The 55050-nt window shown below is 67.3% G+C and carries 58 protein-coding genes, 3 tRNA genes and 1 pseudogene (1 of these 62 only partly in view); 38 read left to right on the top strand and 24 right to left on the bottom strand.

Features of this window, described 5'->3' with window-relative positions; genetic code table 11:
* The 11 genes from ACLBWX_RS18565 to ACLBWX_RS18515 all read left to right on the top strand — a co-directional run.
* Nucleotides 1-345, top strand: partial view of a hypothetical protein gene (locus ACLBWX_RS18565; protein WP_447678472.1) — the 3' portion only. The gene continues 120 nt to the left of window position 1, outside the view; 345 of the gene's 465 nt are visible here — the last part of the coding sequence; its start codon lies off the left edge, out of view; it ends in the stop codon at nucleotides 343-345.
* Nucleotides 346-480: 135 nt separating this feature from the next.
* A complete protein-coding gene (locus ACLBWX_RS18560) occupies nucleotides 481-894 on the top strand; it encodes an EF-hand domain-containing protein (RefSeq protein WP_447678471.1) in 414 nt (137 codons plus the stop codon).
* A gap of 214 nt (nucleotides 895-1108) precedes the next feature.
* Nucleotides 1109-2026 carry a branched-chain amino acid ABC transporter permease gene (locus ACLBWX_RS18555; RefSeq protein WP_055959172.1) on the top strand — a complete coding sequence of 306 codons (918 nt, stop codon included), beginning with the start codon at nucleotides 1109-1111 and terminating at the stop codon, nucleotides 2024-2026.
* A 2-nt stretch (nucleotides 2027-2028) separates the two neighbouring features.
* Nucleotides 2029-3399 (top strand): high-affinity branched-chain amino acid ABC transporter permease LivM, encoded by a 1371-nt coding sequence (gene livM, locus ACLBWX_RS18550; protein WP_447678470.1) that lies wholly within the window; start codon nucleotides 2029-2031, stop codon nucleotides 3397-3399.
* Nucleotides 3400-3455: 56 nt separating this feature from the next.
* Entirely contained in the window at nucleotides 3456-4316 is an 861-nt protein-coding gene (locus tag ACLBWX_RS18545; protein WP_447678479.1) for an ABC transporter ATP-binding protein, read from the top strand.
* A complete protein-coding gene (locus ACLBWX_RS18540) occupies nucleotides 4313-5110 on the top strand; it encodes an ABC transporter ATP-binding protein (protein ID WP_447678469.1) in 798 nt (265 codons plus the stop codon). The genes ACLBWX_RS18545 and ACLBWX_RS18540 overlap by 4 nt, the downstream gene beginning before the upstream one ends.
* Nucleotides 5111-5112: 2 nt before the next feature.
* Nucleotides 5113-5478, top strand: coding sequence for a DUF6867 family protein (locus ACLBWX_RS18535; protein WP_447678468.1), 366 nt, complete (start codon nucleotides 5113-5115; stop codon nucleotides 5476-5478).
* 103 nt (nucleotides 5479-5581) lie between these two features.
* Nucleotides 5582-6703 carry a branched-chain amino acid ABC transporter substrate-binding protein gene (locus ACLBWX_RS18530; RefSeq protein ID WP_447678467.1) on the top strand — a complete coding sequence of 374 codons (1122 nt, stop codon included), beginning with the start codon at nucleotides 5582-5584 and terminating at the stop codon, nucleotides 6701-6703.
* A gap of 189 nt (nucleotides 6704-6892) precedes the next feature.
* On the top strand, nucleotides 6893-7093 hold the full coding sequence (locus ACLBWX_RS18525; protein ID WP_447678466.1) for a hypothetical protein: 201 nt from the start codon (nucleotides 6893-6895) through the stop codon (nucleotides 7091-7093).
* Nucleotides 7094-7291: 198 nt separating this feature from the next.
* On the top strand, nucleotides 7292-7480 hold the full coding sequence (locus ACLBWX_RS18520; protein WP_447678465.1) for a hypothetical protein: 189 nt from the start codon (nucleotides 7292-7294) through the stop codon (nucleotides 7478-7480).
* 172 nt (nucleotides 7481-7652) lie between these two features.
* Nucleotides 7653-8294 carry a DedA family protein gene (locus tag ACLBWX_RS18515; RefSeq protein WP_447678464.1) on the top strand — a complete coding sequence of 214 codons (642 nt, stop codon included), beginning with the start codon at nucleotides 7653-7655 and terminating at the stop codon, nucleotides 8292-8294.
* 248 nt (nucleotides 8295-8542) lie between these two features.
* Here ACLBWX_RS18515 and ACLBWX_RS18510 read toward each other — a convergent pair.
* A tRNA-Asn gene (locus ACLBWX_RS18510) sits at nucleotides 8543-8618 on the bottom strand.
* 274 nt (nucleotides 8619-8892) lie between these two features.
* Here ACLBWX_RS18510 and ACLBWX_RS18505 point away from each other — a divergent pair.
* The 6 genes from ACLBWX_RS18505 (at nucleotide 8893) to rsgA (ending at nucleotide 16168) form a co-directional block, all read left to right on the top strand.
* A tRNA-Cys gene (locus tag ACLBWX_RS18505) sits at nucleotides 8893-8966 on the top strand.
* A gap of 248 nt (nucleotides 8967-9214) precedes the next feature.
* Complete coding sequence (locus ACLBWX_RS18500; protein WP_447678463.1) at nucleotides 9215-9865, top strand: protein-L-isoaspartate O-methyltransferase family protein; 651 nt, start codon at nucleotides 9215-9217, stop codon at nucleotides 9863-9865.
* Nucleotides 9866-10144: 279 nt separating this feature from the next.
* Nucleotides 10145-11512, top strand: a complete 1368-nt coding sequence (locus ACLBWX_RS18495) for a TolC family outer membrane protein (protein WP_447678462.1) — start codon at nucleotides 10145-10147, stop codon at nucleotides 11510-11512.
* Between the two features lie 183 nt (nucleotides 11513-11695).
* Nucleotides 11696-12301: a PopZ family protein gene (locus ACLBWX_RS18490; RefSeq protein ID WP_447678461.1), complete on the top strand. Its 606-nt coding sequence runs from the start codon at nucleotides 11696-11698 to the stop codon at nucleotides 12299-12301.
* 95 nt (nucleotides 12302-12396) lie between these two features.
* Entirely contained in the window at nucleotides 12397-15129 is a 2733-nt protein-coding gene (locus ACLBWX_RS18485; protein WP_447678460.1) for a valine--tRNA ligase, read from the top strand.
* A gap of 40 nt (nucleotides 15130-15169) precedes the next feature.
* The gene (gene rsgA, locus ACLBWX_RS18480; RefSeq protein ID WP_447678459.1) at nucleotides 15170-16168 is read left to right on the top strand and encodes a ribosome small subunit-dependent GTPase A; all 999 of its coding nucleotides are present in this window, start codon (nucleotides 15170-15172) and stop codon (nucleotides 16166-16168) included.
* 10 nt (nucleotides 16169-16178) lie between these two features.
* Here rsgA and purD read toward each other — a convergent pair whose 3' ends face one another.
* Nucleotides 16179-17462, bottom strand: a complete 1284-nt coding sequence (purD, locus tag ACLBWX_RS18475; RefSeq protein ID WP_447678458.1) for a phosphoribosylamine--glycine ligase — start codon at nucleotides 17460-17462, stop codon at nucleotides 16179-16181.
* A gap of 198 nt (nucleotides 17463-17660) precedes the next feature.
* Here purD and ACLBWX_RS18470 point away from each other — a divergent pair, with 198 nt between their 5' ends.
* From ACLBWX_RS18470 to ACLBWX_RS18410, 13 genes are all read left to right on the top strand, one after another.
* Nucleotides 17661-17831: a hypothetical protein gene (locus tag ACLBWX_RS18470; protein WP_447678457.1), complete on the top strand. Its 171-nt coding sequence runs from the start codon at nucleotides 17661-17663 to the stop codon at nucleotides 17829-17831.
* 81 nt (nucleotides 17832-17912) lie between these two features.
* Nucleotides 17913-19649 carry an exodeoxyribonuclease VII large subunit gene (xseA, locus tag ACLBWX_RS18465; RefSeq protein ID WP_447678456.1) on the top strand — a complete coding sequence of 579 codons (1737 nt, stop codon included), beginning with the start codon at nucleotides 17913-17915 and terminating at the stop codon, nucleotides 19647-19649.
* 150 nt (nucleotides 19650-19799) lie between these two features.
* Nucleotides 19800-20027 (top strand): DUF4170 domain-containing protein, encoded by a 228-nt coding sequence (locus ACLBWX_RS18460; protein WP_056478031.1) that lies wholly within the window; start codon nucleotides 19800-19802, stop codon nucleotides 20025-20027.
* A gap of 135 nt (nucleotides 20028-20162) precedes the next feature.
* Nucleotides 20163-21107 (top strand): ribose-phosphate pyrophosphokinase, encoded by a 945-nt coding sequence (locus tag ACLBWX_RS18455; protein ID WP_055959118.1) that lies wholly within the window; start codon nucleotides 20163-20165, stop codon nucleotides 21105-21107.
* A 190-nt stretch (nucleotides 21108-21297) separates the two neighbouring features.
* Nucleotides 21298-22008: a DUF1013 domain-containing protein gene (locus tag ACLBWX_RS18450; RefSeq protein WP_447678455.1), complete on the top strand. Its 711-nt coding sequence runs from the start codon at nucleotides 21298-21300 to the stop codon at nucleotides 22006-22008.
* Nucleotides 22009-22380: 372 nt separating this feature from the next.
* Nucleotides 22381-24111, top strand: coding sequence for a 30S ribosomal protein S1 (gene rpsA, locus ACLBWX_RS18445; RefSeq protein ID WP_447678454.1), 1731 nt, complete (start codon nucleotides 22381-22383; stop codon nucleotides 24109-24111).
* Between the two features lie 369 nt (nucleotides 24112-24480).
* Complete coding sequence (gene sppA / locus ACLBWX_RS18440) at nucleotides 24481-25467, top strand: signal peptide peptidase SppA (protein WP_447678453.1); 987 nt, start codon at nucleotides 24481-24483, stop codon at nucleotides 25465-25467.
* Between the two features lie 46 nt (nucleotides 25468-25513).
* Nucleotides 25514-25825, top strand: a complete 312-nt coding sequence (gene ihfB / locus ACLBWX_RS18435; RefSeq protein ID WP_055959108.1) for an integration host factor subunit beta — start codon at nucleotides 25514-25516, stop codon at nucleotides 25823-25825.
* A gap of 34 nt (nucleotides 25826-25859) precedes the next feature.
* Entirely contained in the window at nucleotides 25860-26234 is a 375-nt protein-coding gene (locus ACLBWX_RS18430; RefSeq protein WP_108039501.1) for a LapA family protein, read from the top strand.
* Between the two features lie 32 nt (nucleotides 26235-26266).
* On the top strand, nucleotides 26267-26908 hold the full coding sequence (locus tag ACLBWX_RS18425; protein WP_447678452.1) for a phosphoribosylanthranilate isomerase: 642 nt from the start codon (nucleotides 26267-26269) through the stop codon (nucleotides 26906-26908).
* Nucleotides 26909-27067: 159 nt separating this feature from the next.
* Entirely contained in the window at nucleotides 27068-28309 is a 1242-nt protein-coding gene (trpB, locus tag ACLBWX_RS18420; protein ID WP_447678451.1) for a tryptophan synthase subunit beta, read from the top strand.
* Nucleotides 28310-28420: 111 nt separating this feature from the next.
* A tRNA-Met gene (locus ACLBWX_RS18415) sits at nucleotides 28421-28497 on the top strand.
* A 982-nt stretch (nucleotides 28498-29479) separates the two neighbouring features.
* Nucleotides 29480-30052 (top strand): metallophosphoesterase family protein, encoded by a 573-nt coding sequence (locus tag ACLBWX_RS18410; protein ID WP_447678450.1) that lies wholly within the window; start codon nucleotides 29480-29482, stop codon nucleotides 30050-30052.
* Here the strand turns inward: ACLBWX_RS18410 and ACLBWX_RS18405 are convergent.
* The 8 genes from ACLBWX_RS18405 to ACLBWX_RS18370 all read right to left on the bottom strand — a co-directional run bounded on the left by ACLBWX_RS18405 (nucleotide 30049) and on the right by ACLBWX_RS18370 (nucleotide 33613).
* A complete protein-coding gene (locus tag ACLBWX_RS18405; protein WP_447678449.1) occupies nucleotides 30049-30528 on the bottom strand; it encodes a GcrA family cell cycle regulator in 480 nt (159 codons plus the stop codon). The two genes, ACLBWX_RS18410 and ACLBWX_RS18405, sit on opposite strands and share 4 nt — an antisense overlap.
* Nucleotides 30525-31046 (bottom strand): ribosomal protein L7/L12, encoded by a 522-nt coding sequence (locus ACLBWX_RS18400; protein ID WP_447678448.1) that lies wholly within the window; start codon nucleotides 31044-31046, stop codon nucleotides 30525-30527. Before ACLBWX_RS18400 ends, ACLBWX_RS18405 begins: the two co-directional genes overlap by 4 nt.
* 69 nt (nucleotides 31047-31115) lie before the next feature.
* Complete coding sequence (locus ACLBWX_RS18395) at nucleotides 31116-31907, bottom strand: hypothetical protein (RefSeq protein WP_447678447.1); 792 nt, start codon at nucleotides 31905-31907, stop codon at nucleotides 31116-31118.
* Nucleotides 31908-31916: 9 nt separating this feature from the next.
* A complete protein-coding gene (locus ACLBWX_RS18390) occupies nucleotides 31917-32153 on the bottom strand; it encodes a hypothetical protein (RefSeq protein ID WP_447678446.1) in 237 nt (78 codons plus the stop codon).
* Complete coding sequence (locus ACLBWX_RS18385; protein WP_447678445.1) at nucleotides 32150-32458, bottom strand: hypothetical protein; 309 nt, start codon at nucleotides 32456-32458, stop codon at nucleotides 32150-32152. Before ACLBWX_RS18385 ends, ACLBWX_RS18390 begins: the two co-directional genes overlap by 4 nt.
* Entirely contained in the window at nucleotides 32455-32961 is a 507-nt protein-coding gene (locus tag ACLBWX_RS18380; protein ID WP_447678444.1) for a hypothetical protein, read from the bottom strand. The genes ACLBWX_RS18385 and ACLBWX_RS18380 overlap by 4 nt, the downstream gene beginning before the upstream one ends.
* Nucleotides 32958-33371 carry a hypothetical protein gene (locus ACLBWX_RS18375; protein WP_447678443.1) on the bottom strand — a complete coding sequence of 138 codons (414 nt, stop codon included), beginning with the start codon at nucleotides 33369-33371 and terminating at the stop codon, nucleotides 32958-32960. The genes ACLBWX_RS18380 and ACLBWX_RS18375 overlap by 4 nt, the downstream gene beginning before the upstream one ends.
* A complete protein-coding gene (locus ACLBWX_RS18370) occupies nucleotides 33368-33613 on the bottom strand; it encodes a hypothetical protein (protein ID WP_447678442.1) in 246 nt (81 codons plus the stop codon). Before ACLBWX_RS18370 ends, ACLBWX_RS18375 begins: the two co-directional genes overlap by 4 nt.
* Nucleotides 33614-33841: 228 nt before the next feature.
* On the opposite strand from ACLBWX_RS18370, the gene ACLBWX_RS18365 reads away from it, so the two are divergent.
* From ACLBWX_RS18365 to ACLBWX_RS18355, 3 genes are all read left to right on the top strand, one after another.
* Nucleotides 33842-34783: a hypothetical protein gene (locus ACLBWX_RS18365; RefSeq protein WP_447678441.1), complete on the top strand. Its 942-nt coding sequence runs from the start codon at nucleotides 33842-33844 to the stop codon at nucleotides 34781-34783.
* Nucleotides 34783-34986, top strand: coding sequence for a hypothetical protein (locus ACLBWX_RS18360; RefSeq protein WP_447678440.1), 204 nt, complete (start codon nucleotides 34783-34785; stop codon nucleotides 34984-34986). Before ACLBWX_RS18365 ends, ACLBWX_RS18360 begins: the two co-directional genes overlap by 1 nt.
* A gap of 62 nt (nucleotides 34987-35048) precedes the next feature.
* The gene (locus ACLBWX_RS18355; protein ID WP_447678439.1) at nucleotides 35049-35666 is read left to right on the top strand and encodes a hypothetical protein; all 618 of its coding nucleotides are present in this window, start codon (nucleotides 35049-35051) and stop codon (nucleotides 35664-35666) included.
* 184 nt (nucleotides 35667-35850) lie between these two features.
* On the opposite strand, the gene ACLBWX_RS18350 is transcribed toward ACLBWX_RS18355, so the two are convergent.
* Nucleotides 35851-36159 carry a hypothetical protein gene (locus ACLBWX_RS18350; RefSeq protein ID WP_447678438.1) on the bottom strand — a complete coding sequence of 103 codons (309 nt, stop codon included), beginning with the start codon at nucleotides 36157-36159 and terminating at the stop codon, nucleotides 35851-35853.
* A gap of 195 nt (nucleotides 36160-36354) precedes the next feature.
* Here ACLBWX_RS18350 and ACLBWX_RS18345 point away from each other — a divergent pair, with 195 nt between their 5' ends.
* Complete coding sequence (locus ACLBWX_RS18345; RefSeq protein ID WP_447678437.1) at nucleotides 36355-36828, top strand: hypothetical protein; 474 nt, start codon at nucleotides 36355-36357, stop codon at nucleotides 36826-36828.
* A 151-nt stretch (nucleotides 36829-36979) separates the two neighbouring features.
* Here ACLBWX_RS18345 and ACLBWX_RS18340 read toward each other — a convergent pair whose 3' ends face one another.
* The 12 genes and pseudogenes from ACLBWX_RS18340 to ACLBWX_RS18285 all read right to left on the bottom strand — a co-directional run bounded on the left by ACLBWX_RS18340 (nucleotide 36980) and on the right by ACLBWX_RS18285 (nucleotide 47904).
* Nucleotides 36980-37186, bottom strand: coding sequence for a hypothetical protein (locus tag ACLBWX_RS18340; protein ID WP_447678436.1), 207 nt, complete (start codon nucleotides 37184-37186; stop codon nucleotides 36980-36982).
* A gap of 10 nt (nucleotides 37187-37196) precedes the next feature.
* A pseudogene (locus ACLBWX_RS18335) lies at nucleotides 37197-37682 on the bottom strand (integrase core domain-containing protein); the annotation flags it as partial.
* Nucleotides 37660-38301, bottom strand: a complete 642-nt coding sequence (locus ACLBWX_RS18330; RefSeq protein ID WP_447678478.1) for an alpha/beta hydrolase family protein — start codon at nucleotides 38299-38301, stop codon at nucleotides 37660-37662. The gene ACLBWX_RS18330 and the pseudogene ACLBWX_RS18335, both read right to left, overlap by 23 nt.
* 212 nt (nucleotides 38302-38513) lie before the next feature.
* Nucleotides 38514-39431 carry an amino acid ABC transporter substrate-binding protein gene (locus tag ACLBWX_RS18325; protein WP_447678435.1) on the bottom strand — a complete coding sequence of 306 codons (918 nt, stop codon included), beginning with the start codon at nucleotides 39429-39431 and terminating at the stop codon, nucleotides 38514-38516.
* 83 nt (nucleotides 39432-39514) lie between these two features.
* Nucleotides 39515-39979 carry a RidA family protein gene (locus ACLBWX_RS18320; RefSeq protein ID WP_447678434.1) on the bottom strand — a complete coding sequence of 155 codons (465 nt, stop codon included), beginning with the start codon at nucleotides 39977-39979 and terminating at the stop codon, nucleotides 39515-39517.
* Nucleotides 39976-40872 carry a PhzF family phenazine biosynthesis protein gene (locus tag ACLBWX_RS18315; protein ID WP_447678433.1) on the bottom strand — a complete coding sequence of 299 codons (897 nt, stop codon included), beginning with the start codon at nucleotides 40870-40872 and terminating at the stop codon, nucleotides 39976-39978. Before ACLBWX_RS18315 ends, ACLBWX_RS18320 begins: the two co-directional genes overlap by 4 nt.
* Before the next feature lie 95 nt (nucleotides 40873-40967).
* Entirely contained in the window at nucleotides 40968-41858 is an 891-nt protein-coding gene (locus tag ACLBWX_RS18310; protein ID WP_447678432.1) for a helix-turn-helix domain-containing protein, read from the bottom strand.
* A 413-nt stretch (nucleotides 41859-42271) separates the two neighbouring features.
* Nucleotides 42272-43315 (bottom strand): SLAC1 anion channel family protein, encoded by a 1044-nt coding sequence (locus ACLBWX_RS18305; RefSeq protein ID WP_447678431.1) that lies wholly within the window; start codon nucleotides 43313-43315, stop codon nucleotides 42272-42274.
* Nucleotides 43316-43356: 41 nt separating this feature from the next.
* Entirely contained in the window at nucleotides 43357-44151 is a 795-nt protein-coding gene (locus ACLBWX_RS18300) for an SDR family NAD(P)-dependent oxidoreductase (protein WP_447678430.1), read from the bottom strand.
* 13 nt (nucleotides 44152-44164) lie between these two features.
* Nucleotides 44165-46387, bottom strand: coding sequence for a molybdopterin cofactor-binding domain-containing protein (locus tag ACLBWX_RS18295; protein WP_447678429.1), 2223 nt, complete (start codon nucleotides 46385-46387; stop codon nucleotides 44165-44167).
* Nucleotides 46388-46397: 10 nt separating this feature from the next.
* Nucleotides 46398-46844 carry a (2Fe-2S)-binding protein gene (locus ACLBWX_RS18290; RefSeq protein ID WP_147812588.1) on the bottom strand — a complete coding sequence of 149 codons (447 nt, stop codon included), beginning with the start codon at nucleotides 46842-46844 and terminating at the stop codon, nucleotides 46398-46400.
* A gap of 103 nt (nucleotides 46845-46947) precedes the next feature.
* A complete protein-coding gene (locus ACLBWX_RS18285) occupies nucleotides 46948-47904 on the bottom strand; it encodes a GlxA family transcriptional regulator (protein ID WP_447678428.1) in 957 nt (318 codons plus the stop codon).
* A gap of 796 nt (nucleotides 47905-48700) precedes the next feature.
* On the opposite strand from ACLBWX_RS18285, the gene ACLBWX_RS18280 reads away from it, so the two are divergent.
* Entirely contained in the window at nucleotides 48701-49480 is a 780-nt protein-coding gene (locus ACLBWX_RS18280) for a hypothetical protein (protein WP_447678427.1), read from the top strand.
* A gap of 729 nt (nucleotides 49481-50209) precedes the next feature.
* Nucleotides 50210-51163, top strand: a complete 954-nt coding sequence (locus tag ACLBWX_RS18275) for an MBL fold metallo-hydrolase (protein WP_447678426.1) — start codon at nucleotides 50210-50212, stop codon at nucleotides 51161-51163.
* A gap of 185 nt (nucleotides 51164-51348) precedes the next feature.
* Here ACLBWX_RS18275 and ACLBWX_RS18270 read toward each other — a convergent pair whose 3' ends face one another.
* Nucleotides 51349-53715, bottom strand: a complete 2367-nt coding sequence (locus ACLBWX_RS18270; protein WP_447678425.1) for an ATP-binding protein — start codon at nucleotides 53713-53715, stop codon at nucleotides 51349-51351.
* Between the two features lie 381 nt (nucleotides 53716-54096).
* Between ACLBWX_RS18270 and ACLBWX_RS18265 the strand changes: the two genes are divergently transcribed.
* Together ACLBWX_RS18265 and ACLBWX_RS18260 are read left to right on the top strand one after the other, a co-directional pair.
* Complete coding sequence (locus tag ACLBWX_RS18265; RefSeq protein WP_447678424.1) at nucleotides 54097-54741, top strand: SDR family oxidoreductase; 645 nt, start codon at nucleotides 54097-54099, stop codon at nucleotides 54739-54741.
* Between the two features lie 12 nt (nucleotides 54742-54753).
* Nucleotides 54754-55050: hypothetical protein (locus ACLBWX_RS18260; protein ID WP_447678423.1), on the top strand; the 297-nt coding region annotated here is incomplete at its 3' end.

The following is a 55050-nucleotide window of genomic DNA, read 5'->3' as shown; positions in this document are numbered from 1 at the left end:
GCCAGGCGATCGGTGACCCTCAAGGTCGGCAACGCGGTCGCGGTGACCGGCGAGCGCAGGCCCACGGAGATCAAGGCCGCCGCGATCACGGGGCCGGACGGCCTCCGCCACGCCATCGCCCACCCCGGTCCGAAGGGCAAGGACGAAGCCTCGGCCGATCCTGCGACCGCCCTCGCGGCACTCCGCCAAGCAGGGTACCAGGCGGAGGGGGTGCCGGCGCGCAAGCCGAAGCATTTCGAGGTGCGGGCCAGCAAGGATGGCGGACACTACGCCGTGCACGTCACCTTCGCGGGCGTCATCCGCAAGGCCGAGGCCCTGCCGGACAGCAGCGTCGAAGCCGGCTGACGCTCCATCATGGCGCGATGTCGCAGCGTGACCAGGGGCACGCGACGCGAGACTGCCTTGCGCGGTCCATCTTCCGCTCAGGTCCGGAGACATGCTAGGCGCTCATTTGCAATTGCCTTTCGTGGAGACTTCTGCATGTCCAATCTGTCCCGTCTCGCCGTCGTCCTGGGTGCCGCCGCCCTCGCGCTTCCCCTGGCGATCCCGGCCTCGGCCAAGGGGCCGGGCGCGTCGAAGGTGATCTCGATGGTCGACACAGATAACGACGGCACCATCGACCTCAAGGAGGCCCAGGCCGTGGCCGGCGCCCTGTTCGACAAGCTGGAATCCGACAAGGACGGCACCGTCGACGCCAAGGAGCTCAAGGGCCGCGTCAGCAAGAAGGCCCTCAAGGCCGCCGATCCGGATTCGGACGGCACCCTCGACAAGAACGAGTACCTCGCCCTGGTCGAGGCGCGCTTCAAGGCCGCCGATCCGGACAACGACGGCACGCTCGACGCCAAGGAGTTGAAGACCCCCGCCGGCAAGGCGCTGGTCTCCCTCCTCAAGTAAATCCTGCCGGTGCCTGGGCACCGGATTCCGACCCGCTTTCACGACGGCCCGGCGCCCCCAGCGCCGGGCCGCTCGCGTTTCAGGGCCTGGAAAAGCTCACGCGCGGAATCGCGGCGAGGATTGACCGGAGGCGGCAGTTCAGAACATTCCAGGCTGGCATGCCATTCGCAAACGGCGTTTGCCGATGGTCGGGCGCCGAAACGAAGGCCGGTTCATGGAATTTTTCGCCCAGCAGTTCATCAACGGCCTGACGCTCGGGTCGATCTACGGTCTGATCGCCCTGGGCTACACCATGGTCTTCGGCATCATCGGGATGGTGAACTTCGCCCACGGCGACGTCTTCATGCTCTCCTCCTTCATCGCCCTGATCTTCTTCCTCATCCTCACGTCGTGGCTCGGGCTCACCTCGGTCGCCCTGGTGTTCCTCATCGTGCTCGTCCTCGCCATGATCCTCACGGCCCTGTGGGGCTGGGCGATCGAACGGGTGGCCTACCGGCCCTTGCGCGGCTCGTTCCGCCTGGCGCCGCTGATCTCGGCCATCGGCGTGTCGATCTTCCTGTCGAACTTCGTCCAGGTGGTGCAGGGCGCCCGCAACAAGCCGGTGCCGCCCCTCGTCCGCGACGTCATCGTGCTCTACCAGAACGAGCAATACACCGTGACCCTGTCCTACAAGCAGGCGATCATCATGACGACGACGGCGCTGCTGCTCGCCGGGTTCTGGTACCTGGTGCAGCGCACCTCCTTCGGGCGGGCCCAGCGCGCCTGCGAGCAGGACCGGCGCATGGCCGCACTCCTCGGCATCAACGTGGACCGGACGATCTCGCTGACCTTCGTGCTCGGCGCGGCGCTGGCCGCCGTGGCCGGTACGCTCTACCTCCTCTATTACGGCGTGGTCTCGTTCTCGGACGGGTTCGTGCCCGGCGTGAAGGCCTTCACGGCGGCGGTCCTCGGCGGGATCGGCTCGCTGCCCGGCGCGGTGCTCGGCGGACTGATCATCGGACTGATCGAGACCTTCTGGTCGGCCTATTTCTCGATCGAGTACAAGGACGTGGCCGCATTCCTCATCCTGATCGTGGTGCTGATCTTCAAACCATCCGGCATCCTCGGACGCCCCGAAGTCGAGAAGGTCTGACCATGGCGACAGGATCGACCATCGGCGCGGTGGCCCCCACCGTCGGCCGCGGCTCCGGCGCGGCGTTCGCCGAAATGCTCAAGGATTCGGCACTCTTCGCACTGGTGACGCTCGGCCTGAGCATCCCGGTGGTGGCCTACCGAACCGATCTCGGGCAGGGCACCGGCCTCGAGCTCACCGGACGCTGGGGCGTCGTCGCGGGCCTGTGCCTCGCGGTGTTCGTGCTGCGCCTGGGCCAGCGGCTGATCCTCGGGGAGGTCTCGCGCCGGCGCGAGGCGCACCGGATCGCCACGGCGGGGGCGCCCCCGGTGGTGGCCCGTGCCGGCCGGGTCCTCGGGCCGCTGACCCTGGCCGTGGCGCTCACCCTGCCGCTGCTCGCAGCGCTGGGCTCGGGCGGCCTGTCCGAAGGGCGCTACTGGATCGATCTCGGCATCCTCATCCTCACCTACGTCATGCTCGGCTGGGGCCTGAACATCGTCGTCGGCCTCGCCGGGCTCCTCGACCTCGGCTACGTCGCCTTCTACGCGGTGGGCGCCTATTCCTACGCGCTGCTCTCCACCGTGTTCGGGCTGTCGTTCTGGATCTGCCTGCCGCTGGCGGGCCTGTTCGCCGCCGCCTTCGGCGTGCTCCTGGGCTTCCCGGTGCTGCGCCTGCGCGGCGACTACCTCGCCATCGTGACGCTGGCCTTCGGCGAGATCATCCGCCTCGTGCTGATCAACTGGGTCGATTTCTCCGGCGGCGCCGCCGGCCTCTCCTCGATCCCGCGGGCGAGCTTCTTCGGCATCCCGTTCACGGCCGGGGAGGGCGGGTTCGCCCAGACCTTCGGGCTGACCTTCAACCCGATCCACCGCATCATCTTCCTCTACTACCTGATCCTCGCGCTGGCGCTGATCACCAACCTGGTGACGCTGCGCATGCGCCGCCTGCCGCTGGGGCGCGCCTGGGAGGCGCTGCGCGAGGACGAGATCGCCTGCCGGTCGCTGGGCATCGACACCACCATGACCAAGCTCACCGCCTTCGCGCTCGGCGCGATGTTCGCGGGCTTCGCCGGCTCGTTCTTCGCCGTGCGCCAGGGCTTCGTCAGCCCCGAGAGCTTCAACTTCCTCGAGAGCGCGATCATCCTCGCCATCGTGGTGCTCGGCGGCATGGGCAGCCAGGTCGGCGTCGCCATCGCGGCGATCGTCATGGTCGGCGCCCCGGAACTGCTGCGCAACCTCTCCTTCCTCAAGGCCGTGTTCGGCGAGGGATTCGATCCGAACGAGTACCGCCTGCTCCTGTTCGGTCTCGCCATGGTCTGCATGATGGTCTGGCGCCCGCGCGGGTTGATCTCCGAGCGCACGCCCTCGGTCCGCCTCGGGGGACGCGGCGCATGACGCTCGCCACCGGAACCACCCGCCTCGCCACGGTGCAGGACGAGCCCCCGGCGGCGATGCCCGGCGGCCCCGCCGACCCGATCCTCGTGGTCGATCACCTGACCATGCGCTTCGGCGGCCTCACCGCCGTGGGCGACCTCTCCTTCAAGGTCGGGCGCGGCGACATCACCGCGCTGATCGGCCCGAACGGCGCCGGCAAGACCACGGTCTTCAACTGCATCACGGGCTTCTACAAGCCCACCGAGGGCATGATCCGGCTGCGCCAGGACGGCGGCGAGACCTACCTCCTCGAGCGCCTGCCCGGCCACGACGTCAACCGCCTCGCACGGGTCGCGCGCACCTTCCAGAACATCCGCCTGTTCCCGCAGATGACCGTGCTGGAGAACCTGCTGGTGGCCATGCACAAGCCGCTGATGCAGGCCTCGGGCTTCTCGATCGCCGGCATCCTGGGCCTGCCGGCCTACCGCAGGGCGCAGGAGGCGGCGATCGCCAAGGCCGCCGCCTGGATCGAGCGCATCGGCCTCACCCACCGGGCCGACGAGCCGGCGGGCGACCTGCCCTATGGCGACCAGCGCCGCCTCGAGATCGCCCGCGCCATGTGCACGGACCCGGTGCTGCTCTGCCTCGACGAGCCGGCGGCCGGCCTGAATCCCCGGGAATCGGCCGACCTCAACACCCTGCTGCGGATGATCCGCGACGAGTACGGCACCTCGGTGCTGCTCATCGAGCACGACATGTCGGTGGTGATGCAGATCTCCGACCGGATCGTGGTCCTCGATTACGGCATCAAGATCGCCGACGGGACGCCGGACGAGATCCGTAACGACACCCGGGTGATCGCCGCCTATCTCGGCGTCGACGACGAGGAGGTCGCGGCGGTCGAAGCGGAAGTCGGGCTCGCGGGAACCACAGCATGAGCGTCGCCGGAATCAACGTGCTGGTCGAGGAGACCCGTGCCCGGATGGCGCAGGCCGACATCCAGACCGGGAAGGCGCCGCTCCTCAGCGTGCGCGGCGTCTCGGCCTATTACGGCAGCATCCGCGCCCTGAAGGGCGTCGACATCGACGTGCACGAGGGCGAGATCGTCGCCCTCATCGGCGCCAACGGGGCCGGCAAGTCGACCCTGATGATGACGATCTTCGGCCAGCCCCAGGCGCGCGAAGGCACCATCACCTTCGCGGGCCAGGACATCACCAGGCTGCCGACCCACGAGATCGCGCGGCTCAACCTGGCGCAGTCGCCGGAAGGACGGCGGATCTTCTCCCGCATGACGGTCCGCGAGAACCTGCAGATGGGCGCGGCCGTCAACGGGGGGAAGCATTTCGCCGAGGACCTCGAGCGGATGTGCACCCTGTTCCCGCGCCTGCGCGAGCGAATCGACCAGCGCGGCGGCACCATGTCGGGCGGCGAGCAGCAGATGCTGGCCATCGCCCGCGCTCTGATGAGCCGGCCGCGCCTGCTCATGCTGGACGAGCCCTCGCTGGGCCTGGCCCCGCTGGTGGTCAAGCAGATCTTCTCCGCCGTGCGCGACCTCAACGCCCGCGAGGGACTGACCGTGTTCATCGTGGAGCAGAACGCCTATCATGCGCTCAAGCTCGCGCATCGCGGCTACGTCATGGTCACGGGGGCGGTCACGATGAGCGGCACCGGCCAGGCGCTGCTCGACGATCCGCAGGTGAAGGCCGCCTACCTCGAAGGGGGATCGCACTGAGCATGGTCGACGCTCTCAGCCTCGATGGGCGCACCCTCGGGATCTTCCTCCTCATCACCGTGGCGATGGGCGGGGGCGCGGCCTGGATGACCGGCAGCGGGCTCGCCCGCGGCTGGCGCCCGTTCTGGCACTGCGCCCTGGCGCTCCTGCTCATCGCGGCGGTGACGCGCTTCCTGCACTACGCGTTGTTCGAGGACCCGCTCCTGTCGCTGCCGGCCTATTGCGTCGATGCGGCAGTCGTCCTCGCCATCGGGGCCGTCGCATACCGCTACACCCGCACCGGACAGATGACCCGGCAATATGCCTGGCTCTACGAGCGCACCGGACCGCTGAGCTGGCGGGACCGGACGAGCGCGCCGACGCCGTGAGGCGCGGCGCTTGGACCACCCCCGCAGGGGGCCACTTCGCGTGTCATGCGCCGACATCGCCGGACGATCCGACCGGCGCGGCGCTTCGAGAGGGGAAACGGGCATGAAGTCATTGTTGTCGGCCGGCGTCGCGCTCGGTCTGATGCTGGCGGCGACGGCCGCCCAGGCCGAGATCAAGATCGGCGTGGTGGTCCCGGTCACCGGCCCGAACGCCGCCTTCGGCGCGCAGATCAAGACCGGCGCCCAGCAGGCCATCGCCGACATCAACAAGGCGGGCGGCGTCAACGGCGAGAAGCTCGTCATGACGGTCGGCGACGATGCCTCCGACCCCAAGCAGGGCGTGTCGGTGGCCAACAAGTTCGCCTCGGAAGGCGTGAAGGCCGTGGTCGGCGCCTTCAACTCCGGCGTCTCGATCCCGGTCTCCGACGTGCTGCAGGAAGCCGGCATCGTCGAGATCAGCCCGGCCTCCACGGCGATCAAGTATACCGAGCGCGGCAACTGGAACACCTTCCGCACCTGCGGTCGCGACGACCAGCAGGGCGCCGTGGCGGGCGCCTACCTCGCCGACAAGTTCAAGGGCAAGAAGATCGCCTTCGTCCACGACAAGACCCCCTACGGCAAAGGGCTCGCCGACGAGACTCTCAAGGCCCTGAAGGCCAAGGGCGGCAGCAACGTGCTCTACGAGGGCATCAATCCCGGTGAGAAGGACTTCTCGGCCCTGGTCTCGAAGCTGAAGCAGGCCAATGTCGACGTGGTCTATTTCGGCGGCCTCTACACCGAGGCCGGCCTGCTGATCCGCCAGATGCGCGACCAGAGCCTCCAGGCGCCGCTGATGGGCGGCGACGGCATCGCCGATCGCGAGTTCGCCCAGGTGGCGGGCCCGGGCTCGGACGGAACCCTGATGACCTTCTCGCCGGACGCCCGCAAGAATCCGAAGTCGAAGGCGACCGTCGACGCCTTCAAGGCGATGAACTTCGATCCCGAGGGTTACACCCTCTACTCCTACGCCGCCACGCAGATCCTCGCCGACGCCATGAAGGCGACGAAATCCACCGACGGCCAGAAAGTCGCCGCCTACATGCGCGAGGGCAAGCCCTTCAATACCGTGATCGGCGAGATCGCCTACGACAAGAAGGGCGACATCACCCGGCCGGACTACGTGATGTACATGTGGAAGAAGGGCACCGACGGCTCGATCAACTACGCCGGCAACGAACAGCCGTAAGCGGCGCCGGCTTCGTCGCCGACCGGGGCCGGGGGAGCGATCCTCCGGCCTTTTTCGTGCGCGACCGTGAAGGCTCCGGCGCCGGGCGCGACGAACCTGCACACCCCGTCAGTCGGGAACAGCGCCCGATCGGTTCGGTTGGTCGAAGCGTTGGCGCCTGCGAAAAGGCCCACACCGACGGGAGCAGACATGTCCGACAAGCACCTGAAGACCGACGTCCCGAGCGACGCCGACCTCAAGGGCAATCCGGGGATCGGCCAGTCGAAGGGCATGACCGGGCACGACCCGAACGACGTCGCGGCGGATTCCACCGTCGAGGGCGATGTCGACAACGAGACGACGCCGGAGGGCGGGGTCGACCCGAATCATCGCCCGCGCAAGAACGCCTGAGGCCCGCAGCGGCGCGGGCCGTCGAAGCCGCCGCCCCATGCCGCCCAAGGCGACGAAGCGGTGACCACCCGGCCACGAGTCGCCCGGTCACCGCATGTCAGCCCTGCCCCCTCGTCTGAGCCCCTGGGTTAACGGATCGCGTCGCTTCGGGTACGCCAAGCTGTGCCGTGGTGTCGGCATCGCACCCGAGGAGCCTGGATGACCAAAGACGTGCAGCACGATCGCTCTGCCTCGCCGCTCGCATCCGTCTCTGACGAGATCTACTCCTCCCCTCAGACCCGAGGTCCGGACGAACCGGGCGAACTCGTTCCGGCGCCCGAGTCGGATCCACAGACCAGCGCGACCTTCGACAGCGACAGCTTCGAGGGCTTCGGTTCCTTCGGCTGACCCGCGAGCGCAAAGCGCCTTCGCATCCGGCCGAAGGCGGGACGCGAAGGCGCAGCGTGCGACTCAACGACGGAGGTCCCTCGATTCCGGGCATGGCTCGGCCACGGACGAGCCCCGCTCCCGCCATGTTCCCCCGTTCTGTGTCGCGGGATTATCGAAGCGGGAACAGCCGATGTCCTTTCTCTCGAACCTGCCCATCGCCGACCTGATCGCCAGCTACGGCTATCTGGCGATCTTCGTCGTCATCGCGCTGGAGAGCGCCGGCGTGCCGCTGCCCGGCGAGACAATCCTGATCTCCTCGGCGGTCTATGCCGGCAGCACCGGCCAGTTGAACATCGGCCTGATCATCCTGGCCGCCGCGGCGGCCGCGATCCTCGGCGACAATCTCGGCTACTGGGTCGGCCGCCGCTGGGGCATGCCGCTCCTGCTGCGCTACGGCCACCTCATCGCCCTCGACCACGGTCGGCTCAAGCTCGGGCAGTACCTCTTCCGCGAGCACGGCGGGAAGATCGTGTTCTTCGGCCGCTTCACCGCGATGCTGCGCGCCTACGCGGCCGTGCTCGCCGGCGTGAACAAGCTCGATGCGCGCCGCTTCCTGATCTTTAACGGCCTCGGCGGCATCGCCTGGGCGACGATCATGGGCTTCGGCTCGTATTTCTGCGGCCGCTCGATCGAGCACATCGCCGGTCCGATCGGCCTCGCGCTCCTGGCGCTGGTGATCTTCGGCGGCCTCGCCCTGTGGCTGTTCGTGCGCAAGCACGAGACCCGGCTCCTCGCCGAGGCCGAGACGGCGATCCCCGGCCCGCTGGCCTGACGGGTCGCCGCCGGCACGCGCGCAAAAACCCGCCGCTCCGCAAGGAGCCGGCGGGTTCTTCATGCCGAGGGCCGCTCATCCGGGCGAGGGCGATCGAACGCGTTCGGGAGAGATCGAGGATCGCGGGCAAAGTCGGCGCAGGCGGCTCTGAGGCGTGGCCTGACCGCAAGATCACCGTGCAGATACCCGTCGCTTCAACAGAGAAGCGCCCCGGTGATCCAGACTACAGCGATGTCTTGGAGAAAGAATGGCTCCCCGAGCAGGACTCGAACCTGCGACAAAGCGATTAACAGTCGCTTGCTCTACCAACTGAGCTATCGGGGACCGCGATCGGGGGTCTACACAGCGCTCGGCCGGGACGCAAGGGTGTCCGGACCGGTGATTTGACGATTCCGTCACATTTTTTGGCCCGCCCCGGCGCGGGCGCGCCGGCTCCCTGAGACCTGCGGAGGGCGCCGCACCGGGGTCGGCATCCTTTTTTCCAAGATCGCCCAAAGGCCGTTGCCCTTTCGCATGGGGCTCTGCTAGAGACCCCTCTCCCCGCGCCGGCCGCCCGGACGGGGGTCGCCGGATGAGCCCCTCGGGGCGGCGCGACAGAGGCCTCGTGGCGGAGTGGTTACGCAGAGGACTGCAAATCCTTGTACGGGGGTTCGATTCCCTCCGAGGCCTCCAACTTCATCCCATGCCGGTCCGATCCGGCCTTCCGTTCCCCGATCCTTCCGTCCCGATAGACATGCGGCGAACCCGGCCGCACGGAACCGGATGATGCCGGCCCGCGCGTGTCAGCGCCGCGCCTCCGGGAACCTTGCGTTTTCGCGATCGATCCACGACAACCCGCAAGCTTCGGCGTGGCCCCCCGGCCGCCCGAAAGGACAGAGTGGCGCACGGCGCCGGCCCAGGGTCGAGGGAAGACGGCATCCATGCTCGATTACGCGCAGGCGCGACGCCTCATGGTCGATTGTCAGCTGCGGACCTTCGACGTGAACGACGTCGCGGTCCTCGACGCCTTCGGCGAGGTCGCCCGCGAGCGGTTCGTGCCGCAGGGCCGCGAGGACTTCGCCTATATCGACCAGACCCTCCGTCTCGACCGGGCCGGACGCGCCATGCCGGCACCGATGCTGCTCGCGCGCCTGGTCCAGGCCCTGGCGATCCAGCCGGGCGAGGCGGCCCTCGACGTCGGCACCGGCTACGGCTACGCCGCCGCGATCCTGGCACGGCTGGGCGCCGAGGTCACCGCCCTCGAATGCGACGCCGACCTCGCGGCGGGCGCGCGCGAGCGCCTCGCCGGCCTCGCGCACATCACCGTCGTCGAGGGAGCGCTGAAGGCCGGCCACCCGCAGGCCGCCCCCTTCGACGCGATTCTGGTGAACGGGCGCGTGGAGACGCGCCCGCAGACGTTCCTGGACCAGTTGAAGGACGGCGGCCGCCTGGTCTGCGTGATGGGACGGGACCGGGCCGCCAAGGCGACCCTGTTCGTGCGGGCCGGCGACGCCTTCGGATCGCGCCCGCTCTTCGATGCCGCCCTCCCGGCCCTGGGCGCCTTCGCGGCCGAGGCCGATTTCGCGTTCTGAGACCGTCCGGGCGCCCGATCCGCATCGTCCGCCGAAGCGAGCCCGGCCGCATCCTGCTTCCTGATTAAGCCTTCGGTGGTGTCGCTTTTTTGCGGCACCCCCTCTCGATTCGCGCCGAGGACCGGAACCAACCGGTGCTCTGGCGGCCAAGGTCGAGTAGTCTCCGCAGCGAGGCGGGCAATCCGGGACCGCGCCCAGGCGCGGCGGCCACTCCGTGTGGTCGTCCGGTTCATCGAAAAACCGCAAGGGTTGATGAGCGTGAGAGATTCGAAACCTGCGATGCGCACGAGGCTTCGGCCGGCCGGCCTCGCCGCACTGGCCCTCGCGCTCGCGAGTCCGGCCGGTGCCGAGACGCTGGAGAGCGCACTCTCGCGGGCCTATGCCGCCAATCCCGCCCTGAATTCCGGCCGCGCCGGGGTTCGGGCCACCGACGAGAGCGTCGCCCAGGCGAAATCCGGCTATCGCCCCACGGTCAGCATCGACGCGGACATCGGTCTCACCCAGAGCCAGGGCCGGACGCTGGGCAACCAGCTCAACCAGGTCACCAGACCCGGAGGCGCGGGCCTGACCGTCAACCAGTCGCTGTTCAACGGCTTTCGCACCGACAACCAGACCCGTCAGGCGGAATCCGACGTGCTCCGCGTTCGGGAGGCACTCCGCGCCACCGAAATGAACACGCTGTTCAACGCCGCCCAGGCCTACATGTCGGTCCTGAGCGACACGGCGAACCTGGAATTGCGCCGGAACAACGTCGAGGTCCTGGAGGAACAGCTTCGCCAGACTCGCGACCGATTCAACGTCGGCGAGGTGACCCGCACCGACGTGGCCCAGGCCGAGGCCCGCCTCGCCGGCGCCCGTTCCGACGTCAGCGGTGCCGAGGCGACCCTGCGGGCCAGCATCGGCACCTATCGCCGCTTCATCGGCGTGGAGCCGCGCCAGCTCGCCCCCGGGCGTCCGCTGGACCGCTACGTTCCGCCGAGCCTCGACGCCGCGATCAATATCGGCCTCAAGGAACATCCGCAGATCCTCTCGGCCCTGCATCTCGTCGACGTGTCCGAGGCGCAGGTGAAGGTCCTGGAGGGCGCCCTGTACCCGACCGCCGGCCTGCAGGGCTCCGTCCAGCAGCGCTACGACACCCAGTTCCCGGGCGACAACGCGGTCAGCGCCTCGATCGTCGGCCGCCTGTCGATCCCGCTCTACGAGGGCGGCCAGACCTACTCGCAGATCCGTCAGGCCAAGGAGACGGTCGGGCAGCGCCGACTTGATGCCGAGGATACCCGCGACCAGATCCGGGCCGCCATCGTCTCCGCCTGGGGCCAGCTCGAGGCGTCCAAGGCGCAGGTCATCGCCTCCCAGGCACAGGTGCAGGCCAACGAGGTGGCGCTGAACGGCGTCCGAGAGGAAGCCCGCGTCGGCCAGCGCACCACCCTCGACGTGCTCAACGCCCAGCAGGAACTGCTGAACGCCCGCACCAACCTGATCATCGCCCAGCGCAACCGGGTGATCTTCTCCTACGGGGTCGTCCAGGCGGTGGGGCGCCTGACGGTGCGCTTCACGGCGCTGCCGGTGGCGGTCTACAGCCCCAAGGAGCACTTCGATCAGGTCAAGGATCTCTGGTACGGCGTCCGCACGCCCGACGGCCGCTGAGGTCCGGCTCCGGAGCGATCGCCCGGGCCGCGATTTTCCGGAGATCCCGGCTTCGCCCGAGCGTGCCGCCGCGGCGCGGGCTTATCCCGTGCCGCGCTGCGCCCGGCGCTTGTATCGGAGCGGGAGCGTGAAATACTCGCTGCCTACCGCAACGGTTTACCCCAGATCCCGAGCATCGTCCGGATGAGTGCAGCGAGCCCCAAGGCATCGGACATGGCGCAGGAACCCTCGATGGAGGAGATCCTGGCGTCGATCCGGCGCATCATCGCCGACGATCAGATCGCCAAGGCCGAGGTGGTCGCGCCGCAGAAATCCGCGCCGCCGCCCCAGAACGACGACGTGCTGGACCTCGCCGAGGTCGCCAAGCCGGTGCGCAAGCCCATTCCCCTCGACGAGCCCGAGATCGCGTTCCGCAAGGAGCCGATCGAGGACGGGCAGATCGATTTCGACGCGATCTCCTTCGACGACGAGCCGGATTTCGAGCCGCTCCAGCCGCCGCGCCCGGCCCCGGTCGAGCCACCCCGCCCGGCGCCACAGCCCGCTGTCCGCGCGCCCGATCCGGAGCCGACGCCGACCGAGCGGCTGACCTCGGCCGTCACCGACGCCAGCGTCGCCCAGGCCTTCCACATGCTCTCGAACACGGTGATGAGCAGTCAGGCCCGCACCCTGGAAGAACTCGTGCAGGACATGCTCCGGCCGATGCTGAAGGGCTGGCTCGACGAGAACCTGCCCGGCATGGTCGAGCGGCTGGTCCGGGCCGAGATCGAGCGCGTCGCGCGGGGCCGCTGAGGTCGAATCGCAGGGCTCGCGAGTTGACGCGAGGGCCGCGACGGGTTGAAAGCGGGCCGGCTTCCGCTTCCCCGACACGTGAACCGACTCCGCCCATGATGGACAAGACCTTCGATCCCGCCGCCGTCGAGGCGCGCGTCAGTGCCGCCTGGGAGTCCGGCGACGCCTTCAAGGCCGGGCGGCCCGAGCGGGCCGGGGCGACGCCGTTCACCATGGTGATCCCGCCGCCGAACGTCACCGGCAGCCTCCACATGGGGCACGCCCTCAACAACACGCTGCAGGACATCCTCTGCCGCTTCGAGCGCATGCGCGGCCGCGACGTCCTCTGGCAGCCGGGCACCGACCACGCCGGCATCGCCACCCAGATGGTGGTGGAGCGCCGGCTCGCCGAGGCGCAGGAGCCCGGCCGGCGCGAGATCGGCCGGGCCGCCTTCGTCGAGAAGGTCTGGGCCTGGAAAGCGGAATCCGGCGGCGCCATCGTCAACCAGCTGAAGCGCCTCGGCGCCTCGTGCGACTGGTCGCGCGAGCGATTCACCATGGGCGTCTCGGGCGCGCCGGACGACCAGATGGTCCGCGCCGTGACCAAGACCTTCGTCGACCTCCATGCGCAGGGCCTGATCTACCGTGACAAGCGCCTCGTGAACTGGGATCCGAAGTTCCAGACCGCGATCTCCGACCTCGAGGTGCTGCAGGTCGAGGTGAAGGGTCATCTCTGGCACTTCGACTATCCGGTCGTCGATTCCGCCGGCGCCGAGACCGGCGACGTCATCACGGTCGCCACCACCCGGCCCGAGACCATGCTGGGCGACACCGCCGTCGCGGTCCATCCGGACGACGAGCGCTACACGCACCTCGTCGGCAGGCAGGTTCGCCTGCCGCTGGTCGGACGCCTGATCCCGATCATCGCCGACAGCTATTCCGACCCGGAAAAGGGCACGGGTGCGGTCAAGATCACGCCCGCCCACGATTTCAACGATTTCGAGGTCGGTCGTCGTGCCGGCTGCACGCCGATCAATGTTCTGGATTCGGAAGCCCGCATAAGCCTCGACGGCAATGCCGCTTTCCTCAGCGGAGCGGACCCCGAGCCGGAGGCCCTGGCCCTGCACGGCCTCGACCGGTTCGAGGCGCGCAAGCGCGTCGTCGCCCTGATGGAGGCGCGCGAGCGCCTGCGCCTGATCGAGCCGAACACCCATGCGGTCCCGCATGGCGACCGCTCGAACGTCGTCATCGAGCCCTATCTCACGGACCAGTGGTACGTGAACGTGAAGCCGCTCGCCGAGCGCGCCCTGCAGGCGGTGCGCGACGGAAAAACTCGTTTCGTGCCCGAGAATTACGAGCGGACCTTCTTCCAATGGCTTGAGAACATCGAGCCCTGGTGCATCTCGCGTCAGCTCTGGTGGGGCCACCAGATCCCGGTCTGGTACGACGAGGCGGGCGGCACCTACGTCGCGGCGAGCGAGGCGGAGGCGCAAACCCAGGCCGACGCGAAGCGTGGGGCGCCGGTGGCGCTGCGCCGGGACGAGGACGTGCTCGACACCTGGTTCTCCTCCGCCCTATGGCCGTTCTCGACGCTGGGCTGGCCGGACGAGACCCCGGAACGCGCGCGCTACTACCCCACCGACACCCTGGTGACCGGCAAGGACATCATCTTCTTCTGGGTCGCCCGGATGATGATGCTCGGCCTGCACGTCACCGACCGGGTGCCCTTCTCGACGGTCTACCTGCACACCCTGGTGCGCGACGCCTCCGGCGCCAAGATGTCGAAGTCGAAGGGCAACGTCGTCGATCCCCTCGGGCTCATCGACCAGTACGGGGCCGACGCCCTGCGCTTCACCCTGGCGGCCATGGCGGCGCAGGGACGCGACATCAAGCTCGCGGTGAACCGGGTCGAGGGCTACCGCAACTTCGCGACGAAGCTCTGGAACGCCTCGCGCTTCGCCGAAATGAACGGCTGCGTGCTCCGCGCCGACTACAGGCCGGAAGGCGCCACCGAGACCCTGAACCGCTGGGCGCTGGGCGAGGCCGCCCGGGCCGTCGCCGAGGTCACGGCGGCGCTGGATGCGTACCGCTTCAACGACGCCGCCGCGGCGGCCTACCGCTTCGTCTGGAACATCTTCTGCGACTGGTACCTGGAGCTGGCCAAGCCCGTGCTCCAGGGGGAGGGCGTCGAGGCCGCGGCGAAGGCCGAGACCCAGGCCACCGTGGCCTTCCTGATCGACCAGATCGCCAAGCTGCTGCACCCGTTCATGCCGTTCCTCACCGAGGAGCTCTGGGCGATCAAGGGCGCGAGCCTGCCGGAGCGCGGCCTCCTCGCCCTGGCGCCCTGGCCTGACCTCGCCGCCCTGAACGATTCGGCCTCGGAGGCGGAGATCGGCTGGCTCGTCGACCTCGTCTCGGAGATCCGCTCGGCCCGCTCGGAGACCAGCGTGCCGGCGGCCGCGCAGATCCCCCTCGTGGTGGTCGGCGCCGACGCCGCCCTGCGGGCCCGCGCCACCCGCTGGGGCGACACCCTCGTGCGGCTGGCGCGGCTCTCCGAGATCCGCTTCGAGGACGCCGCCCCGAAGAACTCCGTGCAGCTCCTGGTGCGCGGCTCGGTGGCGGCCCTGCCGCTCGAGGGCATCGTCGACCTCGCGGCGGAAGTCGCCCGCCTGAGGAAGGAGGCCGCGAAGGCCGGCGCCGAGATCGCCAAGATCGAGGCCAAGCTCGGCAATGCCGACTTCCTCGCCCGCGCCCCCGACGAGGTGGTGGACGAGCAGCGCGAGCGCCGCGACGGGGAGGCGGCGCGCCTGGAGAAGATCACGGAGGCGCTGTCGCGGCTCGCCGGTTGAGCGGGTCCCGACGCTTCGGCGCGCGAGCGGGTTGCGCGTCATGACGACCGTGCGCACCCTGGCCGATCTCGGCTGGTCCACCTTCTTCGCGGATCAGCGTCGCCCCGAGGAGGCGGCGCTCCTGCCCCAGCGCGTCGCCACCGTGCATCGCGCGCGCATGAGCGCGCTCTCGGAGGCGGGGGCGGTCAAGCTGATGCTGCCGGTTCACACCAACACCGGCGACTACGCGGTCGGGGATTGGGTCCTGGTCGAGCCCGGCACGCAGATGCTGCGCCGGCGCCTGGAGCGCCGCACCGTGCTGGAGCGACGGCGGGAAGGCAATTCCAGGCCACAGCTCGCGGCGGCGAATGTCGACGCGCTCTTCATCGTCACCTCCTGCAACGCGGACTTCAACCCGACGCGGCTGGAGCGCTACCTCGCTCTGGCAAACCAGGGGGGCGCCGAGCCGGTGATCGTCCTGACCAAGGCGGACGTGGCGGAGGATGCCGGGCGCTACCGCCGCGAGGCCGAGGCCCTGCAGCGCGCCCTCGCCGTGGCGATCGTCAATCCGCGCGAGCCCGAAGCCGCGACCTGCCTGGGTCCCTGGTGCGGGCCGGGCCGCACCGTCGCGGTGGTCGGCTCCTCGGGCGTCGGCAAGTCGACCCTCGTGAACACCCTGGCGGGTCCGGACCACGCGGCGCCGCAGGCGACCGGGGGCATCCGGGAGCACGATGCCAAGGGCCGGCACACCACGACGAGCCGCTCGCTCCACGCCATCGCGGGCGGCGGCTGGGTGATCGACACGCCCGGCATCCGCTCGCTCCAGCTCGGCGACGCTGCCGAGGGGATCGACACCCTGTTCGCCGAGATCACCGAGCTGACGCCCGAGTGCCGCTTTCGGGACTGCACCCACGCCCACGAGCCCGGCTGCGCCGTACAGGGTGCCGTGGCCGAGGGCCGGCTCGACCCGGAGCGGGTGGCGCGCTGGCACATCCTGCGGGCCGAGAACCGGGGAAACACGGTGGTGCCGACCGGTCCGCGCGGCAACAAGCGGCGCTGACGACCTCGCCTCAGATGCCGCCGCCGGCGACCTCGCGGGCCACGGCGCGCCGGCCGATGTCGCGCCGGCAGAAGCCTTCCGGCCAGTCGATCCGGGCCACCGCCGCGTAGGCGCGGGCCTGCGCCTCCATCATGCTCTCGCCCAACGCCGTGACGGCGAGCACCCGGCCGCCGTCGGCGAGGAGCCGCCCGCCCTCGGAGCGGGTGCCGGCCTGGAAGACGATGACCTCGTCGCTCACGCCCGCTGCCTCGACGCCGCGAATCTCCGACCCGCGCATGACCGTGCCGGGATAGCCGGCGGCGGCCATGACCACGGTGAGGGCCGCGCGGCGAGCGTCGAATTCCAGGCTGATGCCGGACACGTCGCCCTCGCAGGCCGCGAGCAGGGCCGGCACGAGGTCGGAGGCGAGGCGGGGCATCAGCACCTGGGCTTCCGGGTCGCCGAAGCGGGTGTTGTACTCGATCAGCTTCGGCCCGTCGGCGGTGAGCATCAGCCCGGCATAGAGGATGCCGGTGAAGGGGGTGCCGCGGGCGCGCATGCCGTCGAGGGTCGGGGCGATGATCGTCTCCATCACCTCGCACTCCAGGGCGGGGGTGAGGATGGTGGCCGGCGAATAGGCCCCCATGCCGCCGGTATTCGGGCCGCGATCGCCGTCGAAGACGCGCTTGTGGTCCTGGGCCGTGCCCACCGGCACCGCGCGGGTGCCGTCGCACAGGGCGAAGAAACTCGCCTCCTCGCCGAACAGGCATTCCTCTATGACGATTTCGGCGCCCGCCTCCTCGAACAGGGCGCGCACCGCGCTCTCGGCCTGCTCGCGGGTCTCGGCCACGACCACACCCTTGCCGGCGGCGAGTCCGTCGGCCTTGACCACGATCGGGACGCCGTGCGCGGCGATGTAGGCCAGGGCCGGCTCGAGGGTCCGGAAGCGGGCGAAGGCGGCGGTCGGGATGCCGACCTCGGCGCACAGGTCCTTGGTGAAGCCCTTCGAGCCTTCGAGCTGGGCGGCGGCCCGCGTCGGGCCGAAGACCCGCACGCCGGCGGCCTGGAGATCGTCGACGAGGCCCGCCACCAGGGGCGCCTCGGGTCCGACTACCACGAGGCCGATCCGCTCGCCCGAGCAGAAGGCCCGCACGGCGCCGTGGTCCGACACATCGAGTTCCGGGCGGTTCTCGCCGTATTCGGCCGTGCCGGGATTGCCGGGCGCGGTGAACAGGCGGGCGCAGAGCGGGCTCTTGGCGATGGCGTAGGCCAGGGCGTGCTCGCGCCCGCCCGAGCCGATGAGGAGGATGTTCATGGGGGTGATGTTCCCCAAAAGCCGTTCGTTGAAAAGTGCGATTCGCCCTCGACCCCGCCGATGTGCACGGGAAGCGTCCCCGAACCGGGTCAGACCTTCGTGTGTTCTCGTACCCCCGGCGCGGAACGAACGAACAGCGGCGGCGTTGTGAGGATTATGCCAGGCTGTCGCAAATCCCTTCCGACTTCGATGGCGCCGGTGCCCGTCCGGAGCGTCAGCCTCTCGCACTATGTCATGCGCGGTCGCGTTCCGGTCCATGCTTGCAACGACAACGGCCACCTTGGCGGCCTGCCGATCTGGCGGATGGCCCTGGCGATCTGTGCGGTGCCGGTGGCCTCGGCCCTGGTGATCCTTTCGATCCTGATGTGAGCCGCGCTTCACGAGCGTCGTGACGCGCCGGCGCGGCGCCCCACTTTACCTGTCGCGACGCCGGCCCTAGCGTCCCGGCGCATGGCCGTTCCCCCTCCGCCCGCCAAAGCCGCCCCCCCGTCCGGGCCTGTTTCCAACGTGCCCGAGTGGTCCGTCGGCGACCTCGCCTCCGCCCTGAAGCGCACCCTGGAAGACGCCTTCGGACATGTCCGCCTGCGCGGGGAGATCTCGGGCTTTCGCGGTCAGCACAGCTCCGGACACGCCTATTTCTCGCTCAAGGACGGCAGCGCCCGCATCGACGCGGTGGTCTGGAAGGGAACCTTCAACCGCCTGCGCCAGCGCCCGCAGGAGGGGCTGGAGGTGGTCGCCACCGGGCGGATCACGACCTTTCCCGGCAAGTCCTCCTACCAGATCGTCATCGAGACCCTGGAGCCCGCCGGCATCGGCGCCTGGATGGCGCTGTTGGAAGAGCGTAAGCGCGTGCTCGCCGCCGAGGGCCTGTTCGCGGCCGAGCGCAAGCGGCCGATCCCCTTCCTGCCCCGCGTCGTCGGTGTGGTGACGTCCCCCACCGGCGCCGTCATCCGCGACATCCTGCACCGGCTGGCGGACCGCTTCGCCCGGCCCGTCCTGGTCTGGCCGGTGCGGGTGCAGGGGGAGGGGGCGGCCGAGGAGATCGCCGCGGCGATCCGGGGCTTCAACGCGCTGTCACCCACCGGTCCGATCCCGCGGCCGGACGTGCTCATCGTGGCGCGCGGCGGCGGCTCGATCGAGGACCTCTGGGCCTTCAACGAGGAATGCGTGGTCCGCGCGGCGGCGGACTCGACGATCCCGCTGATCTCGGCGGTGGGCCACGAGACCGACACCACTCTGATCGACTTCGTCTCCGACCGCCGCGCCCCGACCCCGACGGGCGCCGCCGAGATGGCGGTGCCGGTGCGCACCGACCTCATCGCCGAGGTGACCGATCTCGGGCGCCGCCAGCACGAGGCAGTGGCGCGCCGACTCGACCGGGAGCGCAGCGACCTGCGCGCCCTGGTGCGGGCGATGCCGGACGTCGACGCTTTCCTCGCGGCCAAGCGCCAGCGCCTCGACCTCGCCGAGGCGCGCCTCGGCCCGGCACTCGCCGGCAACGCCCGCGTCTTCCGGCTCCGCGTCTCGCGTCTCGCCGAGCGCTTCGCCCGGCATCCGCCGACCCTGGCGCTCGCCCAGGCGCGGGGGCGCGTCGCGCGCATCGGCGACCGCCCTGGGGCAGCCCTGCGCCACGACATGGCGCGTAAAGGGGAGGGGCTGTCCTATCTCGGGCGCCGTCTCGTCATCGCCCGCGAGGGGACCGTGAACCGAGCCCGCGCCGAGCAGATGCGCAGCCGCGACCGCCTCGGCGCCCTGCAGGCGCGCCTCGTCCGAGCCGGCGCGCGGCTGACCGAGCGCCGCGCCGACCGCCTCGCCGGCCTGACCGGACTCCTCGGGTCCCTCAGCTACCGGGCCGTCCTTGCCCGCGGCTACGCCCTGGTGCGCGACGCCGACGGCCGCGCGATCCGCAGCGCCGCGCAGGCCGCCCCGCGCATGACGCTCGAATTCGCCGACGGCCTCGTCGGCGTCCACACCAGCGACGGTCCTTCGGATCCGCGTACCGACGCCCTCCCGTCGCCCCCGAGCGAGACCGCCGCCGGGGCAGATCAGGCCGGGTCCGCCCCCGGAAGGGTGCGCGCCCGGAAAACCGCGTCGAAGAAGACCGCGCCGGAGAAGATCGCGCCGAAGGTGGCGCAGCCGGACGCCGGCGCTATCCCCGCCCGGCAGGGAAGCCTGTTCGATCTCTGAGGACCGGGCCGGCGTGCCATGCGCCGTCCCCGCGCGTGCTTCGCGGCACGCGGATCGGGTTGACGAACCCGGCGACGTTTGCGACCGCACCGGAGGCACGGCTCGTGCCTTCGGGATGGCGCCGGAACCGACCGGGGAGGAGACGCGGGAATGACGACGACGATCGACAGCGCACAGAGACTGCACCTCGTCTTCGGGGGCGAATTGGAGAGCCTCGATGGCGTGAACTTCCGCGACGTCAGGAATCTCGACATCGTCGGCATCTTCCCGGACTACGCCTCGGCGCAGACGGCCTGGAAAGCCAAGGCACAGTCGACGGTTGACAGCGCGCAGACACGCTACTTCATCGTGCATCTGCACCGGCTGCTCGAGCCGTGATGTGTGAAACCTGGGTTCGTAATCCCGGTGAAGGCATTGTGACGCCCCTGTTGCGGCTGTTATGGAGCGCCGCAACGAAGGCTTGGCCCCCGGCATGGGACCGGCCCTCCTGGATCGCGAGATGAAGACCCCGGCATGAAGTCCTCGATCAAGATCATCGCCGGTAACGCGAGCCGGCCGCTGGCCGAGGCCATCGCGGCGTACCTCGAATTGCCGCTGGCCAAATGCATGGTCCGGCGCTTCGCCGACATGGAGATCTTCGTCGAACTTCAGGAGAACGTGCGCGGCGAGGACGTGTTCATCGTCCAGTCGACCTCGTTCCCGGCCAACGATCACCTGATGGAACTGCTCATCATGATCGATGCCGCGCGCCGGTCGTCGGCACGGCGCATCACCGCCGTGATCCCGTATTTCGGCTATGCCCGCCAGGACCGGCGCACCTCGGGCCGCACCCCGATCTCAGCCAAGCTCGTCGCCAACCTCATCACCGAGGCCGGGGCCGACCGGGTGATGACCCTCGACCTCCATGCCGGGCAGATCCAGGGCTTCTTCGACATTCCCACCGACAACCTGTTCGCCGCCCCCGTGATGGTGCGCGACATCAAGGAGCGCCTCGATCCGCGGGACTGGATGGTGGTCTCGCCGGATGTCGGCGGCGTGGTCCGCGCCCGCGCCATCGCCAAGCGCATCGACGCGACGCTGGCCATCGTCGACAAGCGCCGCGAGCGACCCGGCGAGTCCGAGGTCATGAACATCATCGGCGAGGTCGAGGGTCGGTCCTGCATCCTCGTCGACGACATCGTCGATTCCGGCGGCACCCTGGTGAACGCGGCCGAAGCCCTGCTGAACGCCGGCGCCAAGGACGTCTCCGCCTACATCACGCACGGGGTGCTCTCCGGCGGCGCGGTCTCGCGCATCGCCGCCTCGCGGATGAAGGAACTGGTCATCACCGACTCGATCCAGCCGACCCAGGCCGTCAAGCTCGCGCGCAACATCCGGGTCGCCACCATCGCGCCGCTTCTCGGCGAGGCCATCGGCCGGACCGCGACGGAATCGAGCGTGTCGAGCCTCTTCACCTGAGACGCGCGGCCCGGCCCCCCCGGGACCGGCGGATCGCAATTGCGCTCACCCCATCGGAACCTGTATAGACGGCGCTTCCCTATTGCAGCGTTGAGACGGGATGCTGCCGGCCAGTCTGAGGCCGGAGCGAGCGACGCCCTGTCGGCGGCGCCCCGAGGCCCGTCCCGCACGAACCAGTTGGAGTAGCCCGATGTCGCAAGGCCCGCTGATGCCGAAGGCCACCGCCGTATGGCTGGTGGAGAATACCTCGCTGGCCTTCGAGCAGATCGCCGATTTCTGCAAGCTGCACCCCCTCGAGGTGAAGGGGATCGCAGACGGCGAGGTCGCCGCCGGCATCAAGGGCCTCGACCCGATCACCACGGGCCAGCTCACCCGCGACGAGATCGAGAAGGCCCAGAAGACCCCGAGCTACAAGCTCAAGGTCGCCGTCTCGAAGGTGAAGCTGCCCGAGGTCAAGCGCACCACCAAGGGCCCGCGCTACACCCCGCTCTCGCGCCGCCAGGACCGGCCGAACGCCATCCTCTGGCTGCTGCGCAACCACCCCGAGCTCAAGGACGCGCAGGTCATCCGGCTGGTGGGCACCACCAAGTCGACCATCCAGCAGATCCGTGAGCGCACCCACTGGAATTCCGGCTCCCTGCAGCCGATGGACCCCGTGACCCTGGGCCTGTGCACGCAGATCGACCTCGACTTCGAGGTCCAGCGCTCGGCCAAGGACCGCCCGGCCAACATGCCGGTGGATGGCGGCGCCACGCTGCTCCCGACCGAGGTCTCGACGGCGACCGACTACACCGAGGCCGACGAGCACCACCGCAGCGCCCGCGACGAGAAGCTCAACGCCGATTCCGTGTTCGCCAAGCTCAAGGGCATGCGCAGCACCGAGGACGACGACGAGGACTGACGCGACCGCCTCCCGCACGCACCGCACTGACCGGTCCCCGCAGCCCTGCCGCGGGGATTTCTCGTTTCCGGGGGCGAAGGCTGGTAGGGGAGTCGGGACAGGGCACCCGGGGCAGGGCACCCGGCCTGTTGCCGGATGTCCGGCAATCCGCTATGCAATCGCCGTTCTCCGAATGGATTCCACGAGGCTCGGCTGTCCCGCCGGGCCACGCCCCGTTTGGAGGACCGCTCTCGACCATCGTTTGAGAATGCGTCGGCCCTCCTCCGGGAGGTTGAGCCCGTCGGGTCCATGACCCCGGGCGGCGACGTCGAGGGTGTCCCGTCACACGAGCCGCCGATGCCGGCCTCCCGATGAGGCCTGTCAGGAGACAGAATGACCGCTGGTAACGCCCTGCAGCGTACCCCGAGCCGCGACGATTTCGCCGCTCTTCTCGAGGAGTCCTTCCTCGAACACGAGATCACCGAAGGGTCCGTCGTCAAGGGTCGCGTCGTCGCGATCGAGAAGGACGTGGCCGTCATCGACATCGGCGCCAAGACGGAAGGCCGTGTCGCCCTCAAGGAATTCAACGGCCCCGGCCGCGAAGGCGAACTCGCCGTCGGCGACGAGGTCGAGGTCTATGTCGACCGCATCGAGAACGCGCTCGGCGAGGCCGTCATCTCGCGCGACAAGGCGCGCCGCGAGGAGAGCTGGGTCAAGCTCGAGAAAGCCTTCGAGGCCAACGAGCGCGTCACCGGCGCGATCTTCAACCAGGTCAAGGGCGGCTACACCGTCGACCTCGACGGCGCCGTGGCGTTCCTGCCGCGCTCCCAGGTCGACATCCGCCCCGTGCGCGACGTCACCCCGCTGCTGGGCACCCCGCAGCCGTTCCAGATCCTCAAGATGGATCGCCGCCGCGGCAACATCGTCGTGTCGCGCCGCACCGTCCTCGAGGAGAGCCGCGCCGAGCAGCGCTCCGAGCTGGTGGCCAACCTCGAGGAAGGCCAGGTCATCGACGGCGTCGTCAAGAACATCACCGAATACGGTGCGTTCGTGGATCTGGGCGGCATCGACGGCCTGCTCCACGTCACCGACATGGCGTGGCGCCGCGTGAACCACCCGTCCGAGGTCGTGACCATCGGCCAGACGGTCAAGGTCAAGATCATCAAGATCAACCACGAGACCCACCGCATCTCGCTCGGCATCAAGCAGCTGCTCGCCGATCCGTGGGAGGGCATCGCCCAGCGCTACCCGGTCGACGCCAAGCTCAAGGGCCGTGTCACCAACATCACCGACTACGGCGCCTTCGTGGAACTGGAGCCGGGCATCGAGGGCCTGATCCACGTCTCCGAGATGTCTTGGACGAAGAAGAACGTCCATCCGGGCAAGATCGTCTCCACCTCGCAGGAAGTGGAAGTGCAGATCCTCGAGGTCGATCCGGTCAAGCGCCGCATCTCGCTCGGCCTCAAGCAGACCCTCCAGAACCCCTGGGAGGCCTTCGCCCAGCAGCATCCGGTGGGCTCCGAGGTCGAGGGCGAGGTCAAGAACAAGACCGAGTTCGGCCTGTTCATCGGCCTCGACGGCGATGTCGACGGCATGGTCCACCTGTCGGATCTCGACTGGAACCGTCCCGGCGAGCAGGTCATCGAAGAGTTCAAGAAGGGCGACATGCTGCGCGCCCAGGTTCTCGACGTCGACGTCGAGAAGGAGCGCATCTCCCTCGGCGTGAAGCAGCTCGGCGGCGACCCCTTCACGGAAGCGGGTGACCTGAAGAAGGGTCAGATCGTGACCTGCGAGGTGGTGGACGTGAAGGATTCGGGCGTCGACGTGAAGATCGTCGACACCGACCTGACCACCTTTATCCGCCGCGCCGAACTGGCTCGCGACCGTGGCGACCAGCGCCCCGAGCGCTTCGCCGCCGGCGAGAAGTTCGACGCCCGCGTGATCCAGTTCGACCGCAAGGCGCGCCGGGTCCAGCTCTCGATCAAGGCCCTCGAGATGGCCGAAGAGAAGGAGGCGATGGCCCAGTTCGGTTCGACCGATTCGGGTGCCTCGCTCGGCGAGATCCTGGGCGCGGCCTTCAAGAAGGCCCGCACCAGCGACGACAAGGACGAGTCGCAGGACTGATCGGTCCCGCAGGCCCCCGGTCTTTCGAGACCGGGGAGCTCCGAACACGTTTCACGCCCGCGCGGGATCGCCTCCCGCGCGGGCGTTTTTCATGCCTGAACCGCCGGAAGCCCGAACCGGGCCGGATGCCGGAGCCCCCTTGTCGGTCCGCGTCCGGCAAGGCTAGAACACGGACCCGATCATGGGTCGGCGAGGGCATCACGCCGGAGGACGCGAGATGCGTCAAAGGCTTGATGCAAATCGGCGGCGAGTGTGGGACAAGGTTCTGCGCGCAGGCGGACGCAGGCGCGTACCGGGCTCGGCGTCCGGACCTCGGCGTCCCGAACAATCAGCCGGCCAAGCCGGCACCTGAGGGAGCGTAACCAGCGCATGGCCGCGGATGCCGAACTTCTGATCGATCGCCGGCGCCTGCGCCGCAAGCTCTCCCTCTGGCGCGTCCTCGGCATCGGCGGCCTCGTGGTCGCGGTCGGCGCGGTCGGCCTGCGGGTCCGCAATGGCGGCGAGGGCCTCGGCTTGGGAAGCGTGCGGCCGCAGATCGCCCGCATCTCCGTGGGCGGCTTCATCGCCGGCAGCGAGTCCACCACCAAGCTGATCGAGCGCGTCCGCGACGCCAGCGCCGTGCAGGGCGTCGTGGTGTCGATCTCCTCGCCGGGCGGCACCACGACCGGCTCCGAGGAGCTCTACCGCAACCTGCGCGCCCTCGCCGAGAGGAAGCCCATGGTGGCCTTCGTCGACGGCACCGCCGCATCCGGCGCCTACATCGCGGCGATCGCCGCCGACCACATCGTGGCGCGCGAGACCGCGCTCGTCGGCTCGATCGGCGTGCTGTTCCAATATCCGGACCTGTCGGGTCTCCTCGACAAGGTCGGGGTCAAGGTCGAGTCCGTGAAGTCGGCCCCCCTCAAGGCCGAGCCTTCGGGCTTCACGCCCACCTCGCCCGAGGCCCGCGCGGCCCTCGCGGCGGTCGTCGGCGACACCTATGCGTGGTTCAAGGGCCTCGTGGCCGACCGGCGCAAGATGACCGACAAGGAGCTCGCCACCGTCTCGGACGGCCGGGTGTTCAGCGGCCGGCAGAGCGTTCCACTGAAGCTCGTCGACGGCCTCGGCGGCGAACGGCAGGCCATCGCCTGGCTCGAAGCCGAGCGCGGCGTGGCCAAGGACCTGCCGGTGCTGGATTGGAAGCCGACGGCCAAGAGCGACTTCCAGCTCTGGTCCGCCCTCGGCCTCGGAGCCGACCTCGTCGGCCTCGACGGGCTCGCGGCCCGCCTGCGCCAGGTCGGCGACGAGACGGCGGGGCTGGGCCAGGGCGGGCTCCTGGTGCTGTGGCGCCCGGGCCCGACGGATGCCGCCCGCTGAGGGCCCGCGCCACCCCTTTCGTGCATGACTTCGTGAAGGCCCTCGCATGATCAAGTCGGAGCTCGTGCTCAAGATCGCCGAGCAGAACCCGCATCTCTACCAGCGCGATGTCGAGACCCTGGTGAACGCGATCCTCGACACCATCGCGGATGCCCTCGCCCGAGGGGACCGGGTCGAGCTGCGCGGCTTCGGGGCCTTCTCGGTGAAGCGTCGCGATGCGCGGCGCGGGCGCAACCCGCGGACGGGTGCGGCCGTTGCCGTCTCGGAGAAGGCCATCCCCGTGTTCAAGACGGGCAAGGAGATGCGCCTGCGCCTCAACGAGGCCGGCATCGGGGACGGCGAGGCCGCCGCGTCCTGATCCGCCCCGTCCTCTACGCTCGGAGTTCCTCTCGATGATCCGCTTCCTCAAGGGCTTGGTGCTGCTTCCCGTGGCGATCCTGGTGGTCGCCTTCGCGGTGGCCAACCGCGATGCGGTGCGGGTTTCGTTCGATCCCCTCTCGCCCGACATGCCGGTCTTCAGCGCGACGCTGCCGCTCTACCTGCTGCTGTTCATCGCGGTCGCGGTCGGGGTGCTGCTCGGCGGCTGCGGGGCTTGGCTGGGGCAGTCGCGCACCCGCCGCACCAGTGCCGAGCGCCGCCGCGAGATCCGCCGCCTGGAGAGCGAGACCGCCCGCCTGAAGACCTACGCGCCGGCCCCGGTCAACGAGGGTCCGAACGGCATCTACCGCAACGCCCCCGATCGCGTCGCCCTCCCGGCGCCGCGCTGAGGCCGGCCGCAGACCCGCACCTCTCGGAACCCATGTCGGCCATCGCGATCAAGATCTGCGGGCTCAGTACGCGGGAAACCCTCGACGTCGCCCTCGAGGCCGGCGCCGACTTCGTGGGCTTCGTGCATTTCCCCCGCAGTCCTCGCCACGTGGACCTGGAGACCGGCCGGGCCCTCGCGGCCCGCGCGAAGGGCCGGACCGAGCGGGTGGTGCTGCTCGTCGACCCGGACGACGCCCTGGTGGCCGCCGCCGTCGAGGCCCTCGACCCCGAATGGATCCAGCTCCACGGCCGCGAGACGCCCGAGCGCGTCGCGGCCATTCGCGCCGCGACGGGGCGCCGGGTGATGAAGGCCATCGGCGTCGCAACGGCCGGGGATCTCGACGCGGTGACCGCCTTTGCGGGGCGGGCCGACCGCATCCTCCTCGACGCCAAGGCGCCTCCGGGCGCCGCGCTGCCCGGCGGCAACGGGCACGCCTTCGACTGGGACCTGCTGCGTGGCGCCGTCCTCCCGGCGGATTACATGCTCTCGGGCGGCCTCACCCCCGACACCGTGGCGCGCGCGCTGGCCCGCACCGGAGCCCGCGCCGTCGACGTGTCCTCGGGTGTGGAGACCCGTCCGGGCGAGAAGTCGCCGGAGCGAATCGCCGCCTTCATCGCGGCGGCCCGGGGCTGACGGGGCAGGGGGCTCTCGCTCCGACACCCCGCGCTTTCCGCCCGGAAAGGCCCGGATTTCGGAACCGATCTCCCAGTTCGACGCGTTGGCCGCATTGTCGGCGCCCCCCGCGCGGGTCTAGGCCTATCGACAAACGCAGACCTGACAAGGACCATGCCCGTGACCATCGCTCCCCCTCCGAACTCGTTCCGCAACGGCCCGGACGAGCGCGGCCGCTTCGGCATCTTCGGCGGACGCTTCGTGGCCGAGACGCTGATGCCGCTGATCCTTGATCTGGAGGCGGCCTACACGGCCGCGAAGGCCGACCCCGCCTTCCAGGCGGAGATGAACAGCCACCTGACCCATTATGTCGGCCGGCCGAGCCCGCTCTACTACGCCGAGCGCATGACGGAGCACCTGCGCGCGCAGGCCGCCCCCGGCCACGGCGCGAAAATCTACTTCAAGCGTGACGAGCTGAACCACACCGGCTCGCACAAGGTGAACAACGTGCTCGGCCAGATCATGCTGGCCCGCCGCATGGGCAAGCCGCGCATCATCGCCGAGACCGGCGCCGGCCAGCACGGCGTCGCCACCGCCACCCTCTGTGCCCGCTTCGGCCTGAAGTGCGTGGTCTACATGGGCGCCGTCGACGTGGCGCGCCAGGCGCCCAACGTGTTCCGCATGAAGATGCTGGGCGCCGAGGTGGTGCCGGTGCAGTCCGGCACCAAGACCCTCAAGGACGCGATGAACGAGGCCTTGCGCGACTGGGTCACCAACGTCGCCGACACCTTCTACTGCATCGGCACGGTGGCCGGCCCGCATCCCTATCCCGCGATGGTGCGCGACTTCCAGTCGATCATCGGCCGCGAGGCGAAGCAGCAGATGCGGGAGATGGAGGGTCGGCTGCCGGATTCCCTCGTCGCCTGCATCGGCGGCGGCTCCAACGCCATGGGCCTGTTCCATCCCTTCCTCGACGATCCCGAGGTCGAGATGTACGGCGTCGAGGCGGCGGGCCACGGGATCTCCAGCGGCCTGCACGCGGCCTCGCTGTCGGGCGGCAAGCCCGGCGTCCTCCACGGCAACCGCACCTACCTGCTGCAGGATGGCGACGGCCAGATCGCGGACGCGCACTCGATCTCCGCCGGCCTCGATTATCCGGGCATCGGCCCCGAGCACGCCTGGCTGCACGAGGCAGGCCGCGTCACCTACCTGTCGGCGACGGATCAGGAAGCGCTGGACGCCTTCAAGCTCTGCTCGATGCTGGAGGGCATCATTCCGGCCCTGGAGCCGGCCCACGCCCTCGCCAAGGTGCGGGAACTCGCACCGCAGAAGCCCCAGGATCACCTCCTGGTCGTCAATCTCTGCGGCCGTGGCGACAAGGACATCCCGCAGGTCGCGGAGATCTTCGGGACCCGGCTCTGAGCCCGTCGCGGGACCGGCCAATTTCCCAGGGCCGACCCCGTTGACACCCCAGGGCGGGGTTCCCTATACCGCCGATCTCATCGCGGCCACGATCTTCGTCGGCCGCGGTCTGGCGGGGTAGCTCAGCTGGTTAGAGCAGAGGAATCATAATCCTTGTGTCGGCGGTTCAAATCCGTCCCTCGCTACCATTCATCCCTCAGTCAAAAAGCTAATCAGCGCATTGACTTAGGCATCGAATAGCACGAATTGACGACTGCTAGCCCTGGGCATCCGCCTGGGGCTTTTGCGTTCTCGGACGGTTCTCGGACGGGATTTTTCGGAGCCGTCCGAGATCGGGCGCTCGGACGGGATGGCGCGGACCGATGCGCGTCCGACTGACAGGACCGTACCACGCCAGCCGGAAAGCGAGCACGGGGGTGTCATCAACTCACTTGATGACCGGCATCGACCGACGCCGCGAACCGGACGCATGGCCGAGTCGTCGGACGAGCTATCAGGAGCTCGCGGCGGTAGGCGTGGCAGATGTCAGCGACCGCCTCCTCGCCTGTGTAGCGGCTTGCCGGTGCTGCCCCGTTGACGCGCGCATGGTGTCGGCAGGTCGCGCAGCGGCCTGATGGGTCCTCCCGACGGAAACCCCTGATGTCGTCAGGCACGTCGAAGGGGCGAGTTCCAGACAATGAGGTTAGGCCGAGATAGGCATTGCCGGGCATGGGAGGTTTCCTTGTGACCTCCCGTTATTCGAACGAGCCAACGGTTTCTCGACACTGACGCTGTGCCGTCGCCGGGACAAAACACGTTTTCTCGGGACAGAACGCGTTTTCTGAGGGTCTGTTTGGACAAAACACGTGCGCGAGTGACAAACCGCGTGCGGAAGGCCCCCGTCGTGACAAATCGCGTGCGCTCGCCAGGCGGGCCGACGTTAAAGCCCTAAACTGCTACCGGTGCTGCCTAAACATCCTGCCGAGGGCATTCATGTTAAAGCCCTCCGGCCAGGGCTTCCTTAACCCGGCCAGTGCTACAACCCCGATTCAACCGGCAACTCATTCCATTTTGGAAAGAGTTCGACCCGCCCCGGAGAGACCCGTGAAACGCATACGTCGCCCCCAGCCGAGATCCACCATCCCCGGGGCGTGACCGTGCGCTGCAGCCCCCGTCTAGGAGGCTGCCCTGATGAAGACCACCACCACCGCCCGTACCTTCTTCACCGCCGACACGCACTTCGGGCACCGCGGCGTCATCGGCATGTGCCAGCGTCCCTTCGCCGACGCGGCTGAGATGGACGAGCTGATGATCGAGGCTTGGAACGCCGTCGTCCGGAAGGGCGACACGGTCTGGCACCTCGGCGACTTCGCCCTCAACTCGTCGGCCGAGCGGTGTCAGGCGGTGTTCTCGCGCCTGAACGGGCAGAAGCATTTGATCCCCGGGAATCACGACAAGGCTCGGCACCTTCAGCTTGGATGGGCCAGCCCGCCCGAGTCGCTGCGGACGGTCCATGTGGAGGGCCGCCGGCTCGTCCTTTGCCACTACGGCCTGCGGACGTGGGCCGGGTCCTGGCGCGGGGCGCTTCACCTATACGGCCACTCGCACGGCGCGCTGCCCGGCACGTCCCGGAGCCTCGACGTTGGGGTGGACTGCTGGGGATACGCGCCGGTGACGCTCGACCAGATCGTGGTGCGGATGGAGGCGACCGACGTCGTGCCCGAGGAGCGCGCCCTGGGCATCGCCGCGGACGCCGAGGGCTAGCCCGGGCGGAACAGGATGGCACGATGCGCCGGGCACCAGGACGAGCCCGGCGCGGTCCCGGCCCCGCAGCACAGGGCGTCCGCGGTGGGCTCTCCGGCGATGAAGCGGCACATGGACCCCCGGGTTTCCACCAGGCGCACGCCGCCCTCGGGCTGGGGCGCCAGCGGCTCGACCGGACGCGTCGGGGGACGCCAGGGTGCTTCTTCGATTCGCTGCGGGGGCGACGGGGTTTTCGGTGGTGGGCTCGGTGCCCGGGTCGGGGCTGGCCTCGCTACCTTCGGCTTCCCGTCGCGGTCGCCCTGTTGGATGCCGGTCCGCCGCATCCGCCCGATCTCCGCCGACCGCGACAGGCTCAGGTCGTGCTCCTCCCGGATGCGGGCCGAGATGACGCCGGCCGACACGCCCTCGGACCACAGGGCGGCCGCCGTCTCGTGGGCGGCCTTACTCCAGAGGCCGCCGGACTCATACTGGTTCACGCGACGTTCTCGACCTGACGCTTAGCCTCGGTCATGGCGTGGTTTCGCATGCCCATGTCGTAGGGGCAGTTCGGATCAAGGCAGTCCCAGGTCGGGCGCCCGCTGACCAGCTTTCGACCTTCTTCGTAAAGCTCGCGCGCTCGGGCTTCGATTCGGACCTTCTCGATCCGTTGCGCTGTGGTGAGGTAGACCGGCTGCAGCAATACCTCCGCCTTCATGCCGAGCGCGGAAGCCAGGTTCCGTAGCCGTGCCTGAGCCTCCGCTGCCTGAGCGTCGGCATCCTTCTCCAGGTCCTGTAGAGGGCGGTTCGGGCTGGTGTGTTCGACACCAGCGATGCGACCGTGCTTTTCGCCGAACCGGACGGGGCCGCACATGTAGGCGTCCTCGACCATGTCCTTGGCTTCCTTCAGCCCGACACCGAGCGCCCGGCGGAGCCACTTGATGGCCTCGATCTTTGGGGACGCGGTCTGCTCCGAAGCCCGGATGGCGAGACGTGTGATGGCCTGCAGGTCGATCATGGAACGCACCTCATGATGGGTTGCTGGGGGAAACGAGGCGCCCCTGCCGCCGGGCACGCGACGCAGCAGTCAGATGCTGGCGAAGGCGTCGAGGTCCTCGGGGAGGATCACCTCCTCGGCCTCGCGCTTGGCTCGCACTCTAGCTCCGAACTCGATGGTCTCGGTCGCCTCGGCCAAGGCGTTTAGCCACCGTGCCTGAACGACGGGCTCCCACAGGTCGTGTGCATCGACGAGGTACTCGCGGACCTCGCGGACGCTCATGTCGAGGGAGAGTTGGGCGAAGGTGCCGTCCAGGAATCCGAACAGGGATACCGGGACCACCACATCGCGGTCCGCGGCGACCATGCGGTCGATGAGAGGTTCGGCCTGTTTGCGCACCTTCGCTGCGCGCTTGATGGCGAGGGTGACGCGCAGCCGGTGCAACCGGGACCGCCGACAGTTCATGGCGATCTGCTCGTCGGCCGGCAGGCCGAGAACCTTCATCGCCTTGCCACCGATGATCTCGTAGGCCGGCTCGCGGTACAGGAGCCTGAAGCTGCGATTGAACTGCCCGTCGCCGGTCCGCTCGACGATGGCGAGGTGGATACCCCAGGCGATGGCATTGCCGATGACGTCCAGCGTGAACTCGTCGCTCCACACCCGTCCTTCCCGGACGGCGTCCACGCGCTCCTTCAACTCGGCGAGCGTCAGAACGTTGGCGTCGCCGAAGATGCGCAGGACGGCCTGATTCGCCCGGACCTCGTAGTTCTTGATGTCGAGGCCGAACGTCCTGTTCTGAAGCGCGGCGTCGAGGATGAAGGATGGCGATTTGCCGTAGAGGTGGCTGTAGTCGGCCTGGGAGTGGGGGTAGCGGCGCGGCATGGCTTCCCCCTAGGCGACGGCGGTGAGGGCAGGCGCCGGCACGACCGTGGCGGACCACGTCTTCTGCTCGGCGTTGCGCGTGATGCTGCGGACGGCCCAGCGTTCGGGGACGCCCTCGTGCGTCGTCAGCAGCGTGTGCCTGACCTCGATGCCGTCGCCGCCGCAACCGAGGATGTCGTGCTCGTCTGAACCGGAATCGAAGTGCTCGATCAGGACGGTGAAGTCGCGCTTCTCGCGATGCATCATGGCTTCAGCCTCTTCACTGGGACGCGGGCGGCGGCGTACGGATTGGACGCCGGCATGGGTTTCTCGCCGTGGCTCTCCGAGAGCGCGTTCGTCAGCGTCTCGACGGCAAGACGGCTCGCCTCCAGCAAACGGGTGTTGACCCGGTTGAGCCCGATCTGAAGTTCCAGGCGTCGCTGCGGATCGCGGAGCTCTTCAAGCCTTGCCTCGACGGCGGCCTTGACCTCGATGAGGCGGGCGCGGGTCTCGACCGGGCCGAGATCCTTGAGGTCGTGGAGGTAGTGAGCACGGACGGGGCGAATACTCATGCGAACAGCCTCATCTGGACCGGCTTCTGGCAGGCAGGGGCGGCAGTCTCGGTGAGGAAAACCTCGTCCGAGTTGTTGGCGAACAGCTTCAGGAGGCGGCCGCCAACGGCGACGATCTCGTTGATCCAGGCGCTGGCCTCCTTGCGGCCGGCGCTCCACTCCTCGGGTGTCACGAGGTGCAGGGACCACTCCTCGTAGGCCGCGGCCTGCTCGGGCGGGTGGTAGAAGAAGGGCCCGTCGACCTTCAGGACGAAGTAAAGTCTGTCGCTGTAGTTCGAGCGAACGACGGTCCCAGGCTTAAGAATGTCCGGAACCTTCGGCTCGCCCGGCGGTGTCGACCTTAGAGGCAGAGGCCCGAGGTCGTAGTCCCCGGCAAGCTCACGCGAAGAAACCGATTGGGGCGCATAGGTCCGAATCCAGGAGAGGTGCTTTGGTAGCCGCTTGAGCGGGCGCGGACCCATTATGGCAGGATCGGGAGCACCACGGCTGTTCAAGTCCATCACGCTGCAGCCCTCCTACGACGGGTCTCGGCGGCCTTGAGGGGCACCTGCGTCCGATCCGGCCGCGGCGGCGTGATGCCATTCTCGCGCAGGATTCGGTGGACCACCCCGAGCTTGAGGCCGTGCTCGTTTGCGGCGTGCCACACGGACCCGAGGCGGCGGACGGCCTCGATGACCCGGGCGTCCTGCTCAGGCGTCGTGGACCGGGCCTTGGATGACCGGCACGGGACGCCGGCCTGACGCTGGAGGATCTGCCGGCCCTCGGTGGCGATCTTCGCGAGGTGCGTGCGGGGCACCCAGTACCAACGCTCGCACGCGTTCTCCCAACCGGCGTCGTCCCAGACCTGCGCAACCATGGTCGCGACGGGCCGGACGAAGAGGTCATGCGAATCGTAGGGGACGCCCCGGCTCACGACACCACCTCGTCGCGCGGGATGTACAGCGCCGGCGCCTTCTTCAGGCCGAGGCACCTCAGGACCGAATCGCCGGGCGCCCGGTTACGGCGCAGCACGTCCGTGACGTAGGGGCCGGAGATGCCGTTCTGCGCTGCCCACGCCGACTGGCTGCCAGCGGCGGCGCACGCCTCACGCAGCATTTCAAGGACGGCCTGTTCTGTCTTTGGCTGCGCCTGCGCAGGGGTTTCGTCTTGTTCCACCAGTGCCTCCTAGCCCTCGTTCAAGGGTTGACGAGATAAAGGTAGCACTCGTCCGCTCATCCGCTAGAGGCAAAATGCATGCATGCTTGCTGACGCTGGACTTCACCTCGATGCTTGCTCATATTTTCACTGATAATATCAGTTATAATTTGCAACCGCGTTTGTATGCACTTGTAATTGAACGGAGCCGTGGCAGAATCAGCTTTTCCGCTAATCCGCGAGGCCACCGTGTTCACGCTGCTCATGCTCATCATCGCCGTAGGGGCCATCGCCGCCTCGGCATACGCGGCCGCCCAGCGGCCCATACCCATCGTCGAGGCACTGCCAGTCGGTGCCCTCGGCCTGACGTGGCGCCGCCTCGGCGAGCGCCGGACTGGCTACGGCCCGAAGATGCTGTGGATCGCGGATGCCGGGGACGAGGCCTACTACAGCCTCCTCTACCGCACTGCGAAGGATGACATGCGGGCGCTTGGCTTCGGCTGGGGCGGCGAGACGTATGGAAGCTACGACAGACCGGTGTGCTGGGAGCCAATCCCCGAGCCGACCGACGCTCATTATGAGGACGGCATTTATCGCGCCGAGAACAAGTCACGGATAGAAGTCGACCGCCGCGACGCCGAAGAGTTCGAGCGACGCCGACGGGTCGAGGCCGCCGAGGTCAAGCGCCGGGCGCAGGCCGAGCAGGAGCGCGAGGAGCGAATCGCCGCCGTCGAGACCCTGCGCCTGCGCATGAAGGAACTGCCGTGGGCATGGACCCGCAGCCAGCGCGACCGGGCCAGCGAGGTCCTCGCCGAGCGGGACGAGATCCCCTCGGAGTGGGCTGCGAAGGCCGCCAAGCGCCTCGTGGAAACCTGTGACGACATGGTCCGCCGCGTGACGCTACGGGCGCAGACCGAGCGCAGGGAAGAGTGGTGGGTCCGGGCTGCGGACCCCGCCATCCAGGCCGAGGTCCACGAGGCCACCAAGATTCTGTCCTCCCGCGACGAGGACTGGGCGACCATCGACAACGACTCCGGGTGGAGCAAGGCGCACACAAATCTAGGCCACATCCTGGCCGGTATGCCCTCCCTCGCGCAGTGCGAGGCGTCCCAGGCCCTGTGGGCCGTTTGGGCGCACCGGAGGCAGATCCCGACGGCGATGCGCAGCGCCCTGTTCGGGGAGGCCAAGTGATGCAGCGCTTCGGATATCGGGCTGCGGTGAGGTGGCTCTCGGAAAACGACACCTGCGGCCGTGAGTGGGTCGGAATCGAAGACGAGCCGCCGCCCGACGCAGCGTGCCTGATCGTCGAGATGTTCGGCGTCGACTGGTCACGGTTCGAGCGGGACATCGCTCGGGAACTCGCCAGGGTCAGGAAACGGCGCAACCCAACCTAGAGCCCTGGTGCCTTTCCGAACGTCGCCGCACGATTCCATCACCGCCAGCAAGGGGAACCACCATGTCCTTCCGTCAGATTATCGCCGCCGTCATCGCCACCATGGCCGCCATCGCGCAGGCCATCGTTTCCACCGCCCGCCTCGTCTGGGAGGGCGGGAAGTGGATTTTGAAGTCCATGTCGCCCCCGGCGCAGCAGGCCCCCGCCGCAGGGGCCTCGGCCGCCGACGCCATCTCCGCGCTGGCCGAGGTCACCGAGACCCAGGCTCCCGCCCCGGCCGCGCTGCCCGCCCCGGAGCCGGTCGATCCGGTCCTGGAGTGGGGTGCCCTGGCGCAGCGCTACGCGATCAGCCAGAGCGTCATAACCGGCGAGGACGAGCCCCGGCTCGACGGAATCTTGGACGAGCCCGCCATCGCGTGGCTCCAGTCCTTGCCCGTCGTCGACTTGCTGAAGCTCACGAACGCGACGCCGGAGCAGATCGGGCGGCACATGCTTGGCGGTCGTCCGATCCCCGGGCTGGCGCTCTGCCCCACCATGCAGGAGTGGGAGCAGTCCAAAAGGCAGACGGCGAGCATCACCTCGGACATGCGCGAGCGGCTCGCGGAAGGACGTCAGGCCATGCAGGACGCCCTCGACGACCTCGTGAACCACCCGAACTGGGAGCCCCTGCGCGGCGTCTGACCGCCCCTGACCCCGAACGAAACGAGCCCGCCCTGGTCACCCGGGGCGGGCTTTTCTGTGCCTAGTGGAATCGACGAGGCCCTGACGATTTGGCCTTGTGCCTTTCCCTGTGCGCACACGGTGGCATGACGTCGGGTCACGGAAGCACACCGCCTCCCGTGACGTCACGCTGGGGGCCGTGACGTCACGCCACCCGGCGGCGTCCGTCACGCAGGGCTACGGCGGCCGCCCGGACGCGATGCGCATGAAGCTCCGCCTTCAGCGCGGCGTTCTCGGCCTGGAGGCGGCGGAGTTCGAGGCGGTCGGCGGTGACGGCACGGGCGACCCGGGCGACGTCACCGAGGGCGGCGGCCTCGGCCCGGTCAGCATGGACGGCGGCGACGGCGGCGTTGCCCCGGGCGGTGCCGTTGGCGAGGGCGACGGACAGGCCCGCGGCGAGGCTGTAGGCGCCGGTCTCGAAGGTGTTGAGGAAGCGGTCGGGGCTGACGGACATGGGTGCCTCCTCGGTGCGTGCTGGCTGTCTGTGAACGCAGGATCGCAGCTCGGGATTCACCCTGGCAAGCGAAGGCTGTGGACGAGGTGAACGAACCCCTGGCCTACGGCGGGTGCCGCGTCACGCCGACAAACCGTTACGCGCCCAGGAGTAACGGGACGCCTAGCTGACTGAGGCCCCCAAGCCCGCCGTGGCGTGCGTGAAATTCGCGATGCATACTGGGACGCCTGTTTCACGGCGAGCATCGTCATCTCGGCCCCGCCCTTCTATGGGGAGAGAGACCTCGCCGCGGTCCTCGCCTCCGTGGACGTGCCTACCCTTCACGTGACGACGAAGGAGGACACGATCCGCATTGCCGGCCGATATTCCCCGGTGCAGGACCGCATCGACGCCTTCAATGCCGTTCCCGCGGCTCAAAAGGCCCTCGTCGTGTTCCAGGGTGGTTCGCACAGCGTCTTCACCGACCGCTCCCTTCGGAACGGCGGACCGCTGAACGCCTTGGTAAAGCGCGCGACCATGGAATCCGGCTTGGCGTTCCTCGACCTCGTCCACCGCTCCGATCCCGTCCCGATGGAGGATTGGAGCGCGACGTGGAAGCCGATCCTGGCCGCAGCACCGGTGCCTTTCGCGGTACCGCCGAGGCAGGCGGACCGTAGACGTCGCGCCTGACGCGCGCGCCCGCATCACCTCTCGACGTGGTCACCTGAGCGACCTGTCCGGCGGCGGGAGAAACTAGGGCGTAAACCGGTTCGAACTCACTCGGCCAACCCGCTGCGGTCTCGTAGGCGGCGGGTCGTATCTCGTTCCACGGATTGCCCAATTAGCCGTCGTTGCTATGCAGTGGCTTCCCGGCGTCATCCACTGCCACGTAGGTGAAGAGTCCCTCGGTGACCTTCTCTGCATCCCCGCCGGTGAGGTCGCGGACCCAAACCTCGACCTTCACGCCGAACGACGTCTCGCCCTCCATCTGTAGGGTGCAGCAGCAACTCACCTCGTCGCGCACCGCGATGGGTCGGAGAGAGCGCACCGCGTCGATGCTAGATGTTTGGTCCCGGCATTTGGTGGAGCGGGTTTGACCTGAAGCGGCCGGGCTCTGCGGACCATGCTTTGCCGATGGCCTCGTAGGGCGTGAGACCCCGCAGGGTCTTCAGGCGGCGTGCGAAGTTGTAGGCGCTGACGAAGTCGGCCAGGTGAGCGCGGAGCTGCTCGCGGCTGTCGTAGTGGTAGCGCTTCACCGTCGCGTCCTTGATCGTGCGGTTCATTCGCTCGACCTGCCCATTCGTCCAGGGGTGCCGCGGCTTGGTCAGGCGATGGTCGATATCGTTGCGGGCACAGGCGGACTCGAAGCTGTGGGCTCGGAAGGTCTCGCCGGCTGCGATCGCCTCCTTGATGAGGGAAACGGCCGAGGCAACGTTGCCGGGCGTGGTGAAATGGGTGCCGTTGTCGGTGAGCACCGTGTGCACCTTGTAGGGCACCGCCTCGATGAGATGACGGAGGAAGTCACCCGCAACCCGCCGGGTCGCCTTCACCCGCTTGCCCATCTTGTTTGCGAAGTTCGAAAGCCCGTCCGCCCAAAATTGGCTCGCAGCGCCGTCGTCCCCGCCGGTGCCCGAGGGGCTTCCCGTCCCGGATCACCTGGGCGCCGGTGAGGATCAGGGTGGTGTTCGCCCCGTAGGAGTGGCCGGCCGCGATGATGCGTTTCCGGTCGATGGCGGTATGGAAGGGATTGTCGAGGCTGAGCAGGCGGTCGAGGCCGAAGGTCACGTCCCGGGTCCGCTCGATGGCCTCCTGCTCGTCTGCCGCGCTGTCGAGACGGTCGAGGAGTAGGATTGGATTACCCTCCCAAAGCGTCTGATCGCTGCCGATATGCTGGATGTGCAAGCTGGCGGTCCCGCGCGCCGACCATCCCTCGCCGAGGTAGCTGTAGCCCTTCCGCGTGCCTCCAAGCCCATGGGAGAAGACGATCAGCGGGACCGGCCCCTTTATGTCGGAGGCGGCAGGCCAGTAGAGCCGCGCCGGCACTGCGCGGTCACGTGACGGGTCGACCCACTCGAAGTCGATGAACCGTACCTCGGCGGACGTCGGCAGGGCCGCTGCGGGGAGGGGCGAGAGCCAAGCTCCGGCACCCGCCCCCAGGGCCATCGCGCCGAAGCGGCGGCGGTTAAGGTCACGGGGGCTCGGTTCCGGCGGGGCGTGCAAGCGTGGCGTGACGTCGGCGAAGGTGGTCATGGACGTCTCATCGTGCTCGGCTGGCATCTCGATAAGGCTGGGTCCTTGTGGCCGTGGTTAGGCGCCTCGGGAGCCGAACATCAGCGCATAGTTGCTCGCCATGAAAACCTGGCAGCGAATGGCGCTCAATAGGTGTCCGGGTCGTAACTGTCGCTCGGACGCGCGTACGCCTTCGAAAGCGCGTCGCTCATCGGCAGGTTCAGATTGATGCCGCGTGGTGGAATCGTTTGAGTAAACCAACGGTCATAGAGTTTCCTGCCCTCGGGGCTGGCATAGAGTTTGGCCGTCGCAGCATCGGCAACAGCCTTGAAAGGTGTGTCGTCCCTGCGCAGCATGACAGCGTAGGGTTCGGGCTTCGACAACGCCTCCGTCGAGATCTCAAACGCAGCAGGGTCCCGCGCGGCCGCTACCAGGGAGGCCAGTAGTACGTCGTCCATCACGAAGGCCGCCGCTCGTCCACTCTGGACCATCAGGAACGCCTCGGCGTGATCCACCGCCGGCAGAATCGTCAGCCCGAGACTGCGCGCGACGTTGGCCTCGTTGATCTGCCGCAGGTTGATCGTCCCGGAGGTCGAGACGACGGTCCGGCCTCGCAGATCGTCGATGGTGTGCAGGCCGGCGCCTTTCTTCGCCACGTACCGGGTCGCGGTCAGGAAGTCGGTGTTGGTGAAGGCAACCTGGTTGCGGCGCTCGAAGGTGTTCGTCGTCGAGCCGCATTCGAGGTCGATGGTACCATTGGCAATCAACGGAATGCGGGTCGCCGACGTGACCCCGTTTAGACGAACCTCAAGCTGCGCGAGACCGAGTCGCACCTTCACGGCGTCGACGATGTGACGGCAGATGTCGAGTGCGTAGCCGACGGGCTTCTGGTCCCCGTCCAGGTAGGAGAAGGGAACCGAGGCGTCGCGAAAGCCGAGCGTGATCACGCCCGTCTCCTTGACCTTCTTAAGGGTGCCCGTCAGCTCGTCCGCCAGGGCGCCGGGGGCTGAAATCAAGGCAAGCGTCACCGTTGCGGCCGCAGCCGCGCGTCTCAAGGCATCCATTTTTCGATTTCCTTCTTCCGCAAGCGGGGCGGTGGCATGGTCGCTTGACGAGGCGGGACGTCCCCGTTTGAGGACGAAAGCAGTCACACCAGCTCGAAGAGGCCCTCGACCTCAATGGGGACTCCACGCGGCAGGGCGTTGGTCCCTACGGAGGTTCGAGCGTGCCGACCGTCCTCTCCCAGCGCGAGCACCATGAGGTCGGAGGCGCCGTCCATCACCCACGCCTGCTGCGTGAAGTCATCGCGACAGCGAACGAAGCCGGTGAGGCGCAGGCATCGTACCCGATGGGGTTCGCCATCGACGGCGATGCCGACCTGGGCGAGGATGTTCAACGCACAGACACGCGCTCCTGCCTGCGCCTCCTCGATGGTGACGTCTTCGCCGACGACGCCACGATACAGCGGCTCACCGTCCCGAATAGGCGTCTGCCCGGCGACGAACAGGAGGGCGCCAGCGCGCGTGAACGGCACGTAGTTGGCTGCCGGCACCGCCGGTCGTGGTAGAGTCAGGCCGGCGGCGGCCAAGCGAGCGAGGATCGTCGCGTTCATGCGGGTACCCCCACCGGAGCTGCGCTGAGCTCAGCGCCGGATGCGACCTCGCCTCCGAGTAGGCAACCCAGGGCGCGGTCGCCGGCAAAACCGATCCGAACCCGGATCTCCGACAGATGGCCCATCGCGCGGCCCTGGTAAATCAGGATCGGGCTGTCGTCCGGCTCGATGGTGCCGTCGTGCAGAAGGCCGAACGCCAAGGCCGCCGCGGCGATGCCCGTTGCAGCATCCTCCGGGTAGCCGGATGACCGCGGGAACTGGCGAGCCTCGAACACCCGTCCCGGCCGGTCCACGACCGCGTAGGGGTAGAGGCCTGTCGAACCGATGCTGCGACAGGCTGCCTCGACGGCTGCCGGATCAGGGCTGAGGGCGTGGAGACCCTCCGGCAGGCGCATCGGAACCAGGGTCTTCACCCGTGACGTGGCTGCGTTGTGCAGCGGAAGGTCAGCAAGGGCTTCGCGGCCGATGCCCAGGGCGGCGCAGACGGCCTCGACCGCATCCGAGGTGAGCGGCGCTACTCGCCCGGCAGGCTGGGTGATCTCCACGCGCCATGACCCATCATCCCGCCTCTGCAGGAAGCCGGTGACGGTTCCGCTCGCCGTTGCGATCCGGACTGGTGCGTTCGTCATCCGTCCCCGGCGTGCAAGCACCCAGAGTGCGCCGATGGTGGCATGCGCACACATTTCCATTTCATGGTTCGGCACGAAGAATCGGAACGCAAAGTCATGCGCCTGGTCCGCGGGCGGCAACACGAAACCACTTTCATGGCCGTATCGCCGCGCCACCGCCTGCATCGCGCCTTCATCCAGGGCGCCGGCATCCGAGACGACGGGGCAAGGATTCCCCCCCGCGCCGTCACAGGTAAAGACGCGGACGACTTCGACTTCGCTCATGGCTCCTATTCCTGCCTCGGAGCGCGCCGGATCTCCTCGGCGCCGTGATCCCCATTGTTGCCGGAACGGATGTCACGTGCGCGGCCGTGCGGGCCTTACTTAGCGACCGCGCGGGCCATCGACTTGGCGGATGAGGCGCGGATGCCTGTAGCGGCCAAGTCGCCCTCCCGACGCAGGGCCCGAGAAAGAGTCGAGCCGCTCTCGAAGCCGACCCGACTCGCGATCTCATCGACCGGCAGGTCCGTCGTGGTCAGCATGGCACGCGCTGCGTCGAGGCGCTTGGCTCGCTGGAACGCACCGACCGATTGACCGACTTCCGCCTGGAACAGGCGGGTGATGTGCCGCCGCGAGACGCGGAGGTTCGCGGCAAGGAGGTCGAGGGGAACGTCTTGGTCAAGCCGTGCGAGAACGAAGGCTTTTGCCTCGCGGATCAGCGCAGCGCCATGTCCTTGACGTGAAGCTGCTGGAAGGGGTGCGCCTCGCTCGATTGCGCCTAGGCACCGGATGAGAAGTGCCGCGGAAAGATGGACGCGAACAGCGTCACGACCCGCTGGATCCCCGCTGTCGTCGCGACACAAGGCATGAAGGGTGCGGATCTCCGGGGAGACCGAGAACATGGCGCTCGTCCGGATAGCGGCTCGAACACGGCTGAGCGAACCAAGCTGCGCCTCGATACGCCGTAACGCTGCATCCCTCACGTAGACGGCGATGTGCGTTTGGTCGAACCGGAAAGCGCTGGTGTCGTGGGCGTGCAAGGCTGGGACGACGGCAAAGCGGTCGTCGGTGACCCAAGCGCCGTCGCGCTGGCCCTCGTGTTTGAGGTTCAGGATACCGACCCAAGGCAGCAACAACATGAGGCCATCGTGCCAGTGCCAAGGTTTGGCGTAGCCGACGCCCCCGTCGAAGTGCGCGATGTGTTCTTCGCCGTCGGCGATGACGCACGAAGGCTGTGCCGTTTGTCTGAGAAGGTCGAGCGACCTGAACATGAGACGAAGCTATCCCCACGGCGGCAATCCGTCCATTCGACGAGGACAAGCCTTCTCGTTCGTTCGGGCTCCAAAAAGGCCAAGAGAGTTCACAAGCTTCGTTGGCCTGATCCGCAGGCGTTCACCCCTGCAATCCGCCGCAGCGTGTAAGCGCAGAGCGGCGATTTCGGCCATGGGCTTCCATTCATGCCGAGTAGGCGTTCTCAGGCAAGAATCTCCCTGCTGCGCGAGCTCTCGAATTTCTCGAAGGACGACTTTTCGAAATGGCAATAGGCCGCTCGTGCGACATAGTTGGGTCGGAAAATGTTAGTCTGCTTTACGACCGGGTTGGGTGGATTTCTGTCAGTCTGCTTTTTGATGAGGACTTGTGAGAGCCGACATCGGATGAGCAACGGGAGTTCGGCTATTGGCCGTCACAGCGTCAGTGTCCGCAGCTCTCCACGAGCTAAGCCGATCAAGGTTCGGACGAGCAGCCAGCCGATGACCAGCGTGGCCAGCCCGAGCAGGGCCAGGGCAAGGCCGTCGGTCGCCGGAGCCGGTTCCGCCGTCGCGACGCGCAGAGCCGCGACCGCTGTTGCGGCGAGCGGGAAGCTCACGCCCCACCAGGAGACGCGGAAAGGGCAGGCGCGTCCGAACCGGGCGAGCTTCGGCAGCAGCACGGCGAGCAGGAACAGTGCGATCGCGAAAAGCGACTTAGCGAAGAGATCGATTGCGCCCGTCGTGGCGACATAGGCCGAGAAGCCGACCGCGAAGGGTGCCACGAGGATCAGGAGCGACGGCTGCAAGGCTGCGGGCAGCGGCGCCTCGAACAGGAGGCGGGACAGGATCAGCGTGAACAGAGGCACGGCGAAGAACAGCCCCACCGCCAGCCCGAAGATCATCACTCCCTGCATCGGCGGCAGACCGAGCCCCGGAAGGGCCAGGGGTACATCGAGCAGGCCGACCACCGGTACGATCCAGGCCGGCGTCGCATGCGCCGCCTGCTGCCGATCGCTCAACCAGCGCGTCACGATCAGCCACGCGAACAGCGTCATGCCGATGGCGCCGGCGATCCAAAGCGCGCGCGCCAGCGTGAGGCTGAAGGGCGCCAAAGGGATCGGCAGCAGGAGCAGGCTGATGAGCGGCGTGCCGAACAGGTTGCCGGCGATGGGGTGGCGGAACTCCGCCCGCACGGCCTCACGCGCGATGACGGCCTTGGCGGCATAGCCCGCCGCAATAGCGAGGAAGGCCGTTGAGGCTATCAGCGCGATGGCCTCCCCGACCCAGGACGGCACGCCATATCGCGCATGGGCGAGCCGCCACGCGACGCTCAGTCCCGTCAGGCCCATCACCGCCGCGAACAGGCCGACCGGCAATGCCTCGATCTGCCGCCAGCCTCCCGGCAGAGGGGGCTGGTCCGGGTCACGATGGGCGGTCAGCGCGGCTTCGCTCGGCTCGCCTTCGACGACCTGCAGCATGGACGAACTCCTACTCGACGAGGCATCGAATTCTTCGCGCGTTAGCCGAGACCATAGCGGGAGGCCGGCATGCTGCGGGAGAGGTTGGGACCAAGTCGGAACCGGGCGGCTTCGAGAGCTTGCCAATCACCGAGATCGGGGAGCGAGGGAATCGTAACGGTCTCGCCCGCATCGAGGCCGGCTAGGGCTGCCGCCACGAGGTCACTCGCCTCCATGATCATCTCGGACGGAATCTGCCCGATATCCGCGCCCGTCCGTTCAAAAAAGTTGGTTCGGGTGACGCCGGGCAGCACCGCCTGCAACCGCACGCCCTTGCCGGCGAGTTCAGCTCCGAGCCCCTGCGTCAGTGCCAGAACGAAGGCCTTGCTCGCCGCATAGGGGGCGTTGAAGCGCTCTGGGACGATGGCGACCGCGGAGGAGACATTGATCACTGTGCCCGCTCCCCGCTCGCCGAAAGCTTTCGCCGCCGCGAGGGAGAGGGTCTGCAGCGCCCTGACGTTGAGGTCGAGCATCCCGTCATAGAGGCTGGCGGGGCTGTCTAGGGCGGGGCCGAGCGGCCCGAGGCCGGCGCAGTTCACCAAGACGCTTAGGGCGGCATCCATGGCGATGCGGTCCCGGACTGAGGCAAGATCCTCCGGTTGGGTCAGGTCGGCCGACATGACCTCCACAGTCACGCCGGCCTCTCGGCCGAGACGCTCCGCCGCCGCTCGCAGCCGGGCCTTGTTGCGAGCAACGAGAATAAGGTCATGGCCTCGGGCAGCCAACTGGTCGGCGTAAGCCGCGCCGATTCCCGAGGACGCGCCCGTCACGAGCGCCGTCCCAATGTGTTGGGTCATCAAGGTATCCTTATCAGACGCTGGAGAGCTTGGTGTTGGCGACCGGTAGCGCGCGGACCCGCTGACCGGTAAGCGCCGCGATGGCGTTGAGGACGGCAGGCGGCACGCCCGGCAGACCCGGCTCGCCGACCCCGCCCATCGGCGCGCCGCTCTCGACGATACTGACGTGGACCTTCGGCATGTGCTCGCGGCGCAGGACTGGATAGGTGTCGTAGTTCTGCGATTGCCGCACGCCGTCCCGGTAGACGATCTGCTCGAACAGAACCGAAGACAGGCCGAGCGCCGCCGCGGATTCTACCTGCGCCTTGACGATGGCCGGGTTGACGATGCTGCCGGGATCGAACGCGATCCAGAGGTTGTGGACGCGGGCTTCCCCGCCCTTCACCGAGACTTCCGCGATGGTCGCCGTCTCAGATCCGAAGGGCGAAGCCATGGCGAGGCCGCGAGCGCGCATCCCACCCTCGCCACGATAGGGGCCGCGCTGCCAGCCGCCTGACATCTCGGCCACCGTCGAAAGCAGCGTCCGATGCCGGGCATTACCCTGGAGGAGCGCCATGCGCAGCGCGAACGGATCCTGCCCGCCGGCCTGGGCGACCTCGTCGAGGAAGCTCTCGTAGAACGCGTCGTTCATCGAGTGCCCGACCGAGCGCCAGAAGGCGATGTTCACCGGATGCGCGACCTTCGTGAAGGTCATGCGCCGGTTGGGCACGGCGTAGGGCTTCTCGACGATGCCCTCGACCGCTGAAGGATCGACGGGCGTCTGCATCATCATGCTGAAGTAGCGGCCGATCGGACCTTCCCCCACCGTCCGCACTTCAAGCGCCGTCGGCTGCCCCGCCGGATCGAGGGCCGCGCGGAAGCGGCTGAAGCTCAGAGGGCGCACGGCGTCGCGGGCGAACTCCTCCTCCCGCGACCACAGCACCTTCACGGGGCGCCCAGTGGCCTTGGCGAGCAGGATCGCTTGCGGGAACGGATTGCTGGCTTCGTAGAAGAAATGCCGGCCGAAGAAGCCGCCAAGCATCGGCGAGTGGATGCGGACCTGTGCAGGCTGCAGTCCGGCAACCTTCGCTGACACGGTCTGGAATACCTCTGGCATCTGGTTCGGGAGCCAGACGTCGAGGGTCCCGTCGCCGTCAAAGCGTGCAATGGCCGAGGGCGGCTCCAACTGGGCATGTGCGAGATAAGGCGCCTCGTAATCCGCCTCCACCACCTTGGTGGCCTTGGCGAAGGCGGCGGCAACGTCGCCCTTCTCTTCGGCCACTTGGCCCGGATCGGCGGACGTCTTGAGAGCCGCGAGCATGATCTCGGACGAGAAGTCGGCCGCGACGGTATCGAGGCCGCTCGCCTTCGGCGCCGTCCACTCGACCTTCAGCGCCTCGACAGCCTTGCGCGCCCGCCACCAGCTGTCGGCGGCAACCGCCACCGCGCCCGGCAGGCGGTGGACTGAGTGCACGCCTGGCATGGCCCTGACCTCCGCCTCGTTGGCGAGGCCCTTTGGTTCCGTGCCAAGGCGCGGCGCGTGCTGCACGGCGGCGTAGAGCATGCCCTCGACCTTCTGATCGATGGCGTAGACGGCGCGGCCCGTGGACTTGTCCCGCACGTCGAGGCGGGGGACCGGCTGGCGGATGTAGCGGAACGTCGCCGGGTCGCGCAGGGGCACGGACTCGTTCGGCTTGAGCTTCAGGGCGTCGGCTGCGAGATCACCGTAGGACAGCGAGCGGTTCGAGGCCGCGTGCATCACCACCCCGTCGCGGGTGGTAAGTTCGCCGTCTTGCACCTTGAGTTTGGCCGCCGCCGCCCGGATCATCAGGTCACGAGCGGTGGCGCCGAGGCGGCGCATGGTCTCGTAGCTTGACCGGGTCGAGAAGCTGCCGCCGGTCATGCGGATGCCGTTCACGACGGCGTAGTCCGGGCCGGGCGGAGCGCATTCCACAACGAAGCGGGAGGGCGGCACGTCGAGTTCCTCGCCGACGATCTGGGCCATACCGGTGGCGATGCCCTGACCACCCTCTACGAAGGGGCTGAGCAGCCTGATGGTACCGTCCGGGTGGATCTCCAGGAAGGCAACCACCCGCGTCCCTGGCTTAGGCGCCAGGGCACCGGCACCCTCGGCAGGACCTTGGGCCTCGGCCCGAGCTAAGCGCGCTGGCAGGAGGGCGCTAAGGACGAGGGCGCCACTGGCACCTGCAAGAAAGCGGCGGCGGGACGGGGCTGCTGGGCGAAGAAGCGGGATCATGGCTTGCTCCTTAGGCAGCAGCCTGCCGCACGGCGGCAGCGATGGCATTGTAGGTTCCGCACCGGCAAAGGTTCGTCATCGCGTCGGCGATGTCGCCTTCGGTCGGGTGCGGCGTCTGCTTCAGCAAGGCAGTGGCGGCCATGACCTGACCGGACTGGCAATAGCCGCATTGCGGCACCTGCAATGCGACCCAAGCCTCGACAACCTTCCGGCCGACCTCGTCCTGCTCGATCGCCTCGATGGTGGTAACGGTCTGGGTGCCGACGCTCTCCAGCGGCACTTGGCATGACCGCGTCGCCTGACCGTCGAGATGCACCGTGCAGGCCCCGCACTGAGCGATGCCGCAGCCGTATTTCGTGCCAGTCAGGCCGAGCGTGTCGCGCAGGACGAAGAGCAACGGAGTATCGGGCTCGGCGTCGACTGCATATTGGCGACCGTTGATCGTCAGGCTGACCATCGCAACGAATCCCTGAGAGTAAGTAGGCCCCACGGCCATGCTTACGCAGAGGTCTCCGCACCCACTACGTCATAATTGCCTCGTTTTCGGACATGCGGGGCGGTCAGACGACCGCGAGCGGTCCAGCCGCCCGACGGATTGCCCGTGGGACTTCTCCCTGAACGCGCAGGAACGCCCGGCGCATCCGCTCGCGGTTAGCAAAGCCGGCAGCGTCGGCGATCTCCTCAATGGGCAGGCGGCTTTGCTCCAGCATGTGCCTGGCGGCCTCGACGCGCATCACCTCGACCGCCTTGGCCGGCGAGACCCCCGTTTCTGCTCGGAAAGCCCGTGCGAACTGACGCGGACTGAGGCAGGCGATCGCCGCGAGATCCTCCGTGATCAACGGACGCTGCAGGTTCTGCCGCGCATAGGCGAGAACGCTTTGTATCCGGTCGCTCGGCGCGTCGAAGTCGAGCAGGGCCGAGTGCTGGGCCTGGCCCCCGGCCCGGCGGCGCTCCATAACGAGGCCTCGTGCCACAGTACGGGCGACTTGACGGCCGTGGTCGCGCTCAACCATGCCGACAGCGAGATCGATGCCCGCCGCCATGCCGGCGGACGTCCAGATATTGCCGTCCGCGACATAAATCTTATCGATGTCGAGATGGCATTCGGGATAGCGCGCGCGGAATTGAGGCGCATAGCGCCAGTGCGTCGTAGCGCGCCGCCCGCTTAATAAGCCGGCATCGGCCAGGGCAAACGCACCGAGGCAGAGGCCGGCCAAGCGGCGCGTGGAGCGAGCCGCCTCTTGTAGATAAACGAAAAGATCCGAACTCGGCTCGGGAAGGCTGATCCCCGCGGCGACGATAATTGTGTCGAAGGCGGACGGATCGCTTAGCCGCTCGGTCTCGACGGCGGGGCCGCACCCCGAGTGAAGAAGGCCACCGGCCTCCGACAGGACACGGATGTCATAGGTCGTGTCAGTTACGTATCTGTTGGCGACGGCAAAGGGCGAGGTGGTAGCCAAGCCCATGAAATCGAATTCTGGGCAAAGCACGAGACCGATGCGGCGGACGTCAGCCATCGCGGCCCCCCTTACCCTCTAACCGGGCCTGAGTTCTACATCAGACCGCCAATGAAACAGTACAAGCGGAACGGCAGAAAACGAGGCATATTCGTCCGAGATTAAATTCGCCAGATGCACGCCAATCATTGGCTGAATGACCGCTTTCAGGCGCGCCGCGAATTGCCTTAAGCGGCAAGGTTGGGTCGGATGCGGACTGCCCGGATCGGGTGGCTTGCTGCCCGTCCGCTTCTGGACGGCAAATGCCTTGAAGCGGACCTACCTGCGAGAGCCGCTCACGATCCTTTGCCGAACTTGGGAACGTACGCCTGCCGGCTATCTGGCGGACGATGGCTTGCGACCGGCACTGTTAAATTCAAAGGAAATATAACCTGCATTACTTCCCTAAAGCCGAGGTCAGGGCTCTAGGCTAGACGAGAGGCCCAACGCCCAACCCTCATCACTTCAAGAGAAGCTTTGCTTCTTGACAATCCCGAATTAATCTAAGCCGACTAGACCACTACCGGCACGTCGAGTCCCTCCGAGCAAATCAAAATCTTAGTATTATTCAAGTCTAGGTCTCCGATCGAAATTCAATGCACTTCAGATGGATCAAATGGAAGAAGAATAAATAAAGTCGCTCGACGATCAACGACAAATTGATTCACGATCGAGAGCTTTTCGCACCGAGGTGTCTGAACTTATAATTTGGACCTTCCTTTCGTTCTTGCCTTTTACTTTAGCATTTCAGGGGTTTCAGCTTCTCGACGATCGTGGAATTCTAACATTTTCATTATATGCGTTCCCATACCTGACGATGAGTGCCGTTGTTGCGAGTATACCATTATTTTCTAAACAGATATTTGGCAAATTTCCGATCGCGTTAATTCTAGCTGATAGATTTTCGGCATCCGATAAATTTCGACCCAAGCTCGATAGTATCACGATTGCTTCAATTGAACGTCCAACACCGGCAGTCGAAATTTCGGTACTTGATCATCAAGACCCGCGTTCGATGCTAAGAGCTTATGCGGATAGCTCCGCCGCGGTCGCCAATAGTATACGTGGAAGGGCAGGTTTTTATTTACTTGCTGGAGCCGTTATTGCGTTTGTAGGCTTGGGGTGGTTCTCGTATAAAACTAGTGTCGATACGAAGACAAATATTGCATTTTCGCAAACCAGCGCTTCCGAGGCGGGAAATAGTAAAGCTCAGTTTGAAAGCCGTCAGAGCAATGATAAAGATAAAATCGATCATTTATTAGATTTGTTACCGAATTTCGGCGTGCTGTTTTTTATCGAGTTCATTGCAATTTTCTTTCTGCGGCAATATCGATCTGCGATGGATGATTTCAGATACTATGATGCGGTGCGTCGCCAGAGAGAGGAAAATTTGGTCATTCTCGCAATGTACTCGGAAAATAAAACAATCGTTCCGACTCAAGACGTCATCAAATCTATGACAATGTATTCCGGCGTAGGAAAGCTGAGCAAAGACGAGACGACAGATGTAATTGAGTTGAGAAAAATGTACCGCGATGAATTGATGTTCTTTGAGAAGATTTCAGAGATATTCCAGAAGAATAAAGAAACTAAATAGACTGGCGTTTTCTACCGAGGGAAACCTCGAAATTGGGATAGCAAATCTCCTTAACCAGCTGCGATGCGTGCGCGCATTTTTGAGCGGCGGGGAAGATCCTCTCATGTTAGCTCGTGTTCCTGCTATCCCTAATTAGTGCGGACACTCCACCACACTCATTCTGACGAATGCACGCAACGGCTATTGTCCCGCGGGCATACGTCTAGGATCCGCATGCCCAATGTTCGCTTTTCAATCCGAGCCAAAGTTGCTGTGCTGCCAACGAATGACCGCTTTCGGCGAGCACCGACGCGGAGCCTGTACGACTGGGTTGGGTCGGTAGGAGCTCGTCCGCTTTTTCGGCCGCACTGCTCCGAAGCGGACCGGCAGCTTTCGGCCAGATCTTGCCGTGGTGGCGGGCGCCTCTGAATGACTGGGTTGGGTGGCTTTCTGCCCGTCTGGTTCCGGACGTTAGCGGATGGAAGCGGACATTGGAACTTCTCGCACTTCTGACCCATAGCAGGACGCAGGAACCTCCGCCTCCTGGCTCGTGGTGACGAAGCTTCAGACATGGCGACATGGGGAGAAGAGACTGCCTGCACGAGGTAGTTCTCAAGGCTAACCAATCGTCGGCTGGCGATAGCTTCAGCTTCATCGCTCATGTCACAACGGCTGCCCCAGTCTCGTCCTTGAGGCACGACGCGCGTTCCGCGACCGCCAAGATAGACGCACGCGCGTCCCACGAAAGGGATGACGATGACTAATGCAGCACCTGCGAACACCGCGCGACCGGATCGGGGATATGCTGGCCCTCCCCGCCTGGGAGGTGAGGAGTTGGTGCCCTCACGCTACGCGCTGCGGATCGGTGAGATCGACGTCTTGGTCGTCAGCGATGGGGTGTTGCCGCTGCCGACCAAGATGTTGGGTCACAACGTCGAGCCGGCCGTAAGGGCGGCCTGGTTGAACGACATGTACCTGCCGCAGGACGCGTTCGATTGGTCGTTGAACGTTGTGGTGGTTCGGAGTGGCCGACAGACCATACTCATTGACGCCGGCTTGGGGCTGGATCCGAAACTAAATCTCCCACGGGCAGGCCAACTGATCAGGCGATTGGACGCCGTCGGGATTGAACTCGCGTCCGTGACCGACGTGGTGCTGACCCACATGCACATGGACCACGTCGGCGGGCTCCTCGTCGACGGCGTGAAGGAGCGACTGCGCTCAGACCTACGGATCCACGTGGCGGCTGCCGAGGTTAGATTCTGGGAAACCCCGGACTTTTCTCACGTCGCCATGCCAGAGGGGTTCCCCGACGCCCTTCGTGCTGTCGCCGAGCGGTTCGCGCACGCGTACCGCGGTCAATTGCGACTTTTCGACGAAATGCACGAGGTCGCGCCGGGCGTGAGCGTCCATCGGACCGGCGGCCACACGCCTGGGCACAGTGTGGTCCGTCTGGCATCCGGCGGCGATCGGCTGACCTTCGCTGGCGACGCCGTGTTCTCGGTCGGGTTCGAGCACCCTGACTGGCACAACGGCTTCGAACACGATCCCGAGGAGGCGGCGCGCGTTCGCGTTCGGCTTCTGCGGGAACTAGCGGCGACCGGCGAGCAGTTGATCGCCACGCACCTGCCGTTCCCGTCCGTGGGCCGGGTCGCGGCCGATGGAGACGTCTTCCGCTGGGTGCCGGTGTTCTGGGATTACTGATCACGCTCTGAGCACGGTTCAAGGCAGCGGCAGCGCCGGAGAGGGTCATTTGGTGTCGCCGGTAGAAAAGCAATCATCCCTGAGCTTGGCCCAGGGATGATGACCCTGCGATCCGCGCCGGACACAGATCCCGCGCGTGACGCGGAAGGCCCCGCGGCGAACCGTTCGACCCGACCCGCCGTGTTTCAGGCTTCGACCGTGGCTGGTTCATGATCGAGCATGCTGCGGACCTTGCTCGCAAGTTGCTGCAGCGTGAACGGCTTCGGCAGGAAATGCGTGCCGGGATCGAGCACGCCGTTATGCACCACGGCATTGCGCGTGAACCCCGTCGTGTAGAGGACCTTGAGGTCTGGACGCCGCCGGATCGCCTCCTCAGCCAACAGACGCCCGTTCATGTCAGGCATGACGATATCGGTGAATAACAGTGCGATGTCGGGTTGGGCGCCCAGGACACGCAACGCTGCGGCACCGCTCTCGGCGTGGCGGACGCTGTAGCCGAGTTCGCGCAAGGCCTCGACGCTGAGCAGGCGCAGGGCCTCCTCATCCTCGACGACGAGGACGATCTCGCGTCGGTTCCCCAGAGCCGGTGCGATCCGATCATCCCGGAGGGGCGCAGCTGCTTCGCCTTCGCCATAGAATCGCGGCAGGTAGAGTTTCACGCTCGTTCCCTGCCCGGGCTCCGAGTAGATCCGTGCATGCCCGTTCGACTGCCGCACGAAGCCGTAGACCTGCGACAAACCCAGTCCCGTTCCCTTCCCCACCGGCTTCGTGGTGAAGAACGGGTCGAATACCTTCGCCAAAATCTCCGGCGACATACCGCTTCCGGTGTCGGTCACAGCCACCAGGACGTACTGACCGGGTGAGATCTCCACGGTCCTGGCGTAGTCCTCGTCGAGGTGGGCGTTAGCCGTCTCGACGGTCAGGCGACCGCTCTCGGCGTGGGTATCCTGCATGGCGTCCCGCCCGTTGACGGCCAGGTTGAGGATGGCGTTCTCCAATTGGCTCACGTCGGCATGGGTACGCCATAGGCCGCCGGCGAGCACGGTCTCCAGCTCGACGCCGCCGCCGAGCGTGCGGCGCAGGATCTCCGACATCCCGGATACAAGCTTGTTGGCGTCGATGGGCTCAGGCGCGAGCGGCTGCTGGCGCGAGAAAGCCAACAGCCGTTGGGTCAGCGAGGCCGCGCGGTTCGCACCATCCGACGCGACATCGATGAAGCGCTCGATGTCGCTGTCACCGCGCGCCAAGCGCTTGCGGATCAGGTTGAGGCTTCCGATCACGATGGCGAGCATGTTGTTGAAGTCGTGCGCAATGCCGCCGGTGAGCTGACCAACGGCCTCCATCTTCTGCAGCTGTCGCAGGTGGCCCTCGGCCGTCTCGCGGCTCTTCATCTCGCCGAGGAGCGCCCGGTTCGCGTCGTCGAGTTCTTGCGTACGCGCGGCGACACGGTCTTCCAGCGCCAGGTTGAGATCGCGCAAGGCGAGCTCCGCGACTTCGCGCTCGCGTGTCCGTGCCTGCAATTGAAGCGCCGCCGTTGCGAGCGCCGCCCCGATCCGGTTCACCTCCAGGATGGGGGTGGCAATTGCGTCAACGGGATATCCTCGGCCGATCGCCTCAGCGCCTTCGCCAAGGCGACGCATCGCAAAGTCCACCCGTCGACCGACCCCAAACGCGATCCCGACGACGGGCACTCCGAGCGCTAGCCCCAGCCCAGCGAGGATCAGGATAGAACGTTGAAGCGGTGCCTCGGCGAGCTCCCTGTCGACCACGACCGCTGCGGTCCAACCCGTCAGCTTGGACTTGCCATAGCCGACCAGGACGTCCTGTCCGACCCTGTTGCGGCCATAATACCGTCCGGCATCGTCGACCGTATGAGAACGAAAATCCGTCGAGGTCAGCTTGCCGACGAACTCCTCCTGCCGCTCGGTGCGGACGGCGACGATTCCGGCGCGATCCACCAGCGACCCGATCCAACCGGACGGGAGATCCTCGCGGCGTGTCGTCTCGACGAGATGACCGAGGTCGAGGCTCGCCGCGAGCAAATAGGTCTGCCTTTCGCCCATACGGATGGGGGCGCCGACGATCTGGAAAACGGGCTGCTTGGAGACAGAGGTCAGGAAAACATTGCTGACCATCGCAACACCGGTTTGCAGTACCTCTCGGTCGATCTCCGCAAGGGCCGGAGGTGCCTGCGCAGCGTTCTCGAACGGCGCTCGGGTCGTCAACGTTGCGGTCCCATCGATACGCCGAAGGTTGATGTTGATTCCCTGCAGGCGACTGATCTCCTGCATCTGGGCGTAGAAGGCTCGCAGGTCGTGAGACACAAGGCTCGGCGAGCTCGCGAGCGCTTGGAGCGTTGTGAGAACGCCGTGGATCTCGCGGTCGAACGCCACGGACAAGCTGTGAGCTCGGGTCTGCACCTCCTGTTCGACCCGCGTGCGCTCGGACGCGGCGAAGCGCCAGAGTAGGACGCCGACGAACAGCAGGATTGGGACTAGTAGGCCGACGAAAAGGATCAGGAACTGCCATCTGAGCGGACGGGGAGATCTCACACCTTCGTCCCTCGCCCAGGGAGCAGGTGAAACAGAGCCCGCTGCGGTCTCCGAATGGCGGGCGTCATGATCGTCCTCCTCGCGATGTCGTTCGCCTGACGAGGAAGCAGGTGCGGACGTGACATGGCAGGACGGATTCTCATGGCCGTAACGGCGTCACGGCTGCGGCCGGACCAGTTTCGCTAGGGCCGATGTCACAGGGGGTGGGACCGCCCTCGTCTTGGTTTCGAACGTCCCCACCGGGACCGGACACAGGACGGAGCGCACCATGAAAATCGTCGTCATCGGCGGCACGGGGCGATCGGCTCGCAGGTCGTCACCACCCTGAAGGTCGCTGGCCACGAAGTCCTCGCGGCTTCGCCGAACACCGGCGTTAACGCCGTGACGGGCGAGGGGCTGGCAGAAGCGTTGAAGGGCGCCGGGGTGGTGGTCGACGTCGCCAACTCGCCATCGTTTGCCGACGACGTTGCGATGGACTTTTTCGTCCGCGCCGGACGAAACCTCGCCGCGGCCGAGACGCAGGCCGGTGTCTCCCACCACGTCGCGCTATCTGTGGTCGGGACCGAGCTCCTGCTCGACAGTGGCTACTTTCGCGCCAAGCTCGCCCAGGAGGAACTGATCGCTGAGGCGGGCGTGCCCTGGACGCTTGTCCGCGCCACGCAATTCTTCGAGTTCGTTGCCGCGATTGCAGGCGCCGCGCTCGTTGAGGGAGTCGCGCACGTGACCTCCGCCTCGATCCAGCCGATTGCTTCGGCCGACGTAGCGGCGAAGGTCGCCGAAGCTGCCTTGGCGCCGCCGCGGAACGGCATGGTCGAGATCGCCGGCCCTGAGCGGCTGCCGATGGTCGAGCTGGTGAGGCGTCACTTCCAGGGCCTCGGCGAGGCGCGCGAAGTCCGGACGGATGACACCGCGCCGTATTTTGGGGTGGTCCTTGGAGGCCCCTGGCTGACACCCACAGGTGACGCGTGGATCTCACAGCGGCTCTACGGCGAGTGGCTGCAGGCACAGCCGAAGCGTGGTGCCTGAGGCCTGCCGCCGATGGATGCGGCCTATATCTCGGCGCTGTCTGCGCTTGCGGGGTCCGCCATCGGCGCGATGGCTTCGTTCGCGACGACATGGCTGACGCAACATAGCCAGGAGCGGGCCACCCTCCTGGTGCAGGACCGAGCACGAAGGGAAGCGCTTTATGGCGAGTTCATCCGGGAGGCATCGACCCTGTTCGGCGATGCTTTCCAGCATGAACTCGACGATCCGGCGAAGCTGGTGAACCTCTATGCGATTGTGAACAAGATCCGGCTGTTCGGTGAGCCGGAGACGCTTCGGGAAGCGGAACAT

It is taken from the genome of Methylobacterium sp. M6A4_1b, from assembly GCF_053345175.1.
Note: the sequence above shows the minus strand (reverse complement) of the source record. Positions and strands in the feature narration are given on the sequence as shown.

Bases quoted from the DNA above. Each gene is read 5' to 3' on its own strand.
- ACLBWX_RS18560 (WP_447678471.1), top strand. From the start codon at position 481: ATGTCCAATCTGTCCCGTCTCGCCGTCGTCCTGGGTGCCGCCGCCCTC.
- ACLBWX_RS18555 (WP_055959172.1), top strand. From the start codon at position 1,109: ATGGAATTTTTCGCCCAGCAGTTCATCAACGGCCTGACGCTCGGGTCG.
- livM (WP_447678470.1), top strand. From the start codon at position 2,029: ATGGCGACAGGATCGACCATCGGCGCGGTGGCCCCCACCGTCGGCCGC.
- ACLBWX_RS18545 (WP_447678479.1), top strand. From the start codon at position 3,456: ATGCCCGGCGGCCCCGCCGACCCGATCCTCGTGGTCGATCACCTGACC.
- ACLBWX_RS18540 (WP_447678469.1), top strand. From the start codon at position 4,313: ATGAGCGTCGCCGGAATCAACGTGCTGGTCGAGGAGACCCGTGCCCGG.
- ACLBWX_RS18535 (WP_447678468.1), top strand. From the start codon at position 5,113: ATGGTCGACGCTCTCAGCCTCGATGGGCGCACCCTCGGGATCTTCCTC.
- ACLBWX_RS18530 (WP_447678467.1), top strand. From the start codon at position 5,582: ATGAAGTCATTGTTGTCGGCCGGCGTCGCGCTCGGTCTGATGCTGGCG.
- ACLBWX_RS18525 (WP_447678466.1), top strand. From the start codon at position 6,893: ATGTCCGACAAGCACCTGAAGACCGACGTCCCGAGCGACGCCGACCTC.
- ACLBWX_RS18520 (WP_447678465.1), top strand. From the start codon at position 7,292: ATGACCAAAGACGTGCAGCACGATCGCTCTGCCTCGCCGCTCGCATCC.
- ACLBWX_RS18515 (WP_447678464.1), top strand. From the start codon at position 7,653: ATGTCCTTTCTCTCGAACCTGCCCATCGCCGACCTGATCGCCAGCTAC.
- ACLBWX_RS18500 (WP_447678463.1), top strand. From the start codon at position 9,215: ATGCTCGATTACGCGCAGGCGCGACGCCTCATGGTCGATTGTCAGCTG.
- ACLBWX_RS18495 (WP_447678462.1), top strand. From the start codon at position 10,145: ATGCGCACGAGGCTTCGGCCGGCCGGCCTCGCCGCACTGGCCCTCGCG.
- ACLBWX_RS18490 (WP_447678461.1), top strand. From the start codon at position 11,696: ATGAGTGCAGCGAGCCCCAAGGCATCGGACATGGCGCAGGAACCCTCG.
- ACLBWX_RS18485 (WP_447678460.1), top strand. From the start codon at position 12,397: ATGATGGACAAGACCTTCGATCCCGCCGCCGTCGAGGCGCGCGTCAGT.
- rsgA (WP_447678459.1), top strand. From the start codon at position 15,170: ATGACGACCGTGCGCACCCTGGCCGATCTCGGCTGGTCCACCTTCTTC.
- purD (WP_447678458.1), bottom strand. From the start codon at position 17,462: ATGAACATCCTCCTCATCGGCTCGGGCGGGCGCGAGCACGCCCTGGCC.
- xseA (WP_447678456.1), top strand. From the start codon at position 17,913: ATGGCCGTTCCCCCTCCGCCCGCCAAAGCCGCCCCCCCGTCCGGGCCT.
- ACLBWX_RS18460 (WP_056478031.1), top strand. From the start codon at position 19,800: ATGACGACGACGATCGACAGCGCACAGAGACTGCACCTCGTCTTCGGG.
- ACLBWX_RS18455 (WP_055959118.1), top strand. From the start codon at position 20,163: ATGAAGTCCTCGATCAAGATCATCGCCGGTAACGCGAGCCGGCCGCTG.
- ACLBWX_RS18450 (WP_447678455.1), top strand. From the start codon at position 21,298: ATGTCGCAAGGCCCGCTGATGCCGAAGGCCACCGCCGTATGGCTGGTG.
- rpsA (WP_447678454.1), top strand. From the start codon at position 22,381: ATGACCGCTGGTAACGCCCTGCAGCGTACCCCGAGCCGCGACGATTTC.
- sppA (WP_447678453.1), top strand. From the start codon at position 24,481: ATGGCCGCGGATGCCGAACTTCTGATCGATCGCCGGCGCCTGCGCCGC.
- ihfB (WP_055959108.1), top strand. From the start codon at position 25,514: ATGATCAAGTCGGAGCTCGTGCTCAAGATCGCCGAGCAGAACCCGCAT.
- ACLBWX_RS18430 (WP_108039501.1), top strand. From the start codon at position 25,860: ATGATCCGCTTCCTCAAGGGCTTGGTGCTGCTTCCCGTGGCGATCCTG.
- ACLBWX_RS18425 (WP_447678452.1), top strand. From the start codon at position 26,267: ATGTCGGCCATCGCGATCAAGATCTGCGGGCTCAGTACGCGGGAAACC.
- ACLBWX_RS18410 (WP_447678450.1), top strand. From the start codon at position 29,480: ATGAAGACCACCACCACCGCCCGTACCTTCTTCACCGCCGACACGCAC.
- ACLBWX_RS18400 (WP_447678448.1), bottom strand. From the start codon at position 31,046: ATGATCGACCTGCAGGCCATCACACGTCTCGCCATCCGGGCTTCGGAG.
- ACLBWX_RS18395 (WP_447678447.1), bottom strand. From the start codon at position 31,907: ATGCCGCGCCGCTACCCCCACTCCCAGGCCGACTACAGCCACCTCTAC.
- ACLBWX_RS18390 (WP_447678446.1), bottom strand. From the start codon at position 32,153: ATGATGCATCGCGAGAAGCGCGACTTCACCGTCCTGATCGAGCACTTC.
- ACLBWX_RS18385 (WP_447678445.1), bottom strand. From the start codon at position 32,458: ATGAGTATTCGCCCCGTCCGTGCTCACTACCTCCACGACCTCAAGGAT.
- ACLBWX_RS18360 (WP_447678440.1), top strand. From the start codon at position 34,783: ATGCAGCGCTTCGGATATCGGGCTGCGGTGAGGTGGCTCTCGGAAAAC.
- ACLBWX_RS18355 (WP_447678439.1), top strand. From the start codon at position 35,049: ATGTCCTTCCGTCAGATTATCGCCGCCGTCATCGCCACCATGGCCGCC.
- ACLBWX_RS18350 (WP_447678438.1), bottom strand. From the start codon at position 36,159: ATGTCCGTCAGCCCCGACCGCTTCCTCAACACCTTCGAGACCGGCGCC.
- ACLBWX_RS18330 (WP_447678478.1), bottom strand. From the start codon at position 38,301: ATGGCCCTGGGGGCGGGTGCCGGAGCTTGGCTCTCGCCCCTCCCCGCA.
- ACLBWX_RS18325 (WP_447678435.1), bottom strand. From the start codon at position 39,431: ATGGATGCCTTGAGACGCGCGGCTGCGGCCGCAACGGTGACGCTTGCC.
- ACLBWX_RS18320 (WP_447678434.1), bottom strand. From the start codon at position 39,979: ATGAACGCGACGATCCTCGCTCGCTTGGCCGCCGCCGGCCTGACTCTA.
- ACLBWX_RS18315 (WP_447678433.1), bottom strand. From the start codon at position 40,872: ATGAGCGAAGTCGAAGTCGTCCGCGTCTTTACCTGTGACGGCGCGGGG.
- ACLBWX_RS18310 (WP_447678432.1), bottom strand. From the start codon at position 41,858: ATGTTCAGGTCGCTCGACCTTCTCAGACAAACGGCACAGCCTTCGTGC.
- ACLBWX_RS18305 (WP_447678431.1), bottom strand. From the start codon at position 43,315: ATGCTGCAGGTCGTCGAAGGCGAGCCGAGCGAAGCCGCGCTGACCGCC.
- ACLBWX_RS18300 (WP_447678430.1), bottom strand. From the start codon at position 44,151: ATGACCCAACACATTGGGACGGCGCTCGTGACGGGCGCGTCCTCGGGA.
- ACLBWX_RS18295 (WP_447678429.1), bottom strand. From the start codon at position 46,387: ATGATCCCGCTTCTTCGCCCAGCAGCCCCGTCCCGCCGCCGCTTTCTT.
- ACLBWX_RS18290 (WP_147812588.1), bottom strand. From the start codon at position 46,844: ATGGTCAGCCTGACGATCAACGGTCGCCAATATGCAGTCGACGCCGAG.
- ACLBWX_RS18285 (WP_447678428.1), bottom strand. From the start codon at position 47,904: ATGGCTGACGTCCGCCGCATCGGTCTCGTGCTTTGCCCAGAATTCGAT.
- ACLBWX_RS18280 (WP_447678427.1), top strand. From the start codon at position 48,701: ATGAGTGCCGTTGTTGCGAGTATACCATTATTTTCTAAACAGATATTT.
- ACLBWX_RS18275 (WP_447678426.1), top strand. From the start codon at position 50,210: ATGACGATGACTAATGCAGCACCTGCGAACACCGCGCGACCGGATCGG.